At 71.9% G+C, this 57,488-nt stretch carries 44 protein-coding genes, 1 rRNA gene, 1 other RNA gene and 2 pseudogenes (1 of these 48 running past the window's edge); 13 read left to right on the forward strand and 35 right to left on the reverse strand.

Annotation, left to right across the window (positions count from 1 at the left end; translation table 11 throughout):
- The 4 genes from AB0B33_RS16385 to AB0B33_RS16400 all read right to left on the reverse strand — a co-directional run.
- Nucleotides 1-72 (reverse strand): 16S ribosomal RNA (locus AB0B33_RS16385); the annotation flags it as partial.
- A 430-nt stretch (nt 73-502) separates the two neighbouring features.
- The gene (locus AB0B33_RS16390; protein WP_360772048.1) at nt 503-2,065 is read right to left on the reverse strand and encodes an amidase; all 1,563 of its coding nucleotides are present in this window, start codon (nt 2,063-2,065) and stop codon (nt 503-505) included.
- Nucleotides 2,065-3,408: a type I glutamate--ammonia ligase gene (gene glnA / locus AB0B33_RS16395; RefSeq protein WP_290057863.1), complete on the reverse strand. Its 1,344-nt coding sequence runs from the start codon at nt 3,406-3,408 to the stop codon at nt 2,065-2,067. Before glnA ends, AB0B33_RS16390 begins: the two co-directional genes overlap by 1 nt.
- 61 nt (nt 3,409-3,469) lie before the next feature.
- Complete coding sequence (locus AB0B33_RS16400; RefSeq protein WP_360772051.1) at nt 3,470-4,750, reverse strand: MFS transporter; 1,281 nt, start codon at nt 4,748-4,750, stop codon at nt 3,470-3,472.
- An 87-nt stretch (nt 4,751-4,837) separates the two neighbouring features.
- Between AB0B33_RS16400 and AB0B33_RS16405 the strand changes: the two genes are divergently transcribed.
- Nucleotides 4,838-5,494 carry an LppX_LprAFG lipoprotein gene (locus AB0B33_RS16405; protein ID WP_360772054.1) on the forward strand — a complete coding sequence of 219 codons (657 nt, stop codon included), beginning with the start codon at nt 4,838-4,840 and terminating at the stop codon, nt 5,492-5,494.
- Here AB0B33_RS16405 and AB0B33_RS16410 read toward each other — a convergent pair.
- Nucleotides 5,491-6,963 (reverse strand): alpha/beta hydrolase, encoded by a 1,473-nt coding sequence (locus tag AB0B33_RS16410; RefSeq protein ID WP_360772056.1) that lies wholly within the window; start codon nt 6,961-6,963, stop codon nt 5,491-5,493. The two genes, AB0B33_RS16405 and AB0B33_RS16410, sit on opposite strands and share 4 nt — an antisense overlap.
- Entirely contained in the window at nt 6,948-8,510 is a 1,563-nt protein-coding gene (locus tag AB0B33_RS16415) for an alpha/beta hydrolase (protein WP_360772059.1), read from the reverse strand. The genes AB0B33_RS16410 and AB0B33_RS16415 overlap by 16 nt, the downstream gene beginning before the upstream one ends.
- A gap of 164 nt (nt 8,511-8,674) precedes the next feature.
- Between AB0B33_RS16415 and secA2 the strand changes: the two genes are divergently transcribed.
- The 3 genes from secA2 to AB0B33_RS16430 all read left to right on the forward strand — a co-directional run bounded on the left by secA2 (nt 8,675) and on the right by AB0B33_RS16430 (nt 13,779).
- Nucleotides 8,675-11,014, forward strand: coding sequence for an accessory Sec system translocase SecA2 (gene secA2 / locus AB0B33_RS16420; RefSeq protein ID WP_247014394.1), 2,340 nt, complete (start codon nt 8,675-8,677; stop codon nt 11,012-11,014).
- 103 nt (nt 11,015-11,117) lie between these two features.
- Nucleotides 11,118-12,839: an NAD+ synthase gene (locus tag AB0B33_RS16425; protein WP_360772063.1), complete on the forward strand. Its 1,722-nt coding sequence runs from the start codon at nt 11,118-11,120 to the stop codon at nt 12,837-12,839.
- A 79-nt stretch (nt 12,840-12,918) separates the two neighbouring features.
- Entirely contained in the window at nt 12,919-13,779 is an 861-nt protein-coding gene (locus AB0B33_RS16430; protein ID WP_360772065.1) for a leucine zipper domain-containing protein, read from the forward strand.
- Here the strand turns inward: AB0B33_RS16430 and AB0B33_RS16435 are convergent.
- Both AB0B33_RS16435 and AB0B33_RS16440 read right to left on the reverse strand, forming a co-directional pair.
- On the reverse strand, nt 13,776-14,390 hold the full coding sequence (locus AB0B33_RS16435; RefSeq protein WP_360772068.1) for a VOC family protein: 615 nt from the start codon (nt 14,388-14,390) through the stop codon (nt 13,776-13,778). The two genes, AB0B33_RS16430 and AB0B33_RS16435, sit on opposite strands and share 4 nt — an antisense overlap.
- A gap of 7 nt (nt 14,391-14,397) precedes the next feature.
- Nucleotides 14,398-15,735, reverse strand: coding sequence for a S8 family serine peptidase (locus tag AB0B33_RS16440; RefSeq protein ID WP_360772071.1), 1,338 nt, complete (start codon nt 15,733-15,735; stop codon nt 14,398-14,400).
- An 81-nt stretch (nt 15,736-15,816) separates the two neighbouring features.
- Between AB0B33_RS16440 and AB0B33_RS16445 the strand changes: the two genes are divergently transcribed.
- Nucleotides 15,817-16,350 (forward strand): methylated-DNA--[protein]-cysteine S-methyltransferase, encoded by a 534-nt coding sequence (locus tag AB0B33_RS16445; protein ID WP_360772074.1) that lies wholly within the window; start codon nt 15,817-15,819, stop codon nt 16,348-16,350.
- A gap of 49 nt (nt 16,351-16,399) precedes the next feature.
- Here the strand turns inward: AB0B33_RS16445 and AB0B33_RS16450 are convergent, their stop codons facing one another.
- The 3 genes from AB0B33_RS16450 to lysX form a co-directional block, all read right to left on the reverse strand.
- On the reverse strand, nt 16,400-16,984 hold the full coding sequence (locus tag AB0B33_RS16450; protein WP_360772077.1) for a DinB family protein: 585 nt from the start codon (nt 16,982-16,984) through the stop codon (nt 16,400-16,402).
- A gap of 73 nt (nt 16,985-17,057) precedes the next feature.
- Nucleotides 17,058-17,624, reverse strand: coding sequence for a hypothetical protein (locus AB0B33_RS16455; RefSeq protein WP_247014400.1), 567 nt, complete (start codon nt 17,622-17,624; stop codon nt 17,058-17,060).
- A gap of 64 nt (nt 17,625-17,688) precedes the next feature.
- Nucleotides 17,689-21,012 (reverse strand): bifunctional lysylphosphatidylglycerol synthetase/lysine--tRNA ligase LysX, encoded by a 3,324-nt coding sequence (gene lysX, locus AB0B33_RS16460; RefSeq protein WP_360772080.1) that lies wholly within the window; start codon nt 21,010-21,012, stop codon nt 17,689-17,691.
- Between the two features lie 239 nt (nt 21,013-21,251).
- On the opposite strand from lysX, the gene panB reads away from it, so the two are divergent.
- Complete coding sequence (gene panB, locus AB0B33_RS16465; protein ID WP_360772083.1) at nt 21,252-22,127, forward strand: 3-methyl-2-oxobutanoate hydroxymethyltransferase; 876 nt, start codon at nt 21,252-21,254, stop codon at nt 22,125-22,127.
- Here panB and AB0B33_RS16470 read toward each other — a convergent pair.
- Nucleotides 22,124-22,966 (reverse strand): annotated as a pseudogene (locus AB0B33_RS16470) (cytochrome c oxidase assembly protein). The gene panB and the pseudogene AB0B33_RS16470 sit on opposite strands and share 4 nt — an antisense overlap.
- A 1-nt stretch (nt 22,967) precedes the next feature.
- Nucleotides 22,968-23,894: an undecaprenyl-diphosphate phosphatase gene (locus AB0B33_RS16475; RefSeq protein WP_360772086.1), complete on the reverse strand. Its 927-nt coding sequence runs from the start codon at nt 23,892-23,894 to the stop codon at nt 22,968-22,970.
- 428 nt (nt 23,895-24,322) lie between these two features.
- On the opposite strand from AB0B33_RS16475, the gene pip reads away from it, so the two are divergent.
- Nucleotides 24,323-25,267, forward strand: a complete 945-nt coding sequence (pip, locus tag AB0B33_RS16480) for a prolyl aminopeptidase (protein ID WP_360772089.1) — start codon at nt 24,323-24,325, stop codon at nt 25,265-25,267.
- Here the strand turns inward: pip and AB0B33_RS16485 are convergent.
- Nucleotides 25,253-25,807: a TetR family transcriptional regulator gene (locus tag AB0B33_RS16485; RefSeq protein WP_360772092.1), complete on the reverse strand. Its 555-nt coding sequence runs from the start codon at nt 25,805-25,807 to the stop codon at nt 25,253-25,255. The genes pip and AB0B33_RS16485 overlap by 15 nt on opposite strands.
- A 33-nt stretch (nt 25,808-25,840) precedes the next feature.
- On the opposite strand from AB0B33_RS16485, the gene AB0B33_RS16490 reads away from it, so the two are divergent.
- Entirely contained in the window at nt 25,841-26,620 is a 780-nt protein-coding gene (locus AB0B33_RS16490; RefSeq protein WP_360772094.1) for an SDR family NAD(P)-dependent oxidoreductase, read from the forward strand.
- Nucleotides 26,621-26,710: 90 nt separating this feature from the next.
- Here AB0B33_RS16490 and AB0B33_RS16495 read toward each other — a convergent pair.
- From AB0B33_RS16495 to AB0B33_RS16520, 6 genes and pseudogenes are all read right to left on the reverse strand, one after another.
- A pseudogene (locus AB0B33_RS16495) lies at nt 26,711-27,332 on the reverse strand (leucine zipper domain-containing protein); the annotation flags it as partial.
- 135 nt (nt 27,333-27,467) lie between these two features.
- Nucleotides 27,468-28,265, reverse strand: coding sequence for an ABC transporter permease (locus AB0B33_RS16500; RefSeq protein ID WP_247014406.1), 798 nt, complete (start codon nt 28,263-28,265; stop codon nt 27,468-27,470).
- A 9-nt stretch (nt 28,266-28,274) separates the two neighbouring features.
- On the reverse strand, nt 28,275-29,114 hold the full coding sequence (locus AB0B33_RS16505; RefSeq protein WP_247014407.1) for an ABC transporter permease: 840 nt from the start codon (nt 29,112-29,114) through the stop codon (nt 28,275-28,277).
- A 7-nt stretch (nt 29,115-29,121) separates the two neighbouring features.
- Nucleotides 29,122-30,324: an ABC transporter substrate-binding protein gene (locus AB0B33_RS16510; RefSeq protein ID WP_360772097.1), complete on the reverse strand. Its 1,203-nt coding sequence runs from the start codon at nt 30,322-30,324 to the stop codon at nt 29,122-29,124.
- 18 nt (nt 30,325-30,342) lie between these two features.
- Nucleotides 30,343-31,404, reverse strand: coding sequence for an ABC transporter ATP-binding protein (locus tag AB0B33_RS16515; RefSeq protein ID WP_360772100.1), 1,062 nt, complete (start codon nt 31,402-31,404; stop codon nt 30,343-30,345).
- A gap of 8 nt (nt 31,405-31,412) precedes the next feature.
- Nucleotides 31,413-32,834 carry a gamma-aminobutyraldehyde dehydrogenase gene (locus AB0B33_RS16520; protein ID WP_360772102.1) on the reverse strand — a complete coding sequence of 474 codons (1,422 nt, stop codon included), beginning with the start codon at nt 32,832-32,834 and terminating at the stop codon, nt 31,413-31,415.
- Nucleotides 32,835-32,945: 111 nt separating this feature from the next.
- Here AB0B33_RS16520 and AB0B33_RS16525 point away from each other — a divergent pair, with 111 nt between their 5' ends.
- Both AB0B33_RS16525 and AB0B33_RS16530 read left to right on the forward strand, forming a co-directional pair.
- Nucleotides 32,946-33,698: an FCD domain-containing protein gene (locus AB0B33_RS16525; RefSeq protein ID WP_360772105.1), complete on the forward strand. Its 753-nt coding sequence runs from the start codon at nt 32,946-32,948 to the stop codon at nt 33,696-33,698.
- Between the two features lie 117 nt (nt 33,699-33,815).
- Nucleotides 33,816-34,529, forward strand: a complete 714-nt coding sequence (locus AB0B33_RS16530; RefSeq protein WP_360772108.1) for a cache domain-containing protein — start codon at nt 33,816-33,818, stop codon at nt 34,527-34,529.
- Between the two features lie 11 nt (nt 34,530-34,540).
- On the opposite strand, the gene AB0B33_RS16535 is transcribed toward AB0B33_RS16530, so the two are convergent.
- Complete coding sequence (locus AB0B33_RS16535) at nt 34,541-35,986, reverse strand: PucR family transcriptional regulator (RefSeq protein ID WP_360772111.1); 1,446 nt, start codon at nt 35,984-35,986, stop codon at nt 34,541-34,543.
- Nucleotides 35,987-36,092: 106 nt separating this feature from the next.
- Between AB0B33_RS16535 and gabT the strand changes: the two genes are divergently transcribed.
- Both gabT and AB0B33_RS16545 read left to right on the forward strand, forming a co-directional pair.
- A complete protein-coding gene (gene gabT / locus AB0B33_RS16540; protein ID WP_360772114.1) occupies nt 36,093-37,448 on the forward strand; it encodes a 4-aminobutyrate--2-oxoglutarate transaminase in 1,356 nt (451 codons plus the stop codon).
- On the forward strand, nt 37,445-38,872 hold the full coding sequence (locus tag AB0B33_RS16545) for an aldehyde dehydrogenase family protein (protein WP_360772117.1): 1,428 nt from the start codon (nt 37,445-37,447) through the stop codon (nt 38,870-38,872). Before gabT ends, AB0B33_RS16545 begins: the two co-directional genes overlap by 4 nt.
- 1 nt (nt 38,873) lies before the next feature.
- On the opposite strand, the gene AB0B33_RS16550 is transcribed toward AB0B33_RS16545, so the two are convergent.
- The 3 genes from AB0B33_RS16550 to AB0B33_RS16560 all read right to left on the reverse strand — a co-directional run bounded on the left by AB0B33_RS16550 (nt 38,874) and on the right by AB0B33_RS16560 (nt 42,109).
- On the reverse strand, nt 38,874-39,581 hold the full coding sequence (locus tag AB0B33_RS16550; protein WP_360772119.1) for an MBL fold metallo-hydrolase: 708 nt from the start codon (nt 39,579-39,581) through the stop codon (nt 38,874-38,876).
- A 357-nt stretch (nt 39,582-39,938) separates the two neighbouring features.
- Entirely contained in the window at nt 39,939-40,712 is a 774-nt protein-coding gene (locus AB0B33_RS16555; RefSeq protein WP_360772121.1) for a helical backbone metal receptor, read from the reverse strand.
- Nucleotides 40,709-42,109 (reverse strand): RNB domain-containing ribonuclease, encoded by a 1,401-nt coding sequence (locus tag AB0B33_RS16560; RefSeq protein ID WP_360772123.1) that lies wholly within the window; start codon nt 42,107-42,109, stop codon nt 40,709-40,711. Before AB0B33_RS16560 ends, AB0B33_RS16555 begins: the two co-directional genes overlap by 4 nt.
- Before the next feature lie 129 nt (nt 42,110-42,238).
- Between AB0B33_RS16560 and AB0B33_RS16565 the strand changes: the two genes are divergently transcribed.
- Complete coding sequence (locus AB0B33_RS16565) at nt 42,239-43,183, forward strand: ATP-binding protein (RefSeq protein ID WP_360772125.1); 945 nt, start codon at nt 42,239-42,241, stop codon at nt 43,181-43,183.
- Here the strand turns inward: AB0B33_RS16565 and AB0B33_RS16570 are convergent.
- From AB0B33_RS16570 to AB0B33_RS16620, 11 genes are all read right to left on the reverse strand, one after another.
- A complete protein-coding gene (locus AB0B33_RS16570) occupies nt 43,180-43,365 on the reverse strand; it encodes a hypothetical protein (RefSeq protein ID WP_360772128.1) in 186 nt (61 codons plus the stop codon). The two genes, AB0B33_RS16565 and AB0B33_RS16570, sit on opposite strands and share 4 nt — an antisense overlap.
- Nucleotides 43,366-46,565: 3,200 nt before the next feature.
- Nucleotides 46,566-47,567, reverse strand: coding sequence for a C40 family peptidase (locus AB0B33_RS16575; protein ID WP_247014421.1), 1,002 nt, complete (start codon nt 47,565-47,567; stop codon nt 46,566-46,568).
- A gap of 2 nt (nt 47,568-47,569) precedes the next feature.
- Nucleotides 47,570-48,169, reverse strand: a complete 600-nt coding sequence (locus AB0B33_RS16580; protein WP_360772131.1) for a hypothetical protein — start codon at nt 48,167-48,169, stop codon at nt 47,570-47,572.
- Nucleotides 48,170-48,172: 3 nt separating this feature from the next.
- On the reverse strand, nt 48,173-50,260 hold the full coding sequence (locus AB0B33_RS16585; RefSeq protein WP_360772134.1) for a magnesium transporter: 2,088 nt from the start codon (nt 50,258-50,260) through the stop codon (nt 48,173-48,175).
- Nucleotides 50,257-53,214: an ATP-binding protein gene (locus tag AB0B33_RS16590; RefSeq protein ID WP_360772137.1), complete on the reverse strand. Its 2,958-nt coding sequence runs from the start codon at nt 53,212-53,214 to the stop codon at nt 50,257-50,259. Before AB0B33_RS16590 ends, AB0B33_RS16585 begins: the two co-directional genes overlap by 4 nt.
- A 3-nt stretch (nt 53,215-53,217) precedes the next feature.
- Nucleotides 53,218-53,745, reverse strand: a complete 528-nt coding sequence (locus tag AB0B33_RS16595; RefSeq protein WP_247014425.1) for a hypothetical protein — start codon at nt 53,743-53,745, stop codon at nt 53,218-53,220.
- Nucleotides 53,746-53,757: 12 nt separating this feature from the next.
- Nucleotides 53,758-54,024 (reverse strand): hypothetical protein, encoded by a 267-nt coding sequence (locus AB0B33_RS16600; RefSeq protein ID WP_125307003.1) that lies wholly within the window; start codon nt 54,022-54,024, stop codon nt 53,758-53,760.
- A 454-nt stretch (nt 54,025-54,478) separates the two neighbouring features.
- A complete protein-coding gene (locus AB0B33_RS16605; RefSeq protein ID WP_360772141.1) occupies nt 54,479-55,333 on the reverse strand; it encodes a hypothetical protein in 855 nt (284 codons plus the stop codon).
- A 99-nt stretch (nt 55,334-55,432) separates the two neighbouring features.
- Nucleotides 55,433-55,828, reverse strand: an RNA gene (gene rnpB / locus AB0B33_RS16610) — RNase P RNA component class A.
- A gap of 20 nt (nt 55,829-55,848) precedes the next feature.
- Nucleotides 55,849-57,072: an FAD/NAD(P)-binding oxidoreductase gene (locus AB0B33_RS16615; RefSeq protein ID WP_360772144.1), complete on the reverse strand. Its 1,224-nt coding sequence runs from the start codon at nt 57,070-57,072 to the stop codon at nt 55,849-55,851.
- Nucleotides 57,072-57,488 carry the 3' portion of a ferredoxin gene (locus AB0B33_RS16620; RefSeq protein ID WP_247014429.1) on the reverse strand. 378 nt of this gene lie beyond the right edge of the window, so the window shows 417 of its 795 coding nt (coding positions 379-795); the start codon falls outside the window, past its right edge — the gene reads right to left on this strand; its stop codon occupies nt 57,072-57,074. Before AB0B33_RS16620 ends, AB0B33_RS16615 begins: the two co-directional genes overlap by 1 nt.

The following is a 57,488-nucleotide window of genomic DNA, read 5'->3' on the forward strand; positions in this document are numbered from 1 at the left end:
TCAGCGTTCGACTTGCATGTGTTAAGCACGCCGCCAGCGTTCGTCCTGAGCCAGGATCAAACTCTCCAACAATGAACAGTTTAATCGAGGCAATTCAATGCTCTCAAAGGAACCTCATACGAGGTTCAATACATAAGCTCTACTGGCTTAGTTCACTAGCACACTGTTGAGTTCTCAAGCAACACACTCTGGACTCGCCGCCTTATCAGCGGCTATATCCTCGGCAGTTGTTCCAAGCGATATTCACAAGCTTTTGGTCGAGCATGCCTCAGCCCACGATGTTAGTCGTAGGGATTCGGCGGCCGCTCGTGGGCCGACGCTGAACGTTACCCGGTCCGATTCGCGGTGTCAACCCGCTCGTCCCGGCCTGGTCTCCGGGGCTTGCGGCCCCGGTGTGACCCGGTGTTCCTGGCGACGAAGAGAAGATTACATGCCCCGGAACCGGGCCAAAACAGGGGGGTCACTTAACGCCATTGCCGCAGGTCAGAGCGTGTACGGACAGCTACGGCGCCGACGTCGGCAGGTACCGCGGCGGGACCCGCGCCGGCACGACCCGTTCGAAGTCGGCCGCGAGCGCGAGCATCCGGGCGTCCGACCACCGGGCACCCATGAACGAGATACCCACCGGGAGGGCGCCGGCAAACCCCGCGGGCACGGTCACGTCCGGGTAGCCCGCCACCGCGGCCGGGGTCGAGGACGGGATCACGTCGTTGTCGCCCACCGCGCAGTCGGTCTCCCACGCCGGCGGGTTCGTCGGCGACGCGATCGCGTCCAGGTGGTACTTCGCGAGCGTCTCGTCGAGGGAGCGGCGCGCGAGGTCCGAAAGCTCGGCGCGGCCGGCCAGGTAACCCGGGTCGGTCGGCGGCGGCGCGGCCAGCGCCTCCTCGAACAGCTCCTGCCCGGCGAAGCAGGTCTGCTCCAGCGGGTCCGCGCGGTTGTAGGCGATCAGCTCGGCGAGGTTCCGCGGCCCGCGCGGGCGGGTCGCCAGGTACTTGTCGATGTCGCGGTGGAACTCCGTGAGCAGCGCCGGGAACTCCAGTTCGCCGAGCCGAGCCTGGTAGGGCGGGGTCACTTCGACGACCGTGGCACCGGCCTTGACCAGGGAAGTCCGCGCGGACGTCAGGATCGCGTCCGTCTCGGAGCCGAGTACCGGCAGCCGCCACAGGCCGATCCGCGCGCCGCGCAGGACACCCGGGCGAAGCAGCTTCGCGTAGTCCGTCGGCTGCGACTTCGGGTACTGCGCCGTCGCGGGATCCGCGGGGTCGCGGCCCTGCAGGACCGACAGCGTCAGCGCGACGTCGACGACGTTGCGGGCGATCGGCCCGGCGGTGTCCTGCTCGGCGGAGATCGGCACCACGCCGGTGCGGCTGACCAGGCCGAGGCTGGGTTTGTGGCCGACCGTCGAGGTCATCCCGGCGGGGCACACGATCGAGCCGTCGGTCTCCGAGCCGATCGCGACCTGGGCCAGTGACGCGGCGACGCCGGCCGCGGACCCGGCGGACGACCCGCACGGGTTGCGGTCCAGCACGTACGGGTTGTTCGTCTGAACACCGACGCCCGACCAGCCGGACGTCGGCTTCGCGGCGCGGAAGTTCGCCCATTCGGACAGGTTCGCCTTGCCGAGGAGCACCGCGCCGGCGTCCCGCAACCGGGTGATCAGCGTGGCGTCCTTCGCCGGGTGGCTGCGCAGGGCCCGCGAGCCGGCGGTGGTGTCTTGGTCGCGGGTGTCGACGTTGTCCTTGACCAGCACCGGGATGCCGTCGAGGGGGCCGCGCAGGTGGTGCGCGCGACGCCGGGCGTCGCTCGCGGCGGCCTGGCTCAGTGCGGCCGGGTTGAGCGCCAGGACGGCGTTGACCTTGCCGTCGATCCGGCGGATGCGGTCGAGGTAGGTGCTGGTCAGGCCCACCGCGGTGAGCCGGCCGGACGCCATCCGCGCCTGCAGGGCCGGGATGTCGGCCGAGTCGAGGTCGAAGCGCGCCGGGGCCGGGGCCGCGGTCGCGGGTGCGCCCGTGACGAGCACGAGTGCGGCGGCCAGGATCGCGAGGAACACCGGCCGCCGCCCCATCAGAGCACCGGGAGGAGCGTTCGGAGTTCGTACGGGGTGACCGCGCTGCGGTAGTTGTCCCACTCCACGCGCTTGTTCCGCAGGAAGAAGTCGTACACGTGCTCGCCGAGCGCTTCCGGCAGGAGTTCGGACTTCTCCATCTCCGCCAGCGCCTCCCCCAGGTTCTGCGGCAGCTGCGAGTACCCGGCGGCGCGCCGCTCGGAGTCGCTCAGCTGCCAGATGTTGTCCTCGGCAGGTGGCGGCAGCTCGTAGCCCTTCTCGATCCCCTTCAGCCCGGCGGCCAGGATGACCGAGTACGCCAGGTACGGGTTGCACGCCGAGTCCAGCGTACGGATCTCCACCCGTCGGGATGACGCCTTTCCGGGTGAATACATCGGGACGCGGACGAGCGCGGAGCGGTTCGCGCGGCCCCAGGAGACCGTCGTCGGCGCTTCACTGCCGCTGATCAGGCGTTTGTAGGAGTTCACCCACTGGTTGGTGACCGCGGAGATCTCCTTGGCGTGGTGGAGCAGGCCGGCGACGAACGCCTTGCCGGTATCCGACAGCTCGTGCGGGTCCTCGGCGTCGTAGAAGGCGTTGCGATCGCCTTCGAACAGGCTGATGTGGGTGTGCATGCCCGAACCGGGCTGGTCCGTGAACGGCTTCGGCATGAACGTTGCGCGCACGCCCTGGGTCAGCGCGACCTCCTTGACGACGTAACGGAACGTCATCACGTTGTCGGCCATCGTCAGCGCATCGGCGTAACGGAGGTCGATCTCCTGCTGACCCGGTGCCCCTTCGTGATGGCTGAACTCGACCGAGATGCCCATCGCCTCGAGGGTCTCGATGGCGTGCCGGCGGAAGTGCGTCGCCGTGGCGTGGCTGGCCTGGTCGAAGTAGCCGCCGTTGTCGGCGGGCTCGGGCTCGCTGCCGTCGTCGGGCAGGTTCGCGAGGAGGAAGAACTCGATCTCGGGGTGCACGTAGCAGGTGAAGCCCGCTTCGGCGGCCTTCGAGAGCTGACGCCGGAGGACGTGCCGCGGGTCGGCCCACGACGGCGAGCCGTCCGGCATCGCGATGTCGCAGAACATGCGCGCCGAGTACGGGCCGCCGTCGGGGGTCTCCCACGGCAGGACCTGGAAGGTGGCGGGGTCGGGCTTGGCGACCATGTCCGATTCGTAGACGCGCGCGAAGCCCTCGATGGCGGAGCCGTCGAAGCCGATCCCCTCGGTGAAGGCGCCCTCGAGCTCGGCGGGCGCGACCGCGACGGACTTGAGGAACCCCAGCACATCGGTGAACCAGAGACGGACGAAACGGATGTCGCGCTCCTCGAGCGTGCGAAGCACGAATTCCTGCTGGCGATCCATGGCCGCACCCTAACGACAGCGTGTTAACGGGATGTTTCACGACGCGCCGAGGGTGACGAAGTCAGGTGGCAAGCACCGGCACAGGCTTCTTCGCCCGCGTGATCGCCAGCGATGCCGCCGACGCCAGGACCGCCAGGACCGCCGCCGCGTACCAGGCCACGTTGTAGGTGCCCAGCTGGTCGCGGACCAGGCCCGCGGCCGAGGCGGCGAACGCCGCGCCCAGCTGGTGGCTCGCGAAGACCCAGCCGAACACGATCGGGCCCGCGTCGCCGAAGGCTCGGACGCAGAGGGCGACCGTCGGGGGCACCGTGGCCACCCAGTCGAGACCGTAGAACAGGATGAACGCCCACATGCTCGGCTGCACCGAGTCCGTGAACAGCTGCGGGAGCAAGGCCAGCGAAAGGCCCCGCAGCGCGTAGTACACGCCCAGCAGGATGCGGGGGTCGACGCGGTCGGTGAGCCAGCCGGAAAAGATCGTGCCGACCACGTCGAAGACGCCGACCAGCGCCAGCAGGCCCGCCGCGGTCGTCTGGGGCATGCCGTGGTCGTGGGCCGCCGGGACGAAGTGGGTGCCGACCAGGCCGTTCGTCGTCGCGCCGCAGATCGCGAAGCCGACCGCGAGCAGCCAGAACGTGCGGGTGCGGGCCGCCTGGCGCAGCACCGAGAGCGCCCTGCGGACCGAGCCGGTCTTCGGGGCCGGGCGGGTGACCTCCGCGTCCGCGGGGGCGCCGTACGCCGTGGTGCCGAGGTCGGCCGGGTGGTCGCGGATGACCAGCAGGACCACCGGGACGACGGCGAGCGCCGCGATCGCGATGACCAGCGACGCCGTCCGCCAGCCGGACGTCACCGCGAGGTTCGCGATGAGCGGGAGGAAGATCAGCTGGCCGGTGGCGCCCGCCGCGGTCAGGACGCCGGTGACGACACCGCGGCTGCGGACGAACCAGCGGGCCGCCACCATCGCGGCGAACCCCATCGCCATCGAGCCGGTGCCCAGGCCGACCAGGACGCCCCAGCACAGGATGAGCTGCCAGCTCGCCGTCATGAAGACCGTGCCACCCGCGCCCAGGGCGATGACGAACAACGCCGTCGCCGACACGCGGCGGATGCCGAAGCGCTCCATCAACGCGGCCGCGAAGGGCGCGAAGAGGCCGAAGAGCACGAGGTTGACCGAGACGGCCGAGCTGATCGTGGCCGTGGACCAGCCGAACTCCTGGTGCAGCGGATCGATGAGGACGCCGGGGGCGGCGCGGAAGCCGGCGGAGGCGAGCAGCGCGACGAAGGCGGCACCGGCGATCGGCCAAGCGCGGTGCAGCCTCGGGGCGGGACGGGTCTCGACAGTCACCCGGCCAGTTTCACCGCGCGCGCGGTGAGCCGAAAGTGGCCGGGAGGACATCCTCCGCAAGGATCGGGCCACGACTACCCTCTCGGCATGCCCCGCTTCGCCGTCCTGCTCGTGCTCCTGCTGACCGCCGGCTGTACCGGATCACCGGACACGCGCGGGCCCTTCCCCGCGGGCGCCGACCTGGTCCGCGCCGCCGCGACGTCGTTCGCCGAGGTCCGCAGCGTGCACTTCGCGGCCGGCGTCAACGGCGTGCTCCCGGGCTTCCCGCTCCGGCAGATCGAGGGCGACGCGACCCTCGACGGCGGTGGCACGGCGACCGGCACCGCCGACGTCCAGGACGGTGACGGGCACACGAAGTTCCGCTTCACCGTGCGAAAAGACGAGGTCACGACGGATCCCGACGTCGGGCGCCTGCCGGAGATGTACACCGTCGGGGCGTTCCTCGGCCCGTCCGCCGGGCTGAAGCGGCTCCTCGACGGCGTGACCGACGCGAAGACCGAGGGCCGGGAGAAGGTCGACGGCGCCGCCGCCCTGCGCGTCGGCGGCAAGGTGCCCGCGGCGGTCGCGCACGGCGTGTTGCCGCAGGTCAGCGAAGACGTCATCGTCAAGGTGTGGGTCTCGGCCGACGGGCCGCGGCGGTTCAGCCGCCTGTGGGCGCAGATCCCGCCGGCCGGCGACCACCTCAGCCCTGTGATGATCGAACTGTCGCTGACCAGGCAGAACGAGCCGGCGGACCTCGGCTAGCAGCGGGTCCCGGCGAGCGGCGGCGTGCCGTCCACGAGGTAGGCGACGCCCGCGCGGTCGACGCACGCGTTGCCCTGCAGGAACACCGTGTGCTGGACGCCTTCGTAGGTGAGCAGGACGCCGTCGAGGTCCTTCGCGAGGTCCACGCCCTGCCGGTACGGCGTCGCCGGGTCGTGCGTGGTCGAGACGACCAGCGGCTTCGGGAGCCCGGGCGCGCGCGGCGGGTGCTCGGCCGACGTCGGCGGGACCGGCCAGGTCGAGCAGATGTCGAGCTCGCTCGTGTCGGGCGTGCCGCCGGCCAGGAACGGGGCCCCGGCCAGCATCTCCCCGTGCGCGCGGTCGATCGCGGCCCGGTCGGTCACCCGCTGGTGGTCGACGCAGCGGACGGCGAAGTACGCGTCGATCGCGCCGCTGTAGCGGCCCTCGGGATCGCGCTGGTAGTAGCCGTCGGCGAAGGCCAGCAGCGCCCGGCCGTTGCCCTGGGCCACCTGCGCGAGCGCGGCTTTCAGCGCGGGCCAGTCGCCGCGTGCGTAGAGCCCGCCGAACGTGCCCGTGATCGCGTCCTCGAACGACAGCTTCCGGGCCCCGGCCGGGAGGGGCTTCGCGATCAGCGGACGCACGAGCCGCTGGAACGCTTCGGTGCTGCCGGCGAACGGGCACGCGCACCACCGGGTGAACTCGGTCAAGGCGTCCTGGAAGCCCGCGGCCTGCGTGACCAGCGAGTCCACCAGGCTCTGGGCGGGGTCGACGGCCCCGTCGAGCAGCAGTGCGCGGACGTTGCGCGGGTACGCCTCGGCGTAGGCCGCGCCGATCTGCGTCCCGTACGAGTAGCCGAGGTAGGTCAGCTTCCGGTCGCCGAGAACCGCGCGAAGGACGTCGAGGTCGCGTACGACGTCTCGCGTGCCGGCGTTCGCGAGGAACTCTTTGCCGTACTTCGTCGCTTCGACGCACTTCGCGCCGTACGCGGTCGTCTCGGCGAGCTGCTTTTTCACCCCTTCGGGCGACGAATCGCTCTCGACGTCGGAGGCGCGGTCCGCGTCCTGCTCGGCGCCGGTGCGGCAGGTGATGCGCGGTTCGCTGGTGCCGACGCCACGCGGGTCGAAGCCGACCAGGTCGAAGCGGTCGAGCAGGGGCGCGGCGGCGGGCGTCTTCGCGAGCGACGCCGCCGTCGCCGTCCCCGAGCCACCGGGTCCGCCGGGGTTGACGACCAGCGAGCCGATGCGCTGCTTCGCCGCCTTGTGCCGGAGCAGGCCCACGCGCACCGTCTCCCCCGACGGCTTCGCGTAGTCCAGCGGCACGGTGAGGTGCGCGCAGTCGAGCGCGTCCCCGCACGGGGTCCACGTGAGCGTCTGCCCGGTGAACTTCCCCAGGTCGGGAGCGGAAGCCGGGGGCGGCGGCGCGGGTGCCGGAGCACTCGTGCACGCCGCCAGCAGCAGGACCGGCGCCAGCGCCGCTACTGCCCGGCGCACCGGGTCCCGTCCGACGGCACCGTGCCGTCGACGAGGTAGTCCGTGCCCGCCTCGTCCACGCACTTCACGCCCTGGAGGAACACCGTGTGCTGGGTGCCCTCGAAGGTCAGCAGCGCGCCCTTCAGGCCTTTCGCGAGGTTGACGCCGGCCTGGTACGGCGTGGCCGGGTCGTTCGTGGTCGAGATGACCAGCGTCTTCGCCAGGCCTTCGACGTTCGGCACGTGCGGCTCGGAGGTGTTCGGCACCGGCCAGAACGCGCACGCGTCGCGCGCCGCCGAAGCCGGGCGGCCGTCGTCGAGGAACGGCGCCACCTTCACGTACTCCTCCTGCGCCTTGAGGATGACGGCCGGGTCGGTGACGCGCGGGTCGTCGACGCAGCGGATCGCGGTGAAGGCGTCCTGCGTGGTGCCGTACCTGCCGTCGGTGTCGCGCTCGTTGTAGATGTCCGCGAGCTTCTCCAGGGTCGCGCCGCGCTGCTGCTTGAGCTCGTTGAGGCCGGAGTTGAGGGTGTCCCAGAGGCTCTGCTGGTAGAGCGCCTGGATGACGCCGGTCGTGGCGTCCTCGTAGGAGAGCTTGCGGCCGTCGCCGACCTCCACCGGGAAGTCGATCAGCGGCCGGACGAGGTCCTGGAACGCCTTGACCGCGCCGTTCGCGTCACCGCCGAGCGCGCAGTCCTGCTGGGCGGTGCACCACTTCGCGAACTCCGTGAACGCCTTCCCGAAGCCCTGGCCCTGCGCGACCAGCGACTCGACCGCGTCCTGCTCCGGGTCGACCGCGCCGTCGAGGATCATCGCGCGGACGTTCTTCGGGAACGCCTCGGCGTAGGCCGACCCGATCCGGGTGCCGTAGGAGTAGCCCAGGTAGGTGAGCTTTTCGTCGCCGAGGACCGAACGGAGGACGTCGAGGTCCTTCACGACGTCCCGGGTGCCGGCGTTCGCCAGCATCCCGGTGCCGTCGTCGGTGCGCTGGGCGCACTTCGCGGCGAAGTCCTTTTCCTGCGTTTCCTGCTTGACCACGCCGGCGGGCGAGCCGTCGGTCTCGCTGTCGTCGGCGCGGTCGGCGTCGCGCTCGGAGTCGGTCAGGCAGTGGATGGCCGGCTGGCTCGCGCCGATGCCGCGCGGGTCGAAGCCGACCAGGTCGAAGCGCTTGCCGAGGCCGGTGCTCGCGGTCGGCTTGACCAGGCCGGCGGCCGCGACCATGCCCGAGGCACCGGGACCGCCCGGGTTGACCACGAGCGACCCGATCCGGGAGCCGGCGTCCGACGCCTTGTGCCGGAGCAGGCCCAGCGTGATGGTGTCCCCCGCCGGTTTCGCGTAGTCCAGCGGCACGGTCAGCCGGGCGCACTGGACGTCCTTCGCCTGGAAGGCCGATCGCGAGTCCTCCGAAGTCGCGTAAGGTGCGCAGTCGGCCCAGGACAGGCTCTGGCCGTAGAACCGCTCCAACCCGGCCGGCACCGGTCCGGACGGTGGGTGCGACTCCGTCGTCGGCGCGACCGGCGCCGGCTTCCCGGAGGACGTGCAGGCGGACAGCGAGGCCGCGATCAGCACGGATGTCGCAATTGCGGTGATCCGGCGGCGTCGGATACGACCGGACCTGGCGCTGGGATGAGGGAACACGGTTGGATCGTCCCATCCGGCCGCGGAACTCGAACGCACCACCGCCACGTTGGGTGGGGCAGGCCGGTCGAGCGAGAGAGAACGGGAGACCAGGGGTGGCAGCACTGATCAGCCGGGTGGGCAAGAAGCTCCGCCGGATCATCCAGCGGCCGGGCAGCGTCGAGCTGACCCGCTACGAAGCACTGCTGCCCGCGGTCGAGAAGCTCGAACCCGAGCTCGAGAAGCTCTCCGACGAGGAGCTGACCGAGCGGGCGGGCAAGCTCCGCGAGACGCTGAAGGACACCGCGTTCGGCGACAACCACCTGATCGAGGTGTGCGCGCTCGGGCGTGAAGCCGCCCGGCGGGCGCTCGGCGAGCGGGCGTTCGACGTCCAGATTCTCGGCACGATGGGCCTGCTCAGCAAGCACGTCGTGCAGATGGAGACCGGTGAGGGCAAGACGCTCGCCGGTGCGCTGGCCGCCGCCGGCTACGCGATCCGCGGGAAGCGCGCGCACGTCGTCACGGTCAACGACTACCTGGCCCGCCGCGACGCCGAGTGGATGGGCCCGGTGTACGCCCTGCTCGGCGTGTCGGTCGGCTGGGTCGAGCCCGCGCACTCGCGCGAGGAGCGCAAGGTCGCCTACGCCAAGGACGTCACGTACGGCGCCGTCGCCGAGATCGGCTTCGACGTCCTGCGCGACCGGCTGGTCACGAACGTGGACGACCTCGTCCAGCCCGACCCCGAGGTCGCGATCGTCGACGAGGCGGACTCGGTGCTGGTCGACGAGGCCCGCGTCCCGCTGGTGATGGCCGGCTCGATCGACCACACCGACGCCGACGAAGAGGTCGCGAAGGTCGTCCGGCGGCTGCGGCTCAACCTGCACTACGAAACCGACAGCGAGGGCCGCAACGCCTGGCTGACCGACGCCGGCGCGTCCGTCGTCGCGAAGTCGCTCGGCCTGGAGGTCGACGACCTCTACGGCGAGACGGCGTCCGACCGGCTCCCCGCGGTGAACGTCGCCCTGCACGCGCACGCGCTGCTCACCCGCGACGTCGACTACCTGGTCCGCGACGGCAAGGTCCAGCTCATCAACGCCGCCCGCGGCCGCGTCGCCGAACTGCAGCGCTGGCCGGACGGCCTGCAGGCCGCCGTCGAGGCGAAGGAGCAGGTCACCGCCACCGACCGCGGCGAGATCCTGGACTCGATCACCGTCCAGGCGCTGCTGGCGCGCTACCCCGAGGTCGCCGGCATGACCGGTACCGCGGTCGCCGTCGCCGAGCAGCTGCGCGAGTTCTACGAGCTCGAGGTCGCGGTCATCCCGCCGAACACCCCGAACGTCCGCGAGGACCTGGAGGACCGCGTCTTCGCGTCGCCGTCGCAGAAGCTGCGGGCGATCGAGGAGGAGATCCGCACGGTCCACGAGACCGGACGGCCGATCCTCGTCGGCACCCAGGACGTCGCCGAGTCCGAAGAGCTGGCCGAGAAGCTGGCGAAGGTCGACCTCGAATGCGTCGTGCTCAACGCGCGCAACGACGCCTCGGAGGCCGCGATCATCGCCGAGGCCGGCAAGAAGGGCGCGGTCACCGTGTCCACGCAGATGGCGGGCCGCGGTACCGACATCCGGCTGGGCGGCACCGACGGCGCGACCCGCGAAGAGGTCGTCGAGCTGGGCGGGCTGCACGTCATCGGCACCGCGCGGTACCCGTCGAGCCGCCTCGACGGCCAGCTGCGCGGCCGCTCCGGCCGCCAGGGCGACCCGGGCAGCGCGATCTTCTTCGCGAGCCTGAACGACGAACTCGTCCTCTCCAACGCGCCGGACGTGCCCGAGGGCATCGTCGACGACGAAGAGACCGGCGAGATCACCGACGGCGCGGCGCTGCGGCAGCTGAACCACGCGCAGCGCGTCGCCGAGGGCGTCGACCTCGAGATCCACCGCAACACCTGGCGCTACACGCGGCTGATCGAGCGGCAGCGGCGTGACCTGCTGGTGCACCGCGACAAGGTGCTTCGCACCGCGTACGCGGCGGAGGCGATGGAGAAGGCGCACCCGGAGAAGTTCGGCGAGCTGAAGGAGAAGCTCGACGACCAGGAGAAGCTGGAGCAGATGTGCCGCGAGGTACTGCTGTTCCACGTCGACCAGCTGTGGTCGGACCACCTGGCGTACCTGACCGACGTCCGCGAGAGCATCCACCTGCGGGCGCTGGCGCGCGAGACGCCGCTGGACGAGTTCCACCGCGCGGCGATCCCGGAGTTCCACAAGATCATCGGCGAGGCCGACTCGCGGGCGGCGAAGACGCTCGAAGAGGCCGAGCTGACCGACGAGGGCATCGACCTCGGCGAGGCCGGCGTGCGGCGGGCGAACACGACGTGGACGTACCTCGTGCACGACAACCCGTTCGATTCGGACTTCGAGCAGACCATCAAGAAGGTCCGGAGCATGATCAAGCGCAAGTAGATTTTCCTTCGTCGGACCCCCGCCCGGTGCTGCCGGGCGGGGGTCTTTCGATTTCGCCCACATTCGCTCGGCCTCGCGGGTGGCCGTGGGACAGAATGGCGGCATGCCGCAACTGCGCATCGCGCTCGCCCAGGTCAACCCCACCGTCGGTGACCTCGACGGCAACGCCGACCTCCACGTCGACTGGACCCGCCGGGCCGCCGAAGCCGGCGCGCACGTCGTCGTCTTCCCCGAGATGTCCCTGACCGGCTACCCGGTCGAGGACCTTTCGCTGCGCCGGACCTTCGCCGAAGCCTCCCGCCAAGGTGTCGAGTCGCTGGCGCGGCGGCTCGACGAGGCCGGGTGCGGCGAAGTGCTGACCTACATCGGGTACCTCGACGTCGACGAGGTCGGCCCGCGCGACGCGGCGGCCGCGCTCTACCGCGGCGAGGTCGTCGCGCGGCAGTTCAAGCACCACCTGCCCAACTACGGCGTGTTCGACGAGCACCGCTGGTTCAAGCCGGGCACCACGCTCGACGTCGTCCGGTTCCACGGGCTCGACATCGGCATGGTCGTCTGCGAGGACATCTGGCAGGACGGCGGCCCGATCTCGGCCCTGGGCCGCGCCGGCGTCGACCTCGTCGTGGCGCCGAACGCGTCGCCGTACGAGCGCTCGAAGGACGAGCAGCGGCTGCCGCTGATCGCGCGCCGCGCCGCCGAAGCGGGGGCGCCGCTGGTCTACACCAACCAGGTCGGCGGCCAGGACGACCTCGTGTTCGACGGCGACTCGCTCGTCGTCGCGGCGGACGGCGCGGTCGTGGCGCGCGCGCCGCAGTTCGTCGAGCACCTGCTCGTGCTGGACATGGACCTCACCGCGGGCGGGCACGCCGGCGACGGCGAGCTCGAAGGCCTGCACGTCCGGCGCCGCGTGCTGAGCGCGGAACCGCTGCCGTCGTACGAGCCGACCGCCCGGCCGGTCATCAGCGAGCCGCTTTCGGACGAGGCCGAGGTGTGGCACGCGCTGGTCGTCGGGCTGCGCGACTACGTGCACAAGAACGGCTTCTCGTCGGTGACGTTCGGCTTCTCCGGCGGCATCGACTCCGCGGTCTGCGCCTCGCTGGCGGCGGACGCGCTGGGCGGCGACAACGTCTACGGCGTCTCGATGCCGTCGAAGTACTCCTCGGGCCACTCGAAGGACGACGCGGCCGACCTGGCGCAGCGGATCGGGGCGCACTACCGCGTCGAGCCGGTCGAGGACATGGTCCGCGTGTACGTCGACCAGCTTTCGCTGACCGGCCTGGCCGAGGAGAACATCCAGGCGCGCACGCGCGGCATGCTCCTGATGGCACTGTCCAACTTGGACGGTCACCTGGTGCTGGCCACCGGCAACAAGACCGAGCTGGCCGTCGGGTACTCCACGATCTACGGGGACGCGGTCGGCGCGTTCGCCCCGATCAAGGACGTCTTCAAGACGCACGTGTGGCAGCTGGCCCGCTGGCGCAACGCCGAAGCGGCGAAGCGCGGCGAGACCCCGCCGATCCCGGAGAACTCGATTTCGAAGCCGCCGTCGGCCGAGCTGCGGCCGGGGCAGGTCGACACCGACTCGCTGCCGGACTACGCGCTGCTCGACGACATCCTCGACGACTACGTCGAGGGCGACCGCGGGTACGCCGACCTGATCGAGGCCGGGTTCGACGCGGAGACCATCGACCGGGTGGTGCGGATGGTCGACAAGGCCGAGTACAAGCGGCGCCAGTACCCGCCGGGCACGAAGATCACGTTCAAGGCCTTCGGCCGCGACCGGCGGCTGCCGATGACCAACCTGTGGCGCGAGGGCAAGGCCTAGCTGTGATGTCCAGGGACGTTGTCCCGAGTTGAGGTGACCAGTGAGGGCCTGTCGTGCTGACAGGTGAAGGCCTCCGGATGTGAAGTGGAGCTGTCGAGGAACCACATCACCTGCCGGAGGCCTTCGTGTCCCCCCTGACGCCACCCTCACCCCACGCACCCGACTGCGACTCGCGCGCCCGATCGTGGAGCAGGGCTGGACCGGCACGGCAGCGGCGAAGATGGTCATGGTCGCCGCGAAAACCGCTCGCAAATGGGCGCAGCGCTACCGCAACGAAAGCGCGGCTGGGATGGCTGATCGCAGCTCGCGTCCGCAGCACAGCCCGACCCGCACACCCGGGCATCTGGTCCACCGCATCGTGCGGTTGCGGTGGCGCATGCGGCTGGGCCCGGTGCAGATCGGCGGCCGGCTCGGCTTGCCCGCCTCCACGGTGCACGCGGTGCTGACCCGCTGCCGGATCAACCGGCTCTCCCGGATCGACCGGGTCACCGGCGAACCACTGCGCCGCTACGAGCACGACCATCCCGGTTCGCTGCTGCACGTCGATGTCACCAAGTTCGGCAACATCCCCGACGGCGGCGGGCACCGGTTCGTCGGCCGCGCCCAAGGTGACCGCAACCGGGCTGCGACACCCGGCAAGCCCCGCAACCCCAAGATCGGGACTGCGTTCGTGCACACCGTGCTCGATGACCACTCCCGCGTCGCCTACGCCGAAATCCACGCACCCGGCCCTACCGGCCTCAAAAACGGCAGCATCGAACGCTTCCACCGGACCCTGGCCGACGGGTGGGCCTACGCCCGCTCCTACCCGTCCGAGACTCTGCCGCGGGCGGCACTACCGGGCTGGCTGCACTTCTACGATCACCACCGACCCCACAGCTCGACCGGCGGCAAGCCGCCGGTCACCCGACTGACCAACCTCCCCGGACACCACACCTAGCTGAGGGCGACCTGACGGCCGTCCGGGGTGCGCAGGGCCGCGGTGAGGGACGCCTTTTCCGTGCGGCGGACCAGGAACTCCAGGCCGAGCGCTTCCGTCGCCGTGTGGACCGAGGCCGGGTCCGGGTGGGTGGCCGTCACCATCAGCAGCGGCAGGGACGGCAGGCCGCGGGTCGTCGGGTGCGGGGTGCTGCCCCAGTCGATCAGGAACGGGCGGAGCGAGCCCGGGGCGGCCGGCGGGGTCAGGCGCCAGTGCAGCGTCTCGCCACCGGCCGTCTCGCGGGACATCTCCCGCGGGTCGCCCGGGTCGAAGCCGCGGGCGCGGGCCGCCGCGATCGTCGCGTCGAGGTCGGGGGTGCGGACCGCCCACGCGACCAGCGCCGGCTCGGTGAGGGCGTCGATGCCGAACGGGCGGGGCGCGAGCGGCTCCGGCTGCGCCGGGTCCGGGCCGATCACCTCCAGGTACATCCCCGCGCCGAGGTCGGCGAGGTGGTTGGCGGTGCCGAGGCCGGTGTGGCTGCCGCCGGGAGCCGGGGTGACCCCGGTCAGGTCGGCGACGCGGGCGACGGCGGCGGCGAGGTCGGGGCCGGCGTAGACGAGGTGATCGAGCACGGCGCCATCATCCCGCGCCGACCGCGCTCGCCGCATCGACCATTCCGTGGCCGTAGTAGGTCGTCCCGCCCGCGATCGGCGCGCAGACGGCGTCGGGGCACGGCAGCGGCGTCGCCGTGGCGTACAGGGCCTGCTTGACGCGCTCGGCGCTCCACCACGGGTGCTCGCTCGCGATCAGGGCGGCGACGCCGCTCGCGTGCGGCGCGGCCATCGACGTCCCGCTCGCCGACCGGTATTCGCCGTTCGGCCAGGTCGACCAGACGCGCGCGCCGGGCGCGGCGACGCTGATCCGCGACGCCGAGTAGTTCGAGAAGCTCGCTTTGACGAGCTTCTCGTCGAGCGCACCGGTGCCGACGACGCCGGGCAGCTCGTGCGGCAGCCGCGTGCACGTCGGGTCGATCGCTCGTTCCACCGGGGTGCTGTCGGCCGGGCTTTCGCGGTCGGCCGAGCGGGTGTCGAGGTCGATCCCGGCGTTGCCGGCCGAGGCGACGACGAGGACGTTCCGGCGCTGGGCGTAGGCGACCGCGCGGCTGACGGCGAGCTTCGCCGCGGCCTGGTCCGGCTGGTCGTCGCAGTTGTAGCGCCACGGGATCGAGCGGTAGCTGTTGTTGGTCACGGCAAACCCGTGCTCCGCGGCCCAGACGAACCCGCAGACCATGCTCTCGGCCGTCTCGGTGTCGTCGAGTTCGGCCAGCTTGACGGCGGCGATCCGGACGCCGGGAGCGACCCCGACGACGCCGGATCCGTTGCGGGCGGCGGCGATCGTGCCCGCGACGTGCGTGCCGTGGCCGTCGAGCGTGGGCCGCCAGGCGCCGGGGCTCCGGTCGGCCCAGCCGGCCAGGCAGGACACGGAATCCTTGCGGTCGAAGGCGGGCGCGAGGTCCGGGTGGGTGTCGTCGACGCCGACGTCGAGCACGCCGACGACCGTGCGCCTGCTGCCTTCGGTGACCGCGTGCGCTTCGGGCAGGTGCAGCGCCGGGACGTCCCATGCGGTGCCCTCGGGCGGGACCTGGCCGGAGTTCGGCGAGTTCGGGCCGGTGTAGCGGACGTCCTTGCGGGGCGCGAAGAACTCCTTCGGGACCTTCGCGGTGCGCGTCGCGCCCACGGCGTCGATGCCCGGCGTCGCACGGACCTTCGCGGCGAAGTCGTCCTTCGCGGTGTACGCGACGACGACGCCGATCTGCGGGTAGCTCGCGACGACCGTGCCGCCGGCGTGCTTGATCACCTGCTCCGCCCACCACGTGTGGTGCGTGACGACGACGTGCGGCATGACCAGCGGGTCCGCGGCCGCCGGAGTGGCGATCAGGCCGAGCAGCACTGCCGTCACCAGGATCAGTCGCCGCACACGTCCTCCTCGGAATCGCCCGAACCGAACTTAGCGGTCGATCGCGGCGGCGGTACCCCTCTTCGGTCGTAGGCTGATCGCATGACGACCGGCTTCACGGTGTTCGACACGGCGATCGGGGTCTGCGGGCTCGCGTGGCGCGACGACGTCGTGGTCGGCACGTCCCTGCCCGAAGGCAGTGGCGCGCGGACCCGCGCCTGGCTGCTCCGGCGGTTCCCGGACGCCGTCGAGGAGCCACCGCCGGCCGCGGTCCGGGCGGCGGTGGACGGGATCGTGGCGCTGCTGGGCGGCGCGCGGCCGGACCTGGCCTCGGTGGCGCTGGACCTGGCTTCGGTGCCGGAGTTCCACCGCCGGGCGTACGAGGTCGCGCGGACGATCCCGCCGGGCAGGACGCTGACCTACGGCGACATCGCGCACCGGCTCGGGCAGCCCGGGTCGGCGCAGGCCGTCGGGCAGGCGATGGGGCACAACCCGTTCCCGATCATCGTGCCGTGCCACCGGGTGCTGGCCGCGGGCGGCAAGGACGGCGGCTTCTCGGCGCGCGGCGGGGTCGGAACGAAACGCCGGATGCTGGTCATCGAAGGCGCGCTGGCGGACGAGCCCACGCTGTTCTGAAAGCCGTGAAGGCCACCTTCACGGCTCCAGGTGGCCTCCACGCGGTTCGTCAGGCGGGCTGGGGCGTCCAGGGCTTGATGAACGGGGACTCCGGCCAGCCCTCCGCCGCCGCCATCAACGGCATCGCCGTGCCGCCGTCGACGTGCTCGCGGATGATGTCCGCGTGGCCGGCGTGGCGGGCCGTCTCCTGGATCAGGTGCAGCAGGACCCAGCGGACCGACCAGGCGTCGACGTCCTTCGGGAACCACGGCACACCCTTCGGCACCGGGACCGCCTGGCCCAGGTCCTCGATCCCGCCGATGACGTCGGCCGTCCGCTTCGCGACCTCGTCGTAGCGGGCCAGCACGCCCGCCAGCGTCTCGTCCTCGCCCAGCCGGTGCGCCGATTGGTACTCGGCCACGCTCTCCGCGAACGGCTTCTGGGGCACCTGAAGGATTGTGTCCAGCCAGCTGTTCTCGGTGGTCGCGACGTGCTTGATCAGCCCGCCCACCGACAGCGAGCTCTTCGTCGCCGCCAGCCGCGCCTGATCGTCGGTCAGCCCGTGTGCGGCCAACCTGAGCACGTACCGCTGCTGCTCCAGGAAGCTCAGCAGCCCGTCACGCTCGTCGGCCACCGGGCGCACGTTTCCCGCCATTTCGATCCTTCCGCAAAGGGACACCTGCTCCGGATCGTGCCACCCCGCACGGGCGTTCCGGACCGGAACGGCGCTATCGGTGCGCGTGCCGGGGTGCGGGCTTGACGAAGGCGTACGCGCCGCCGATGCCGTACAGCGCGGCCCGCACGACCAGCTGCACCCGCGTGAAGACCCCTTCGTAGGCGTCGAACTGCCGCGAGAGCACCACCCCGAGCCAGGTCGCCATCACCACGACCAGCCCGGCGACCGCGAGCGCGCGCCAGCCCGGCGGCCACCACAGGATCAAGCTGATCACGCCGGCCACCAGCACGACGCTGAGCAGCGACGAGATCAGGTCGCTCCGCTCCGGGTACGCGGCCTGGACCAGCACGACCAGGCCGAACACGCTCACCGAGACGGAACTGAGCCGCGCCGACCACTGGACCGGGCCGAGGCGGTGCAGCGGCGGGCCGGCGAGCAGGAACGCGACCCCCGAGACGGCCAGCAGGACCCGGAACACCGGTGGGCCGGCCAGCAGCGCCTCCACCGGGTCGTGGACCGGCGAGACGCCCGTCGGGAGGAAGAACTCCAGCAGCCACCCCGAATACCCGAGGACGGCCACCCCCATCAGGAGGGCCGAGGCGATCCGAGCCGTGCGCACGAGGCACACAGTAAGCGAAGGGCAGCGACCCGGCGGTGTGACGCTTGCCGGGTCGCCTGACTCGCTACGCCTGCGGACGGACGAAGGGGAAGAGGACCGTCTGGCGGATCGACGCCCCGGTGAGCATCATCAGCAGCCGGTCGACGCCCAGCCCGAGGCCGCCGGACGGCGGCATGCCGTGCTCCAGGGCGAGCAGGAAGTCTTCGTCCAGCTCCATCGCCTCGACGTCCCCGCTGGCCGCGCGCAGGGACTGCGCTTCCAGCCGCCGCCGCTGCTCGATCGGGTCGGTCAGCTCCGTGTAGGCCGTGCCGACCTCGGAGCCGAACGCGATGAGGTCCCAGCGCTCGGCCAGCAGCGGGTCCGTCCGATGCTGGCGGGTCAGCGGCGAGACGTCGGTCGGGTAGTCGGTGTAGAACGTCGGCAGCACGGTCGCGCCCTCGACGAGGTGCTCGAACGCCTTGAGCACGAGGTCGCCGTGGCTCGGGTCCTCCCCCACCGGCACCCCGGCGGCCAGGCAGAGCCGCCGCAGCTCACCCACCGACGTCCCGGAGTCGATGCGCTCGCCGAAGACCCGCGAGACGGCTTCGTGCACCGGGATCACCGGCCAGTCACCGGAGATGTCGTGCTCGACGACGTTGCCGTCGGCGTCCGGGCGCCGCACGACCTGGGCGCCGTACGCCGCTTCGGCCGCGTGCTGGACCAGCTCGCGGGTCAGCGTCCGCATCGTGTCGTAGTCCGCGTAGGCCTGGTACGCCTCGAGCATCGTGAACTCGGGGTTGTGCGTCGCGTCGACGCCTTCGTTGCGGAAGTTGCGGTTGAGCTCGAAGACCCGCTCGACGCCGGCCACGCACAGCCGCTTGAGGTACAGCTCGGGCGCGATCCGCAGGTACATCCGCATGTCGTAGGCGTTGATGTGGGTGACGAACGGACGCGCGTTGGCACCGCCGTGCACCGTCTGCAGCATCGGCGTTTCGACTTCGAGGTAGTCGGCGTGGTGCAGCCGGTCGCGCACCGCGCGGACCACGGTGGAGCGCAGCCGGAGCATGTTCGCCGAGTCCGGGTTGACGGCGAGGTCGAGGTAGCGCTGCCGCACCCGCGTCTCCGGGTCGGTGAGCCCCTTCCGCTTGTCCGGCAACGGGTGCAGGCACTTCGCGGTGACCGTCCACTCGTCGACGAGCACCGAGAGCTCCCCGCGCTTCGACGTCACGACCTGGCCGCTGACGCCGATGTGGTCGCCGAGGTCGACGCCGGTCCGCCAGCGCGTGAGGTCGAGCTCGTCCGCCCTCAGCATCAGCTGGATCTCGCCGCTGAAGTCCTTGACGCGGGCGAAGCACAGGCCGCCGAGGATGCGCAGGTTCAGCACGCGCCCGGCGATCCGGACCCGGTGCCCGGTCGTGGTGTCCGGGGCCAGGTCGCCGAACTTCCGCACGACGTCGCCGATGTGGTCGTCGCGGCGGAACCCGACCGGGTACGGGTCGATCCCGGCCTCGCGCAGCTTGCCGAGCTTGGCGATGCGGACGCGGACCTGTTCGGGCCGCCGCACCTGCTTCGGGGCCGGCGTCGCCGCCGACTCCTCGATCTCCTTCGCGCGGGCGACGAAGTCGGCGCCGACCGTCTCCAGGCGCAGCGACCGCGCCCGCCCGGTCGGGACGAACCCTTCGAGCGCGCCCGCGACGATGCCGACGCGCGGCAGCCGCCGGGCCGAGGAGTAGCAGAGGAACCGCGGCACCCAGTCCGGGCCGTACTTGGCGTTGGACCGGTACAGCGACTCGAGCTGGAAGAAGCGCGAGAAGACGCTCAGGACGCCGCGCCAGGCCCGCAGCACCGGGCCGGCGCCGATGCGCTCGCCCTCGGAGAACACCGCGCGGAACATCGCGAAGTTGAGCGAGATCCGCTGCGCGCCGAGGTGCTGCGCGGCCGCGACGACCTCGGCGATCATGTACTCGTTGAGGCCGTTCTCGGCGTCGCGGTCGCGGCGCATGAGGTCCAGCGAGAGGCCGCGGCGGCCCCACGGCACGAACGAGAGCAGGCCGCGCAGGTCACCGCGGGCGTCGTAGGCCTCGACCATCACGCTGCGGCCGTCGCTGGCGTCGCCGAGCCGGCCCAGCGCCATCGAAAACCCGCGTTCGGTCTCGGCGCCGCGCCAGGCCTGGGCGCGGGCCAGCAGATCGGCCATTTCGGCTTCCGGGATCTCGCCGTGGCGGCGGACCCGCGAGGTGTAGCCGGCGCGCTCGATACGCTTCACGGCCTGGCGGACCGAGCGCCGCTCCGGGCCGGCGAGGCTGAACTCGCGGACGTCGAGGACCGCTTCGTCACCGATCTCCAGGGCCCGCAGGCCGGCGTCGGTATACGCTTTCGCGCCGCTCTCGCTCGCCCCGAGCACGCCGGGGGTCCAGCCGTACCGGCGCGTCTCGTCGAGCCACGCGCGGACCGCGTCCGGCCACGCCTCGGGGTCGCCGATCGGGTCGGCGCTGGCGACGCTGGTGCCGCCGAGCACGCGGTAGGTCACCGCCGCGCGCCCGTTCGGCGAGAAGACGACGCTCTTGTCGCGCCGGGTCGCGAAGTAGCCGAGGGAGTCGTCCTCGCCGTGTTCGGCCAGGAGCTCGCGCACGCGCAGCTCCTCGTCGTCGGTGCGCAGGCGGCGGCTGCGGACCCCGCGGAAGAGCATGTACAGCGCCGCCGTGACGACCGCCGTCGCGCTGAGGTCGATCAGGACGTCCAGCCAGCCCGGGCCGTCGCCGACCCCGATCCGGCGCAGCTGGAGGTTCTCGCCGGTGGCGTGGTTCACGACCCAGGCGAAGCGCTCCCACGTGTCACCGAGGTGCCCGGGAAACGCTTCCGCCAGCCCCCAGCCGACCAGGATGACCGCCGCGAACCCGCCGAACAGCACGGTCAGGCCGTCCCGCCAGGCACTCGGCGCGAGCCGGGCCGGGAACGCCGGGCGCAGCGCGAGCAGGAGCACGATCAGGCCGATCGAGACGACGTCGGCCACGGTCAGCACCCACAGCTGCGCCGGGATGTGCCGGACCTGCTTCGGGCCGAGCGTCAGCAGCTCGGGTGACCACAGCAGCGTCGCCTGCAGGGCCAGGGTGAGCACCAGGCCGCCGACCTGGAACAGCACCAGCGTGTACAGCGCCGCCGCCTTGCGACGGCGCAGCGCCCCGCCCAGCACCACGAGCAGCAGCACCATGACCAGGCTCGCGCTGGTCGGCACGCTGAGGCCGGAGAACGCCATGTCGATGGCGTTGAGCAGGCGCCCGTGCGGGCCGTTCGTGAAGAGGAGGATCACCGAAAACACCGCGGCCAGCTGGACCACGGTCGCGACGATGCCGCCCGCCTTCGCCTTCCACACGGGCAGGCGCGGGCGTGTGCTCGCGAGGGTTCCCATCGTTGCTTTCGTCGCCTTTCGCGGCCGATCGGTGCTCATACCGTCTTCTTGACGTCAGTGAACACAGGTTGGTTGTCCCCGGGCATCAACCTGAAGGTTGACGGTGCGTCGTCCCCGGGGGTGTGAAGCTGGTCCCACGAGGTTGGGGGCCCGCACGCGCGCGTGCCACGCTCTGAGACGCCCCTGCTCCACGACCCGGGGACCTCACCGAGGCCTCGAGGGAAGGACGGTCGACGACGATGTCTGCCCCCGCGAACGGGCCCGCCGAAGAAGCGGCCCCCTACGGCACCGGACCCGGCACCAAGCCGGCGACGGGCCGCAAGGTGCGCGTGCACCACCTGCGTGAGCTCAAGGAACGCGGCGAGCCGTGGCCCATGCTCACCGCGTACGACATGTACACCGCCGCGCTCTTCGACGAGGCCGGGATCCCCGTGCTGCTCGTCGGCGACTCCGCGGCCAACAACGTGTTCGGCTACGACACCTCGCTGCCGGTGACGGTGGACGAGCTGCTGCCGCTGGTCCGGGCCGTGACCCGGTCGGTCAAACGGGCCCTCGTGGTCGCCGACCTGCCGTTCGGCTCCTACCAGCTCTCGCCGCAGCAGGCGCTGGAGACGTCGGTGCGGTTCATGAAGGAGGGCCGCGCGCACGCCGTGAAGCTCGAAGGCGGGCGGCGGTTCGCCGCGCACGTCGAGGCGCTGACGTCGGCGGGCGTGCCCGTGATGGGCCACATCGGGTTCACCCCGCAGAGTGAGCACAACCTCGGTGGCTACCGGGTGCAGGGGCGCGGCGAAGCAGCGGACGTGCTGCTCGCCGACGCGCTGGCGCTGCAGGAGGCCGGGGCGTTCGCGGTGGTGATGGAGATGGTGCCCGCCGAAGCCGCGAAGCGCGTCACGGCGGAGCTGAAGATCCCGACGGTCGGCATCGGCGCGGGCCCGGACTGCGACGCCCAGGTGCTCGTCTGGCAGGACATGGCCGGGCTCCGGCGCGGCAAGGCGCCGCGGTTCGTGAAGCGCTACGCCGACGTGGCGACGGTGCTGCAGGACGCGGCGACGGCGTTCGCCCAGGACGTGCGCCGCGGCGAGTTCCCGGCGCCGGAACACGCGTTCCACGACTAACCCCGGTTCCTGAACCGCTCGGCCAGCGCCGGGTCGTTCTCCCACCACAGCCCGGTCGCGGGCGCTTCGTCCAGCTGGACGTCGATCTGCTTCGCGCGCCGTTCGTCGTCTCGGGCCCACCGCACGAACAACGCGACGACGAACGGCAGGCCGGCGACGTCACCGCCGATCCACAGCACCCCCGCGCCGATGATCTGGTCGGTGCGGGGGTCCGGGCCGTAGCCGGGGTGGGCGGCCGCGTAGTGCGCGGGCGCGAGCAGCGGGCCCAGCCACAGGACCAGGCCGAGGGCGCCGTCGAAGATCACCTCGGTGAACGCGATCTACACCGACACCAGGTGCGGGTCGCGCCGCGGGGTCGGGTCGAGGCCGAGCCGGGTCCAGAAGTACGTGAAGCCGGACAGGACGAGCGCGAGCCGGACCAGGCCGTCGGCGAGCGACGACCGCAGCACCAGGTCGTAGAGCGGGGTCAGGTACAGCACGAGCACCGGCACGACCAGCGTCAGCGTGACGACCGGCGGGAACGTCAGCGCCCGCGCCACCTTTCCGCGGCCGTGGCGCCGCAGCCAGGCCGCGGGCCGCGTGTCGAGCAGGAGCCGGATCGGCGCGCCCAGGGCCAGCAGCAGCGGCGTGACCATGAGCAGCGTGACCGTCTGGACCGCGCGGACCCAGAAGAACGTCGTGTCGTAGACGGCCAGCGGTGAGCAGGTGACCAGCAAGACGGTCGCGAGCCCGGCGAGGAACGCCGTCGTGCGGCCGCGCGGCCACCCGCGCCCGTGCGCCGCGCGGACGTAGAGCGTGCCGAGAACGAGCACGGCGAGCAGCGCCGGGACGTCGAGCACGTCAGACGGCGAAGAAGATCAGGCTGCCGATTCCGGCGAGCACGCAGTAAATGGCGAACGGGGTCAGAGTGCGCGTTTCGAAGTATCCGGTGAGGAACCGGACAGAAATGTACGAAGCGATCCCGGCGATGACGCTGCCGACGAGCGCGGGGCCGAGCGAAGCGTGGTTCTCCGGGGCGAACAGCGTCGGCATCTTGAGCACGCCCGCGGCGAGGATCACCGGCGTGGCGAGCAGGAACGCGAAGCGCGCCGCGTCTTCGTGACCCAGGCCGCGGCGCAGGCCGGCGACCATCGTGATGCCCGAGCGGCTGATGCCGGGCAGCAGCGCGAAGATCTGCGCCGCGCCGATCAGGACGGCCTCGCCCACCCCCAGCTTCGCCAGCCGGACGTCGGTCTTCTCCTCGACCGTGACCGCCCGCATGACGAGGGTTTCTTCGGTCGAGAAGTCCACCGTGTCGTCGTCGCCCGGCGGCTTCCGGTGCGAGAACTTCTCGGCGGCGTAGAGCACCCCGCCGTTGAGCGTCAGGAAGATCGCCGCCGGGACGGGCTTGCCGAGGAAGTCGCGCAGCAGTCCTTCGAACAGCAACCCGGCCAGCCCGACCGGGATCGTGGCGAGCACGAGCAGCCACGCGAGGCGCTGGTCGGGGGTGCGGACCTCGCAGTGGCGGATCGACGTCCACAGGCCGCCGATGATCCGGATCCAGTCCTTGCGGAAGAACAGGACGAGCGCGAGCGCGGTGGCGACGTGCATCGCCACGAGCACCGCGAGGTACGGCGAATCCTTCCCGATGCTCAGGTCCCGCTGCCACTGTCCGCCGAGCCAGGCGGGCAACAGGATGCTATGGCCGAGACTGGACACCGGAAACAATTCCGACACCCCTTGCAAGGCGCCGACGACAATCGCCTCGACATAGGTCACCGCGGACATTCCGTGCCTTTCCGTCCCCTTTTCGAGCAAGGCCGACACCGGAAAGTACCGGCCCATTCGTTAACCCCGGGCAAGGGGGATGGGCACACTCAGCGTCCTCACAGCGAGCGTTCACATGCATGAACATCAATCATGTTCTTGACTGGTGTTCGACTCGTGGCTTAGCGTTTAGCCCGTCGCCGCCACGACGCAACGGAACGAACCTCGACGAGGAGGACGGGAATGCGGGTGCGGATCGCCGGCCGTCGTGACCACCCCGACGGCGCCTCTCTTCGGACCACGGTTCCCCGCGGCGGCTGACGCCCCCCGAGCGGGAGCCCGCTCAGCCCGGCGGCGGGGGCGGGCTCCCACCTTTCCTGGTCGTCGTCCCGGCCCCTGGCGGCGGGGTGTCGGGGCGACGGCCGGGGCCCTCCGGCACAGTGACGGGCATGGACGAGCTCTACCCGCCGATCCCCCCGCGCGCCGAAGGGTTCCTGGACGTCGGCGACGGCCACCGGATCCGGTGCCAGGAGGCGGGCAACCCCGGCGGCAAGCCGGTGGTGGTCCTGCACGGCGGCCCCGGCAGCGGGATCGCGCCGATGGCCCGGCGGCACTTCGACCCCGCGGCGTACCGGATCGTCCTGTTCGACCAGCGCGGGTCGGGGCAGTCGACGCCGGGCGCGGACGACCTGCGCACCAACACCCTGTGGCACCTGGTCGCCGACATGGAACTCCTGCGCGAACGCCTCGGCATCGACCGCTGGCAGCTCTTCGGCGGCTCGTGGGGCGCGACGCTCGCCCTCGCCTACGCCGAAACGCACCCTTCGCGCGTCAGCGAAATCATCCTGCGCGGCGTGTTCACCGTGCGCCCGAGCGAGCTCGACTGGATCTACCGCGGCGGCGCGGCCAACCTGTTCCCGCGCGAGTGGGAGGCCTTCCTCGCCCCGCTCCCGGCCGCCCTCCGCGACGACCCGCTGGCGGCGTACGCCACGCTCCTCGAAGACCCGTCCGAGGAGGTCCGGCACCGCGCGGCGATCGCGTGGAGCACCTGGGAGGGCGCGACGGTTTCCGTGGTGCCGCAGGACTCCTTCGTCCGCCAGTACGCCGAACCGGCGTTCGCGCTGACCTTCGCCCGCCTCGCCGTCCACTACTTCCGCCACGGCGCCTGGCTCGCCGACGGCCAGCTGGTCCGCGACGCGGGCAAGCTGGCCGGTATCCCGGGCGTCATCGTGCAGGGCCGCTACGACACGGTGTGTCCCCCGATCACGGCGTACGAGCTGCACCAGGCGTGGCCGGGCTCGGAGCTGAAGCTGCTGGAAGGCGCCGGCCACGCGGTGACCGACCCCGGCGTGCTCGCCGCTTTGCGGGCGGCGACGGATTCATTCCGCCAGTAGCACGGCGAACACCTTCTCCAGCTTGCGCTTGACGACGGCTTCGTCGGCGCGGGCGAGCTCGGTGCTGCCGATGAGCGTGCGCAGCACCCAGAACCCGGCGATCACGGACAGGACCAGCGCCGGGCCTTCGGTGCCCGCCGTCGCCGGGAGGACGTCGGTGAGGTGCTTTTCGACGTGCCGCTCGATGCCCGCACGCAGGATTTCGGCGGCGCGCGGGTTGGGCGCGGACCGCAGCATCAGCAGGAACGGGTCGAGTCGCCCGGCGTCCAGGCCGGTCCGGCGCACGAGCGCGGCCGCGAGGTCCGCGGCGAGCGTCGCGGGGTCGTCGGTCAGCACGGTCCGCTCGGCCATCGCCGCCTCGACGACCTCGGCGAAGAGCCCCTCCTTCGAGCCGAAGTAGCGGTTCACGAGCATCGCCGTGACCCCGGCGGACTCGGCGATCTCGCGCACGCCGACGCCGTCGTACCCGGCGCGGGTGAAGGCTTCGAGCGCGGAGTTCAGGATCGCTTCGCGGGTGGTGGCGGCGTTGCGGGCTCTCATGTATACGAGTGTAGACATGATGGGAAGTGCACAGTGGACCTCGAGTTGACCGGCAAGCGAGTTCTGGTCACCGGTTCCAGCGCGGGTCTCGGCGAGGCGATCGCCCGGCTGCTGGCCGCGGAAGGCGCCTCGGTGGTGGTGCACGGCCGGGACGCGGCCCGCACCGGGAAGGTCGCGGCGGAGATCGGCGCGGCGGGCGTGGCACTGGGTGACTTGTCGACCGACGCGGGCGCCGACGCCGTGGCGGCGGCCACCGGGGAGATCGACGTCCTGGTCAACAACGCCGGCGCGTACGACCACCTCTCCTGGACCGAGGCGACGCCGGACGACTGGAGCGCGATGTACCAGGCGAACGTCGTCTCCGCGGTGCGGATGGTCCACCGGTTCGTGCCGGGCATGCGCTCGCGCGGCTGGGGCCGGGTGGTCCAGATCGGCGGCGGCCTGGCGATCCAGCCGATGGCGACGCAGCCGCACTACACCGCGACGCTCGCCGCGCGGCACAACCTCGCGGTGTCACTGGCCCGCGAACTCGCCGGGACCGGCGTGACGTCGAACGTCGTCTCCCCCGGCGCGATCCTGGTGGACTCGGTGCGCGAGCTGCTCACCGGCATCGCCCCGGACCACGGCTGGGGCAGCTCGTGGGAGGAAATCGAAAAGCGCGCGGCGCAGGAGCTGGTGCCCAACGACGTCGGCCGCTTCGGCCGCCCCGAAGAGATCGCGGCCGCGGTCGGCTACCTGGTGAGCCCGGCGGCGGACTACGTCAGCGGCGCGACGATCCGCGTCGACGGCGGCACCATCCGGTCGGTCCACTAGATGTGATGTCCGGGGAGGTCGGTCAGCCGGGTGACCGGCGGCTTGCCGCCGATTGCGGGCGTAGGCCCATCCCTCGGCCAGTGTCCGGTGGACCCGTTCGACGGTGACGCCGCGGTCGGTGAACCAGGCCACTGCCCGGCGCAATACCGCGGTGGCGGTGGCTGCGGTTTCGTCGGTGTGGATTTCGGCGTAGGCGACGCGGGAGCAGTCATCGATGACGGTGTGCAGCATGCCGGTGCGGGGCTTGCGGTCGGCGCCGCGGGGCAGCCCGGGGGTGGCGCGTTTGTTGCGCTCGCCTTGGCGCGTCCGACGAAGCGGTGCCCGCCGCCGTCGGGGATGTTGCCGGACTTGGTGACATCGACATGGATCAGCGATCCGGGACAGGCGTGTTCGTAGCGGCGCAGGGGTTCGCCGATGACCCGGTCGATGTGGGTGAGTCGGTGGATGCGGGCAGGTCGAGCCGGCCGGCGATCTGGACCGGGCCCAGCCGGTGCCGCCACCGCAGTCGCGCGATCTGCCGCACCAGCACGGGCGAGGTCTTGCTCAGGCTGTGGTGTGGGCGGCTGCTGCGATCAGCCATCCCGGCCCTGCCTTCGGTGGTGTAGCGGTCGGCCCACTTCGCGGCGACCGTGAACATCTTCGCCGCGTCGGTGCAGTTCCAGCCTTGTTCGACGATCAGGCGAGCGAGTCGCAGGCGGGTGTGTGGGGCCAGGGTGGGACACGAAGACCTCCGGTGGGTGAAGCGGTTCCTGGACAGCCCCACTTCACATCCGGAGGCCTTCACCTGTCTGCACGACAGGCCGCCGCAGGTCGCCTCGACTCGGGACAACGTCCCTGGACATCACCACTAGAGCCGCCCGCCCGACGCCGTGTCGCCCGACAAGCGCTGGGCCAGGTACACCGGGACCGTCGAGGCCACGATCAGCACCGCCGCCACGACGTTCACGATCGGGGCCTGGTTCGGCCGGAACAGGTTGTTGTAGATCCAGATCGGCAGCGTCTCCATGCCCGTGCCCAGTGTGAACGTCGTAACGATGATCTCGTCGAACGACAGCGCGAACGCCAGCAGCCCGCCGGCCAGCAACGCCGAACGCAGCATCGGGAACGTCACCAGGCGGAACGTCGTGAAGCCCGTCGCGCCCAGGTCCATCGACGCTTCCTCCAGGTTGCCGCCCATCCGGCGCAGGCGGGCGACGACGTTGTTGAACACCACCACGATGCAGAACGTCGCGTGCGCGATGATCGCCGTCAGCAGGCCGAGGTCGATGCCCAGGATCGTGCGGAACGCGTTGTTCAGCGCGATGCCCGTCACGATCCCGGGCAGCGCGATCGGCAGGATGATCAGCAGCGACACCGGGTTGCGGCCGAAGAACCGGTAGCGCTGCAGGGCGAACGCGGCCATCGTGCCGAGCACCAGCGCGATCGCCGTCGCCGCCAGGCCGGCCTCCACGCTCGTCCACAGCGCGTGCCGGGCGCCGTCGTTCGAAGCCGCGCGGCTCCACCACTCCAGCGTGAAGCGGGTCGGCGGGAAGCCGAACGTCGTGTCCGCGTTGAAGGAGTTGAGCAGCACCACCACCAGCGGGAAGTAGATCACCGCCAGGCCGAGGCCCAGCGCCGTCCACAGCAGTGCCCGAGACGTCCGCACCGAGGGCTCCTAGAGGTTGTCGAGCGCGCCGGTGCGGCGCACCGCGGCCAGGTACACGAGCATGATCACGACCGGCACGGTCGCCACCGTCGCCGCGAACGGGAGGTTGTTCGCGGCGCCGATGTTGTCGTAGACGACGTTGCCGAGCATCTGCGACGTGCCGCCGACGATCTTCACCGCGATGTAGTCGCCCAGCGACAGCGAGAACGTGAAGATCGAACCGGCCACGATCGCCGGGAACGTCAGCGGGAGGATCACCGAGCGGAACGTCCGGAACGAGCGGGCTCCCAGGTCACCGGAGGCGTCCACCAGCGAATCCGGCAGCCGGTCGAGGCCCGCGTAGATCGGCAGGATCATGTACGGCAGCCACAGGTAGGACAGCGTGATGATCGTGGCCGTGACGCCGTACCCGGGCGAAAGCCAGCTCAGCGCGCCGTTTCCGGACAGCATCGAGCGCCACGCGTACGCCTTGACGAGGTAGCTCGCCCACAGCGGCGTCATCACCGCGATGACCAGGATCCGTTGCGCCCGCGGCGAAGCGAGCTTGGCCATGGCGAACGCCATCGGGAACGCGATCACGGCGTCGATCACCGTCACCAGCGCCGCGATCCCGACCGTGCGGAAGGTGATCGTGCGGTACACCGCGTCGCTGAACAACGTCTTGAAGTTGTCCAGCGACCACTCGATCGCGACCTGGCCGGTGAACGCGTCGGTGTGCCAGAACGCCGTGACGAACAGCGCGGCGAGCGCGCCCAGGTAGGCCAGGCCGAGCCAGAGCAGCGGCGCCGAGAGCAGGAAACCCAGGCGAAGCTTGGGTTTCCGGTAGAAGAAGGCCGAGAGCGCGGTCATGTCACCGTCAGCCCTTGATCTCGGTCCAGGCCTTGGTCCACTCGCCGTAGTCCTTGCACTTGACGTCCGTGCGGCCGTCGAGGCACTGCTGGATCGGCGTGGTCCAGTACGCGATCTTCGACGCGTAGCCGGCGTCGTTGGCGTGGTAGGTGTCGCAGAGGGTCTTGTCGGTCATCTCCGCGCACGCCTTGGGGTTCGCCGGCGCCTCGCCGAAGTACTCGGCGACCTGGGCGTTGACCTTCGGGCTGATGATGTAGTCGAGCCACTTGTACGCGCACGTCTTGTGCGCCGACTTCGCCGCGACCATCCAGGTGTCCGACCACCCGGTCGCACCCTCGCTCGGCACGGCCGACTCCAGCGGCGCGCCCTCGCCCTTGGTCAGGTTGACCGTGACCTGCCAGGCGGTGCCGACGACGGCGTCGGCGTTCTTCAGCGCCTGCGACTCCTTGAGGTAGTCCGACCAGTACTCGCTCACGAGCGGACGCTGCTGCTTGAGCAGGTTCACCGCGGCGGTGAACTGCTTGTCGTCCAGGGCGTACGGGTTCTTGATGCCGAGGTCCGGCTGGTGCGCCATCAGGTACAGGGCGGCGTCGGCGATGTAGATCGGCGAGTCGTAGGCGATCACCTTGCCCTTGTAGGGCGAGTTCGCGTCGAACACGACCGACCACGACGTCGGCGCCGGCGTCACCTTGTCGGTGCGCCAGGTCAGCAGGTTCGCGCCCCAGCCGTGCGGGATGCCGTAGGCCGTGCCGCCCACGCTGTTCCACGACTTGTCCTTGAGGAACGGCTGGACGTCGGCGTAGTTCGGCACCAGCGCGGTGTTCACCGGCTCGGCGTCCCCGGAAGCGACCAGGCGCAGCGACGCGTCACCGGATGCCGAGATCACGTCGTACTGCCCGGTCTTCATCAGCGTCACGGCTTCGTCGGACGTGCCGAACGGCTTGACGTTGACCTTGCAGCCGGTCTGCTGCTCGAACGGCGTGACCCAGTTGACCTTCGGGTCGTTCGAACCGTTCTCCGCGTACCCCGGCCAGGCGAGCACGTTCAGCGCGCCTTCCGGCTGCCCGAGCGCCTTCAGCGCTTCCAGCTTCGGCGGGGTGAACCCCTGCGCGCCGGGCGGCGCGGCCGAGTTCGAGCCCGACGTGCCACATGCAGCCAACAGCAGGCTGGCGCCGAAGAGCCCGGCGAGCCGCGTCTTCCTGTTCTTCATGGCAACCCTTTCGAGGTACTACTGGACTTGAAAGCTGTGCTCGTTCCGCCAGCTGAGGCGGACGCGGCCGCCCGCGAAGGCGCCTTCGGTGTTCTGCTGGACGACCGAAAGCTGTCCGCCGGCGTCGAGCGCGACCGCGTACCGCACGGTCGCGCCGGCGTACACGACGTCGGTGACCGTGCCGGTCGCGCTGGTGTCCCCCACCGCGGCGGGCTCGGACAGCTCGCCGTCGATGCGGATCTTCTCCGGCCGGATGCTGAACAGCCCCGGCCGGCCGATGACGGTCTCGGCCCCGCGGCCGCCGAGCAGGTTCGACGTCCCGACGAAGCCGGCCACGAACGCGCTCGCCGGGCGCTCGTAGACCTCTTCGGGCGGGCCGACCTGCTCGATCCTGCCGTCGTTGAACACCGCGATGCGGTCGCTCATGGTGAGGGCTTCGTCCTGGTCGTGGGTGACGAAGACGAACGTGATGCCGACGTCGCGCTGGATCTGCTTGAGCTCGAGCTGCATCGCCTGGCGCAGCTTGAGGTCCAGCGCGCCGAGCGGTTCGTCGAGCAGCAGCACCTTGGGCCGGTTGACCAGCGCGCGGGCGAGCGCGACGCGCTGGCGCTGCCCGCCGGACAGCTGCGCGGGCTTGCGCGAGCCGTAGTCCGCCAGCCGCACGGTCTTCAGCGCTTCGAGCGCGCGCTCCCGGCGTTGCTGCTTCGGGACGTGCTTGACCTTCAGGCCGTACTCGACGTTCTGCAGCACGGACATGTGCGGGAAGAGCGCGTAGTCCTGGAAGACGGTGTTGACGTCGCGCTCGAACGGCGCCAGCCGGCTGACGTCCCGGCCTTCGAGCTCGATGGTGCCTTCGGTGGGCAGCTCGAACCCGGCGATCATGCGCAGCACCGTCGTCTTGCCGGAGCCGGACGGGCCGAGCATCGAGAAGAACTCGCCGGGCGGGATGTCGAGGTCGACGCCGTCGACCGCGTGGACGTCGCCGAAGTGCTTGCGCAGCCCGGAAAGCCGGATGGCCGGCCCCGCGCTTCCGGGCGCCGCGGGCTCGTCCCGCGTCTCGGACGGTGCTTGGTTGGGCATCGCGAGCCTCACAGTGCGCTCATCACGTGCTTGACGCGGGTGTAGTCCTCGAGGCCGTAGAGCGAGAGGTCCTTGCCGTAGCCGGACTTCTTGAACCCGCCGTGCGGCATCTCGGCGACCAGGGGGATGTGCGTGTTGATCCAGACGCAACCGAAGTCGAGCTTCGCCGACAGGCGCATGGCGCGCTGGTGGTCGCGGGTCCAGACCGAGGACGCGAGCCCGTACTGCACGGCGTTCGCGGCCTTCAGCGCCTCGGCTTCGCCGGAGAACCGCTGGACGGTGATGACCGGGCCGAAGATCTCGTGCCGGCTCAGCTCGTCGTCCTGCCCGAGCCCGGAAACGACGGTGGCCTCGTAGAAGTAGCCTTCGCCGCCGACCCGATGGCCGCCGCAGTGGACGGTGGCGTGGCCGGGCAGCCGGTCGATGAACCCGGCCACCTTCGCGAGCTGGTCGGCGTTGTTGAGCGGGCCGAAGGCGACGTCTTCGTCGTCGGGCTTGCCGGTCTTCGCGGCCTGCGCCTGGCGGGTGAGGGCGGCGACGAAGGTGTCGTGGACGTCGTCGGCGACCAGCACGCGGGTGGCGGCGGTGCAGTCCTGGCCCGCGTTGAAGTAGCCCGCGGCGGCGATGGCTTCGGCGGCGGCTTCGAGGTCGGCGTCGCCGAACACGATGACCGGCGCCTTGCCGCCCAGCTCCAGGTGCACGCGCTTGACGTCGTTCGCTGCGCTGCGAGCGACCTCGATGCCGGCGCGGACCGAGCCGGTGATCGACACCATCGCGGGGATGTCGTGCTCGACCAGCGCGCGGCCGGTGTCGCGGTCGCCGCAGATCACGTTGAAGACGCCCGGCGGCAGGAACTCGCCGGCGATCTCGGCGAGCAGCAGCGTCGACGCCGGGGTGGTGTCGGACGGCTTGAGCACGACGGTGTTGCCGGCGGCGAGCGCGGGCGCGATCTTCCAGATGGCCATCAGCAGCGGGTAGTTCCACGGCGTGACCTGCGCGCACACGCCGACGGGCTCGCGGCGGACGAAGGACGTGTGGCCTTCCAGGTATTCGCCGGCCGAGCGGCCTTCGAGCACGCGCGCGGCTCCGGCGAAGAAGCGGACCTGGTCGAGGACCATCGGGATCTCTTCGGCGGTGGTGAGCGCGATCGGCTTGCCGGTGTTCGCGGACTCGACGCGGACGATCTCGTCCGCGCGTGCTTCGAGCGCGTCGGCGATCTTGAGCAGCGCGAGCTGGCGCTGGGCGGGCGTCGTCTCGCGCCAGGTCTCGAACGCGGTCGCGGCGACCCGCAGCGCGTGGTCGACGTCCTCGGGCCCGGCGATCGGGGCGGTGCAGTACGGCCGCCCGGTGACCGGGTCGACGATCTCCGCGGTCCGGCCCGATCCGGACTCGACGTACGCGCCGCCGATGTAGTGCTTCAGCTCCTGCACGGTTGTCTCCTCGGTGCTGGCGGGGCTAAAACATATAAGTCCATATGTAATAGGACAAGAGGATCAGGCAAGATTGGTGCGAACGGGTAGTCACCGACGCGAAGGGGCACGATGCGCCAGGGCATGTCGCACAGCGCGCGGTCCGCCATGTTCGCGCCGCTCGGCCAGGTCGGGCGGGCGGAAGCGGTGGCGGCGCGGCTGGTCGACGCCATCACGCTCGGCTTCCTCGCCGACGAAGAGCAGCTGCCCAGCGAGGCCGACCTGGCCGCGCAGTTCGGCGTCTCGACCGTGACGGTCCGGGAAGCGCTCGTGGCGTTGCGGCAGCAGGGGCTGGTCGAGACGCGCCGCGGCCGCAGCGGTGGCAGCTTCGTCCGCGCGCCGGCCGACCCGCCCTCGGACGCCTGGCGCGCGCGGCTGCGCGAGGTGTCGCTGTCCGACCTCCGGGACGTCGGCGACCACTACCTCGCGATCGCCGGCGCCGCCGCGAAGCTGGCCGCCGAACGCAGCTCCCCGGAGGACATCGCCCGGCTGCGGCTGGCGACCGACGACCTCCGCACGGCGCACGGCATCGACTTCACGCGGGCGGAGCGCCAGTTCCACCTGGAGGTCGCGGCGGCCGCGCAGTCCCCGCGGCTCACGCACGAAGAAGTCCACCTGCAGAGCGAATTGGGCGGCCTGCTGTGGCTGCCGTTCGAACCCGGGGCACACTCCTGCGCGGAGCACGCGGCGATCACCACCGCGATCGACGCGGCCGACGGCGAATTGGCCCGCAAACTCACCGAGGAGCACCTCCTGGGCGCGCTCGACCGCCTCGCGGACGTGCACCTGGGCCTGCTCGCCCCGTACCCTGCCGATGGTTGCTGATCCGGCCACAGCCACGGCCGAACACCTTCGCGACGACGGTTGCGTACCGGGCGCGGGGCGGCCTGCTTTTGGCCGGATCAGCAACGCCGCACCACTCCGCGCATCGAGGTGAGCACCGTGAACGACACCCGCACGCTGGCCGGCGACGAGGTCGTCGAGCAGGTCTCGGCGTTGGTGGAAGGGGTCTTCGAACGCCTGAAGCCCTTGCACGCGGCGGCCGAGTCGGTGCTGGCGGAAGCCCCGTCGGCGGCGGCCCTGCACCGGATCCGCCCGCAGGTCACCGAAGCCCTGGGCGGCCTGATCATCGGTGCCGGGTTCGTCAGCGCACCCCGCGTGCTCACCGATTCCGAGTTCGGCTTCGAGTGGTGGACGGCCGGTTCGCCGCCGGCGCAGCTGTTCATCAGCCTGGACCCGGCCGCGGAGAACTTCCTGGACTACACGCGCCAGTCGTGGTTCACGGTCCCGCGCGACACCGGGCGGCGGCACATCAACGGCCCGTACGTGGATTACCTGTGCACCGACGAGTACACGCTGACGTTCACGATCCCGGTGGTGCTTTCCGGTTCCTTCGCGGGCGTGGTGGGCGCGGACGTCTACGTGCGCGAGTTCGAGCGGGCGGTGCGGCCGCGGCTGCGCGCGCTGGGCCGCGGCGCGGCGCTGCTGAACGCGCAGGGGCGGGTGATCGTCTCCAACAGCGTGCGGCAGCCGACGGGCTCGCTGGTGCGGGAGGCCGGCGTCCCGGCCTGGTGGTCCGCGGGCGCGGAACCCGGCCCGACGCTGCGCCGCTGCGGCGACTCCCCCCTCGTGCTCGTGAGTGAGAAACAGGGTTAGAACCCTGTTTCTCACTCACGAGCCTGGAGCGCGACCCAGAGCTCCGCGCGGACGCCGGGTGAGTCGAGGTCCCGGCCGAGCAGCTCCTCGGCCTTCTTGATCCGGTTCCGCAGCGTGTGCCGGTGGACGCCGAGCCGCGCGGCGGCGACGTCCCAGTGGCCGTGGTGCTCGAGCCAGCAGCGCACCGAATCCACCAGGTCGCCGCGGCCGGTCTCGTCGTGCTCCCGCAACGGCGTCAGCAGCCCTCGCGCAAACGCTTGCGCCACCGCGGGTTCGATCAGCGAGAGCAGTCCGCGGCCCGTGTGCTCGGCCGCCGACACCAGGAACTTGCCTTCCGCCTCCGCCACCCCGGCCGCCAGCTCCGCCTGTTCCAGACCGGCCGCGAAACCCGCCGGGGACACCGGCCCGGCCAGCCCGCCGTGCAGGCCGCCGATCCGCAGCGCCGCGTCCGTCACGGCGTCGGGCGCGCCGAACGCGACCACCGACGGACCGCGGCGCGCCGCGAACACCGGCTCGCTCTCCAGCGCGCCGAGCAGCTTGCGCCGCGCGGCGGGCGCGCCCGTGAACGCCAGCACCGACCACGGCGCGGGCGGCGGCTCGGCCCCGGACGCGGTCAGCACCCGCAGCGCCAGCTCGCCCTGACCGCCGACGAGCAGCTCCAGCACCCCGGTGCGCAACGCCTGGCGCGCCGCGGCCTGCGCGCGATCCTGTTCCAGCGCCAGGGAAAGCACCGAAACCGCCGTGTTGACGATGTGGTGCCCCGCGGTGTCGAGCGACGCCCCGACGGCGAGCACCCGGCGTGCGCTCGTGTCGAGCGTCTGCAGGACGACTTCCTGCCCGTCGAGCTCGACAACCCGCGTGCCGGTGCGAAGGCGCTCCAGCTCTTCTCGTAGCGAAGCTCCGTACGCTCGCGCGTTCGCCGGAGCGGCCTCGACGACCGTGGTGCGGTCGAAGAGCAGCACCCAGCCGTCGACGAGCTTCGCCAGCTTGCGCAGCACCCCGGCCGGGCCGCCCTTGCCGACCGCCGTGCGGGTCAGTTCCTGCTGGGCGCGGCCGATCCGGACCGTCGCCGCGTACTCGTCGGCCGCCACCGCCCGCGAGACCGCGCGCGTGATCGCGATGAACGGCGTCTCGCGCGGCACCTCCAGCACCGGCAGCCCCACCTCGGCCGCCGTCGCCACGAGCGACCGCGGGACGGCGTCGTGGCTCAGCCCGACGCCGAAGCCGAGCCCGGCGACCCCCGCGGCCACCAGCCGCCGCACGTAGGCGGGCGACGTCTCCTCGTCCAGGGCCAGCCCGGTGGTCAGCAGCAGTTCGCCGCCTTCGAGGAACGCCTGCGGGTCGGTCAGCTCCGTCGGGTGGACCCACCCGATCGGGCGATCCAGGAGATCATCGCCGGTCAGCGCCCGCAGTCCCAGCGAGCGCTCGGCGGCCAGTCCGGCCAGCGTGAGTGCCACAACGGACAAGTGTACGCGCCGAACTGTCCAGAACGGCCAGCTGACGGCGGTCGCCGCGGCACTCATCCTGAGGACGTCCCCCCGTCCGCGTCCGCAGGAGCACGCCGTGACCGCAAGCACCACCGCCGAGCCGCAGGCGCCGGCGCCCCGGCAGCGCAGGCTGCGCACCGAGATCCCCGGCCCCGTCTCACGCGAGCTGCAGGAGCGCCGCGCGAACGCCGTCGCCGCCGGGGTCAGCTCGGTGCTGCCCATCTACGTCACCGAAGCCAGCGGCGGGCTGCTCACCGACGCCGACGGCAACGTCCTGATCGACTTCGGCTCCGGCATCGCGGTGACCAACGTCGGGCACTCCGCGCCGGCCGTCGTCGACCGCGTCCGCAAGCAGGCGTGCTGGTTCACCCACACCTGTTTCATGGTCACGCCGTACGAGGGCTACGTCGAGGTCTGCGAGGCACTGGCCGAGCTGACGCCGGGCGACCACGCGAAGAAGTCCGTGCTGTTCAACTCCGGCGCCGAGGCCGTCGAGAACGCCGTGAAGATCGCGCGCACGGCGACCGGGCGCCAGGCCGTCGTCGTGTTCGACCACGCCTACCACGGCCGCACCAACCTGACGATGGGCATGACCGCGAAATCGGTGCCCTACAAGCACGGCTTCGGCCCGTTCGCGCCCGAGGTCTACCGCGTGCCGGGCTCCTACCCCTACCGCGACGGTCTGTCCGGCCCCGAAGCGGCCGCGCTGGCCATCGACCGGATCGAGAAGCAGATCGGCGGCGACCAGGTCGCCGCGGTGGTGCTGGAGCCGATCCAGGGCGAGGGCGGGTTCATCGAGCCCGCGCGCGGCTTCCTGCCCGCGATTTCCGCGTGGTGCCGCGAAAACGGCGTCGTGTTCGTCGCCGACGAGGTCCAGACCGGCTTCTGCCGCACCGGTTCCTGGTTCGCCTCCACCGACGAGGACGTCGTGCCGGACCTGATCGCGACGGCGAAGGGCATCGCGGGCGGCCTGCCGCTGTCCGCCGTCACCGGCCGCGCGGAACTCCTGGACGTGGTGGCGCCTGGCGGTTTGGGAGGCACCTACGGCGGCAACCCCATCGCCTGCGCCGCCGCGCTCGGCTCGATCGAGACGATGAAGAACGAGGACTTGGCTTCGTCGGCGAAGCGCATCGAAGGCGTTGTGCTGCCCCGGCTGCGTGCGCTGGCCACCGAGACCGGTGTCATCGGCGACGTCCGCGGGCGCGGCGCGATGCTGGCCGCGGAGTTCGTGCGCCCGGGGACCACCGAACCCGACGCCGACCTGACCAAGCGCGTCGCGGCGGCCTGCCACCGGGCCGGCGTGGTGGTGCTGACCTGCGGCACCTACGGCAACGTCGTCCGGCTGCTGCCGCCGTTGTCCCTGTCCAACGACCTGCTCGACGAGGGCCTCTCGGTCCTCGAGCACGCTGTCCGCACGGAGGCTCTCGCATGACTTTCCCGTTCTGGGTCGCCGGAAAGCCGGTGACCGGCGGCTCGACCGCCGACGTCCGGCACTCCTACGACGGCTCCTCCGCGGGCTCGCACTTCGTGCCTTCGGCCTCGGACGTCGAGGCCGCGGTGCAGGCCGCGCACGACGTCGCCGACGAGTTCGCGACGCTGCCCGCGCACGTCCGCGCCGGCGCGCTGGACCACGTGTCCCGCGCGCTGGGCGAGCGGTCCGAAGAGATCGCCGCGTTGATCACGGCGGAATCCGGCAAGCCGCTGAAGTGGGCGCGCGGCGAGGTCGGCCGCGCGGTCTCGACGTTCCGCTGGGCCGCGGAGGAAGCACGCCGGTTCTCGGGCGAGCTGCAGCGCCTCGACACCGACCCGGGCGGCACCGGCCGGATCGCCCTGGTGCGGCGGGTGTCCCGCGGCCCGGTGCTGGGCATCACGCCGTTCAACTTCCCGCTCAACCTGGTGGCGCACAAAGTGGCGCCGGCGATCGCGGTCGGCGCGCCGATCGTGCTCAAGCCCGCGCCCGCCACGCCGCTGACCGCGTTGCTGCTGGGCGAGATCCTGGCGGAGACGGACCTGCCGGCGGGGTCGTGGTCGATCCTGCCGGTGGACAACGAGACGTCGTCGCGGCTGGTCGAGGACCCGCGGCTGCCGGTCGTGTCGTTCACCGGCTCGGTCCCGGTCGGCTGGGCCATCCGCGACCGCGTCCCGCGCAAGCACGTGGCGCTGGAACTCGGCGGCAACGGCGCGGTCCTCGTCTGTCCGGATTGGACGGACCTCGACTTCGCGGCGCAGCGGATCGCCACGTTCGCGATGTACCAGGCCGGCCAGTCGTGCATCTCGGTGCAGCGGGTCTACGCGCACGACTCGGTGTTCGACGCGCTGGCCGCGAAGGTGCTCGAGCAGGTCGGGGCGCTGCGGACCGGCGACCCGCGCGCCGACGGCGTCGACGTCGGTCCGCTGATCACCACCGACGCGGCTTCGCGCGTCGAATCGTGGGTGTCGGCCGCGGTGGAGGCGGGCGGCCGCCTGCTCACCGGCGGCGGCCGGTCGGGCGCGACGGTCGAGCCGACCGTCCTGGCGGACGTCCCGGAGGACGCGTCGGTGATGGCCGAGGAGGTGTTCGGGCCGGTGGTTTCGCTGGTCCGGGTGGCTTCGGTCGCCGACGGCGTGTCCCGGATCAACGCCTCGCGCTTCGGCTTGCAGGCGGGCGTGTTCACGCGCGACCTCCCGACGGCGTTCGAGGTGTCGGCGGCGCTGAAGGTGGGCGGCGTGCTCGTCGGCGACGTCCCGAGCTTCCGCGCCGACCAGATGCCCTACGGCGGCGTGAAGGACTCCGGCGTCGGCCGCGAGGGCCCGGCGTCGGCGATGGCGGACTTCACCGAGGAGCGGGTGACCGTCCTGACCGGACTGACGCTCTGAGCTACCGGCGCTTCCCCCACCGCTCGTCGTCCGGTTCCTCGCCGCGGCTCAGCGCTTCGAGGTAGGCACGGTCGGTGGCGAAGCGGGCCGCGATCTCCGGTCCCGTGGCCACGGCCCCGTGACCGGGGATCAGGACGTCGACGTGCTCGGCGGCCTTTTCGAGCACGTCGAGCGCGGCCTCGTAGGCGGCCTGCTGACCGGAGCGGCGGGGGTCGAGGAGCGGGATCAGGACGTCGGAGAGCATGTCCCCGGCGAGCAGCACGCCGCGGTCCGCGAGCAGGAGCGCGGCGTGCCCGACGGCGTGCGCGTCGTGCTCGACGACCTCACCCGGGACGGGGTTGCCGTCGGCCGGCAGCGGGGTGAGGAGCGCGACGACGTCGAGCGGGACACCGGTCGCGGTCTCGGCGGCCATGGCCTGCGCCCGTTCCCGCACTTCCCCGGCCATCTTGGCGCAGGCGGCGGTGGCGTAGCGCGGGGCATCGCCGAAGCGGGGGTGCCAGAGCAGGTGGTCCCAGTGGGGGTGCGTGCAGAACCCGGCGACCACGGGCGCGCCGAGCCGGTCGAGATCGTCGGCGAGCTCGTCCAGCTCGGCGCCCTCGATGCCGGGGTCGACCACGAGCAGGCCGTCGTCGGCGCGGATCACGGTGGTGTTGCTCCAGACCCAGGTGCTCTGCCGCACCCAGACACCCTCGGCCACTTCGTTCAGCATCGGCCCACGGTGCCAGCCCGGCGCGTGCGGCGCAATGGCACCGGAGCGCACGGTGTGGACGGCCCGCCGAGCCCGAGGGCCGTGGCCCGCCACACGAAATCGCCTGCTTCCTCGCACGCCGGCTGCGGATCTGGCTCAACCCGGCGCGACCCCCGCGCTGCCGGCGCCAGCCGGTGCCGCGAACGCAGAGCCGACCTGGGCGGACGGCCAGGCGATCGGGCGCTCGAGTTCTCCGGCGCGCAGCCGACCTGGAAGTTCGGGCCCGAGTGCGCGGCGAGCCGATCGTCGGCCTGGTTCGACCTGCACCCCGCCGCCTGGGCGTTCCTCGCTCGACACGAAGCCTGCCTGGCCGCGGGCTTAGCCTCGTCCCAGCGCAGCCGTCAACGCGGCGTGCGCCTCCACCAGCGAAGGTCCGTACCAAGTCAAGTGCCGCCCCGAGACCAGCACGTACCGCGCGTCCGGGAAGTGGTCCGGACCGTCCTCCTCGGTGAACGAGTACGGCTCGTCCGGCAGCACCAGCAGATCGGCGTCCGCGCTCAAGTGCGCCCGCAGCTCCTCCACGTCCGGCCGCGGGTAGCGCTCGCCGGAACCCGCATACACGTTCGCCACCCCCACCCGGCGCAGGACGTCGCCGCCGAAGGTGTCGCGGCCCAGGACGATCCACGGTTTGCGCCAGACCGGGACCACCGCGTGGAACCGCACCGGCGCGGTCTCGCGCCAGACCTCCTCCGCCGCGACCAGCCACTCCGGTTCGTCCAGCTCGCACGCCTGGGTGAGGATCCGGCGCAGCGAGCCCAGCGCGGCGGGCACGGACGCCGCCGCGGCCATCACCCAGACCGGGATCCCGTTGGCGCGCAGGCGTTCCACGTCCTCCGGGCGGTTCTCCTCCGAGTTCGCCAGCACGAGGTCGGGCGCCAGGTCCAGGACCCGGTCGAGCTTCGGGTACTTCGACCCGCCCACCCTCGGCACGTCCAAAGTGGACGGGTGCGTGCAGTAGTCGGTGGCACCGGCCAGGCGTCCGGGCGCGCTCACTTCGAGCGCTTCGGTCAGCGACGGCACGAGCGAAACCACGCGTGCGGCCGGACCGGACAGCGGGACCGGCTCCCCGAGGTCGTCGACGAGGTGGGTCATGCGCGTTCGAACGACACCTTCCGCTGCTCGACGTCCACCGCGGTCAGCCGGACGTCGATCCGCTCCCCCGCGGTCAGCTTCTCGCCCGCGCACTTCGCCATCACCGTCGGGTCTTCGACGAGGATCTCCGCCTTGTTCTCGTCCGCGCGCAGCACCACCGCGCTGAACTCGCCGCCGACGTGCTCGGCCAGCACCCACGCCTCGACCTGGTCGATGCACGCCCGCTCGACCTTCGCGGCGAGCGTGTCCGACGCGCTCATCCGCTCCGGCACGTCCGCCAGCGCCGCGCGCACCCACGCCGGGACCTCGCGCCCCGCCGAAACGGCGAGGCAGATCTCCGTCGCGAAGCGGTCCACCAGCCGCCGGATCGGGGCCGTCACGTGCGCGTACGCGCCGCCGATGCCCGCGTGCGTCGTCAGCGCCGGCAGTTCGCCGTCGAACGCCGTGTAGCCCGCGCCGCGCAGCAGCCGCGTCGTGTCGGCGTAGAGCGCCATCGAGGCCGGCTGCCCGGGATCCAATCGGGACAGGAACTCCGAGACGGTCGCTTCCGGCGCCCAGGCGATGCCCAGCGCGTCGGCCGAGCGGCGCAGCCAGTCGACGGCCTCGGGTTCCGGGTCGGGCAGCGTGCGCAGGACGCCGACCCGCGCGTCGATCATGATCCGCGCCGCCGCCATCCCGGTGAGCAGCGAGATCTCGGCGTTCCAGGCGTCGACGACCGTCCGCGGCCGGCGCGCGAGCACCCAGCCGCCGTCCGGGTTGCCGCTGATCTCCTGCTCCGGCAGCTGGAGCTCGACCGCGCCGCGGCGCACGGCCAGTTCGCGCCGCCGCCGGCCGAGCTCGGGCAGCGCCGCCACGGACGGGTGCGGGTGACCGGCGTCGAGCGCGGCCTGCACCGTCTCGTAGTCGAACTGCTCGGTGGACCGGACCAGCGCGCGGCGCACCCGGGTGGACGTCAGCTCGCCGGCGTCGTCGGTCTCGATGGTCCAGAGCACCGCGGGCCGGACCTCGCCGGGCAGCAGGCTCGCGGCGCCTTCGGACAGCACCGGCGGGTGCAGCGGGACGTTGCCGTCGGGCAGGTAGAGCGTCTGCCCGCGCAGGCGCGCTTCGCGGTCGAGCGCGCCGCCGGGCGGGACGAACGCGGCGAGGTCGGCGATCGCGTAGTGCACGCGGAAGCCGCGCGTGGTCCTTTCGACGACCATCGCCTGGTCCAGGTCCTTGGAACCGGGCGGGTCGATGGTGACGAACGGCAGGTCGGTCGCGTCTTCGCGAGGCTCGGCCAGCGGGTCGAGGACCGCCGCCTCCGCTTCGGCCAGCACGTCGGGCCCGAACGACTCCGGCAGCGAAAACTCGGCGCGCAGGGGCCCGAAGTCCCCGCCCGCCGAGTGTGTCCTGATCACCAGGGGAGGCACCCCCCAACCCTAACCCCGGAAGGGGCCGATGATCGCCCGATCGGGCGCGGGCCGGTCGGGTGTACGTTGTCCGGCAATAATGAAAACCGTCATCGTTATCAGAAGGGTGCCCGACAAGTGAAGATCGCGTTCGTCGGCAAGGGCGGCAGCGGCAAGACCACGCTCTCGTCACTGTTCGTCGCGTACCTCGCCGACGCCGGCCTGCCGGTGCTGGCGATCGACGCCGACATCAACCAGCACCTGGCGGTCGCGCTCGGCGCGACCGAGGAAGAAGCACTGGCCTGGCCGACGCTCGGGGACAACATGGCCCTGATCAAGGACTACCTGCGCGGCGACAACCCGCGCATCCCCGACGCGGCGTCGATGATCAAGACGACCCCGCCGGGCCGCGGCTCCCGCCTGGTCCGGCCGTTCGAGGACAACCCGGTGTTCGCGACGTGCTTCCGGCAGCTGGGCGGCGTCCGGCTGGGCGTCACGGGCCAGTTCGACGAGGACGACCTGGGCGTCAAGTGCTACCACTCGAAGGTGGGAGCCGCGGAGCTGCTGCTGAACCACCTCGTCGACGTCGACGGCGAGTACGTCGTGATGGACATGACGGCGGGCGCGGACGCGTTCGCATCAGGGCTGTTCACGCGGTTCGACGTGACGTTCCTGGTGTGCGAGCCGACGATCCGCAGCGTGGGCGTGTACCGCCAGTACGCGGACTACGCGCGCGACTTCGGCGTCCGGCTCGTGGTGGTGGGCAACAAGGTCACGGACGCGGAGGACGTCGAGTTCCTGCAGGACCAGGTCGGCGACGCCCTGCTGGGCTGGCTGTCGGCGTCCGGCCACGTCCGCGCGGCGGAGCGCGGCGCGACCCGACCGATCACCGAGCTGGAGCCCCGGAACCTCTCGACGCTGCGTTCGATGCAGGCGACGGTGGACGCGGAGCACCGCGACTGGGCCCGCTACCAGCGTCAAGCGGTCGAGTTCCACCTGCGCAACGCCCGCGCCTGGGCAGGCGCGGACCTGGCCGCGCAGGTGGACCAGGAGTTCGTGCTGGGACCGCGGCTGCCGGTCTAGTCGTCGTCGGCGGCGTCGGCCTGCCGGGTCCGTTCCTTGGCGATGTCGAGCGCCCGCCGGGCGGTGGCCTCGTCGGGGTAGGGCCCGAGCAGGTCGACGCTGCGGCTGCGCTCGAGGTGCTCGACCTGGTTGGTGCGGGTGTTGTAGTACCACCCCTGGTCGGGGTTCGGGTCTTTGGACATGTCCCCAGCCTGGCAGGTGCTCGGCCGGCTGTCAGCGCTTGTACTTGTAGGGGATCTCGGTGGGTTGCCCGGTGGGGCCGAAGTCCTGGGTTTCTTCCTGCTGGTTTTCCTGCTGTCCGGGCAGCTCGTCGAACCACCCGCGCGGAGTCCCCCGAGGTGGGGTTTCCGGCTCGGAGCGGGTGGTGGGTTGCGGGAGCGGGGTGTCCTTGCCGGGGAAGACGGGCCGCGCGGTCGCAGGTGGGGCCGGGGGCATGGTCCCGGGGCCCGGGAAGACGGGGCGGGCGGGCGCGGCGTGGCGGGCGGGGAACGGCTGGGGGGTGGACTCCGGGCCCGGGAAGACGGGCTTGGAGCGGGAGGGCTGGGGCGGGTTGGTGGCCGGCGCTTGCGCCGGTGGCGGGCCCTGGGGGGTTGGCGGCGTTCGGGCAGGGGGCGGTGCTTGCCCGGGCTGCGGCCCTTGCTGGGCAGCCGGGGCTTGCGCCGGAGGCGGTGCCTGCACGGGCGGGGGCCCCTGCGGCGGGGCAGGCGCGGGCGGGGGGCCCTGCGACGTGACAGGCACGGGTGGCTGCGCGGGCGACCGCCCTTGCGGCGTGGCAGGCGCGGGCGACCGCCCTTCCGGCGTGACAGGTGCTTGAGCCGGAGTCGGTACTTGCCCGGATGGCGGTCCCTGCTGGGCACCCTGGGCTTGAGCCGGAGCCTGCACGGGCGATAGCCCTTGCGGCGTGACAGGCGCCGGAGCCTGCACGGGTGGCAACCCTTGCGGCGTGGCAGGCGCTTGAGCTGAAGTCGGCATCTGCCCGGACGGCGGCCCCTGTGCGGGCGGCAGGCCCGGTGAGCCAGCCGGCGCAGAGGTCGGCGCTTGGGCTGACGGCGCCCCTTGCGGCGCGGCCGGCGCTTGCCCGAGAGCCGGTGCCGACGAGGGCGGCGGTCCTTCCGGAGCGGCTGGCGCTTGCCCGGAAGCCGATGCCGACGAAGGCAGCGGCCCTTCCGCGGCGGCCGGCGCTTGCCCGGAAGCCGATGCCGACGAAGGCAGCGGCCCTTCCGGAGCGGCCGGCGCTTGCCCGGAAGCCGATGCCGACGAAGGCAGCGGCCCTTCCGCGGCGGCCGGCGCTTGAACCGGAGTCGGTACTTGCGCGCTCGGCGGCCTTTGCGGCACGACCGGCGCCGGTGCCTGCGCTGCAGGCGGGCCTTGGGGGGCAGCTGGCGTCGGAGCGGAGGCCGGTGGTTGCACAGGCGGCGGCCCTTGCGTGGAGGCTGGCGCGGGAGCCGGAGCCTGCGCGGGGGGCAGCCCTTGGGGCGTGGCGGGTGCTTGTGCCGAGGTCGGCGCCTGTGGGTCGGCCGAAGTGCTCCCCGGGAGCGGAGCCGCCTTCGTCGAGGCCGGGTTGCTCTCGGGCGGCGGCTCCGAGGAAACCGGGGTGGGGTCGGCCAATCCTCGTGCGTGCGCGGCGCCGAGTCCCTGCGGCGGCGCCGGGGTGTGGTCCGAAATCGATCCATGCGCCTGCACCGGGCTGGCCGCAGGCTCCTGCGGCTGACCGGAAGTCGATCCCTGTGCCTGCGCAGAACCGGCAGCCGCTCCCTGGGTGTGCGCCGGGGTCGCAGGGCCAGGCGCCGGGTTGCCGGAAAACGGCAGGTCGGCGCTCCCCCACGGCGGCCTGGGCAGGTGCGAGCCGATCACTGTCGGCGGAGCAGCAGGCTCGCCGGCTTGTGACTCCGCACCGGCAACCGGCCGCTCACCATCCGAGGGCAGTTCGTCGGCCTGCTCCGGCTCCTCAGACGACTCCACACCGGCACCCGACGTGGCGTCCTGGTCATCGGCGGGCTCATCAACCGACGAGGCCGTAGACGGCGCACCGGACGTTTCCTGCTGCACGTCGGCAGAAAGCGGCTGCGAGATTCCAGACGCCTCAGCCGCGACGGGCGGCTCGGGCGAAGTCGACTGCTCCACCTCGGCGGCCTGCTGTTGCTGGGCGGTCGCGGACAGCTCCGGTTGTGCCTCCGACGAGGCCGCAGCCGGCTCAGGCTCAGTGAACGGCTGAGGCACAACGGGCTGCTCCACCTCAGCCAACGGGGTTGGCACCGCGGACTCCTCCGCCGCGGTCGGCGGTCGAGACTCGGCGGGCTGCTCCCCCTCAACCGACGGCCGCGGCGCAGCGGGCGGCTGCGGCGCCAAGGGCTGCTCTGCTTCAGCAGACGGTGGCGGCACAACTGGCGACTGCGGCTCGGCAAGCGATGGCCGTGGCACCGCAGGCTGCTCCACCTCTACCGACGGTTGCGGCACAGCAAGTGGTTGCGGAACAGCAGGCGCCGACTGCCGCGGTGCAGCAGGAACCTGCGGCTGCCCCTGAGCCACGCCAGCCGGCATCGTGGGCGGCCCAGCCTGGAAATCGGGCGATACCGGGTGGACCGGCATCTCCCCCGCCGCCGAAGGAGCGACACCAGGCGAAGGCGGAGCCGCATGCCGAGGCGAAGACGAAGACTGCGGCCCCTCCTCCTCCGGACGCCCCCAAGGCCCCTGCTGCTCAGGCGTCCCCGGCGGCTGCGCCACCGTCCGCCACACCGGCGCCGGCCCGATGTTCATCGGGGCCGGTGCCCCCGGCGCCGGACGCGCCCCCGGAGGCGGCGGAGCCGGACGCGCAACCGGCTTCGGAATCGGGTCCAACGACGACACCAGCACCGTGGTGTTCAACGGGTCGTCGACCTTCCGGCCACTCCGCTCCCGGTAGACCATCTCCCCGTCGGCGTCCATCTCCACCAGGTAGCCCGCCTCCGCGAGCTGCTCCTCGTCGAGGTCCGCCAGCTTCTCGTACCGCGAAGGCACGACGCGATAGATCGGCCACGCCAGCCGCGCGTGCTCGGCGTGGAACTGGGCCAGCAACGCCGCCATCTGGTGCTGCCACGGGAGGGACATCCCCTCGGCCAATGACCTGGGCAGGACGACGTACCCCGCGTCCACGCCCGGGTAGCCCTGGCTCAGCTGGTCGGCCAGCGGCGTGCTCGACGCCGGCCGCGCCGATTGGCGAGGGGGCTGGGGCGCGCCGAACAGCGACGCCGGGTCCTGGGGCTCGCCGCCGCCGGACTTGCCTCGCTTGCCGAATTTCCGTCCCACGTGCTCATCCTCTGCCAGCTCGCGGCCACCTGCTCGTGGAAGCGCCGCGACGTCGGGTGAATCGGCCGATTCGTGTCAAGGCCCTCTGCGACCCATGCTAAACGCCGGGGCGGACCGCCTGCGGAACCACTTCCGCCTCGTCGAACTCGAACGGCCTCGTGTGCACGGGCACGCCGGTCTGCTGGGCCTCGACGACCTTGCCGTCGCCCAGGTACATCATCACGTGGTGGATGCTGTTCGGGTCCGACGGGTCGGTGGCCAGGAAGATCAGGTCGCCCGGCTGGGCCTCGCGGACCGGCAGCAACGCGCCGGCGTGGTACTGGTCGCGGGACACGCGCGGCAGAATGATCCCCGCCGACTCGTACGCGCGGAGCATCAGGCCCGAACAGTCGTACGAGTTCGGGCCCGTCGCGCCCCACACGTACGGCTTCCCCTGCTCGCCCAGCGCGAAACTGATCGCCTTCGCCGCGGCCTGGCTCGGCGGCAGCAGCTGGCCCAGGCCCGTCCCGCAGGCAACGACGTCGACGACCTGGCCGACGTTCTCCACCAGCGTCGCCGCCATCGGCTCCCACTTGTGGTAGCGGTCCGGGAAGCCCGAGCGCTCGACCGCCTGCGCCGCGTCTCCGGGGCGCTTGTTCTCCCAGTCCGGGACCGCGAGCAGGACGTCGTAGAACTTGTTGACCTCGTACGTCGGGTCGGTGACCTGCGCGACCGTCCCCCAGCCCATCGACGGGCGCATCTGGAAGATGCCGAGGGAGTCCCGGTCGCCGTAGGTGAGGTTGTGCAGCCCGGACTCGGTCATCCCGGCCTGGATCGCGACCTGCCACGCGCGCGGCGCCAGCGAGCGCTGCTTGCCGACCGAGATGATCACCGCGACGATGCCGCGCTGCTCGTCGTCGAGCTTGGACGCGTCGACCGTGCCGCGCTCGCCCTGGCCGGGCTGGGTCGGCCCGACCGAGGCGTCGCAGCTCATCAGCGACATGCCCCCCGCCTGGGCCTGCTGGTTGTCGATGACGACCTTCGCGGCGACCGCGGTCACGACCAGTGCGCCGATCGCGACGAACACGATCAGCCCCAGCCACAACCCCAGGCGCCGCACGCTCAGCTCGCCTGGTCGTAGTCGGCGACGCGCCAGCCGGCGTTGGTGCTGATGACCGTCATGGCGAGCTTCGGCCCGTCGGTCGGGATGGTCAGCTGCACCGAGTTCGGGTAGGACGTGCCGACGACCGGCTCACCGGTGACCTTCGTCGCCGGGATGTTCGCCGGCTCCACCGTGCCCATCACCGGCAGGTACTCCTCGGTGGTGAACGGCTTCAGCTGCGCGAGCCACTGCTCGGACGTCATGCCCGCCGGGTGGTTCACCCAGGCCGCGGCCCACTCCTTGGCGACGCGGATGGCGTCGGCGTTCGGCGGGGCCGGGGTCGGCGTGGCCAGCGGCGTGGACAGCCGCGTCGGCAGGTTCGACGTCGGCACCGGCGCGGCGACGCCCGGCGCGGTCTTGGTGACCGACGTCGTCGTCCCGGTGGCGGGCGAGGCCTTCGCCTGCGGCTTGCCGACGACCTTGGGCAGCACGATGCCGAGCGCGGTGATCAGGATCGCGAGGACCACGAACGCGCCGATGAGGTGGCGCGGCGAGCGCAGCGGCCAGCCCCACAGGCGCCGGTAGACCGCGGCGCGGCCGCGGTTGGTGCGGATCGGCATCGGTCACCGCCCCATGACGTGGTCGGTGTCCCGCGGTTCCTCGCGGACCTCGATGCCCCGCGAAGGCCGGTACAGCACGAACACGGGCTTGCCGGCGACGACTTCCGGGTCGACGCGACGCGGCTGGGCGCGCACACCCGGCGCCCGGGGCGCGTCCTGCGCCGGGTAGTCGCTGAAGCCGGATTCCGGCGCGCGCAGGTCGGACGGCACGACGACGGGCTCGGGCTCGTCGTTCCACCGCCGGTCGGCCACCGGCGAGGTGTCAACGCGCCGGCTCTCCTCCCGCGTGGTCGGCCTGCCGTTGGACCCGACGACGACGTAGTCACCCGGGTCGCCGTTGGCGGGGTTGTACTGGCCGAACACCGGCGAGCCGGGCCGGCCGCCCGAGGGCAGCGCGCCCGCGGATCCGCCGCCGCCGCCGACGGCTCCCGGCCAGGCCCCGGACCAGGCCGCGGCCGGGCGGGCGGCGCCCGAAGTGTTGTCGAGCCGCTGGGCGTTGGCGAAGATCGTGGCCTCCGGCCGGAACCGCCCACCCCCGGCGGTCGCCCCGAGCGGCCCGCGCTGCTCACCGTCGACGACGTCGTCGGTGTCCCGCACGTTCTGCCAGAACTCGTCCTGCGGCGTCGGGCCGGTCTGGCGGCGCTTGAAGCGGGAGAAGATCCCGCCCCCGGGCGACGGCACGGCGGCGCCGACCATGCTGACCGACATCTCGACCATCTGCCAAAGGCGGCGCACGGGCCGCCCGACCATGAACAGCAGCACGGTGATGAGCCCGGCGAGGACCATCTGCGTGAGCATGTTCAGCGAGTTGCCGGCGTCGAAGATGGCCTGCAGCAGCAGCGCGTGCACCCCGGCGAGGACGGAGAGCACGACGAGGTTGAACGCGACCCCGCCGGCGACCTTGAGCACGCGGCGCAGGATCTCCGGGTGCAGCAGGGCGACGAGCCCGATCAGCGGCGCGGTGAGCGCGAAGAGGCGGATCAGGACCTGGGCGAGCAGGACGCTCGCCTTGGCGAGGAGCTGGAAGAGGGAGTAGACGAGGGCTTGGCCGAGGGAGAGGAAGCCGGCACCGGTGCGGCCGCCGGCTTCGCCGGTGAAGTAGCCGGTGGCGGGGCCGAGCTTGGTGGAGATGTCCTTGTAGGCGTTCTTCTTGCCGTCGATGACGGCCTGGTTGCCGTCGTCGCCGTTGCGCAGCTGCGCCCAGGTGAACGCCTGGGCGTCGAGCAGCGGGCGGCCGAACTGGTCGGCCTGGGGCGCGGTCGGCGAACCGAACTCCCCGCGCACCCAGTTCTTGTAGACGATCTCGTTGTGCAGGCTCGTCGGCAGCACGTGCCGGATGACCCGGTTGTCGGAGTCGTCGACGAACCCAGCTTGGATGTTCGTGGTGGTCTGGACGATCGCTTTGTCGATCGGGTCGAAGTACCGCAGCATCGCCAGCGACGACGCGGCCAGCCAGACACCGGCCAGCGCGTACAGCGCCCGTTTGCTGACCGCGGCGAGGTCGCCGCGCCAGATGTTGCGGAACAGCATGATCGACATGACCAGCGCGACCAGCCCGAACAGCTGGGCGTAGATGTTGTTGTAGACCTTCTCCGCGCCCGACTTCACCGCGCTGTAGATCGGGTTGAGCAGGCCGCCCTCGAGCACGGTGTAGTGCAGCGAGTTCGTCGCGCCGACGATGTTCTTGCCCAGGTTGAACAGCTGGTTGCCACCCCAGGTGTCGAGCGTGGAGCCCGGCGGCGTCAGGTTCAGCCCGGAGCAGTTCGTCTCGAAGGTGTTCCAGACGAACCCGGCGTAGCTGTAGTCGACGTACGCGCTTCCCGCTTCGCCGTGGCCTTCAGCCGGGTCGATCGCGCCGACCATGCCCGCGCCGGGGCGTTCCGGGTTCGGTGCTTCGCCGCAGGCCGCCGCGCTTGCTGCCGGGGCGGTTGCGATCGCCTGCAGGCCGAGGACGAGCATCACGGCGAACATCGTCGCCTTGCGCCCGGGCGTGCGCCGGCCCGGTCGCGGGCCTTCCTTGATCCGCCGTTTGAGCGCGTGCCACCCCGCGGCCACCGTCAGCAGGACCGCGAGCGTCAGCACGGTGTTCATGCGGCGTCCCGGCCGGTGCCGCCCTTTCCACCCGTGCGGGCGTGTTGCTGCTGCCCGTTGGACGGCTGGACCCCGCCCTCCACCTCGCCGGTCTCCGCGGCCAGTGGATCGGGCGCGCCCAGGAGGTTCTCGTCGGCCAGACCGACCTCCAGTTCCGCCGCCAGCTCGAAGTCCTGCTCCAGCTCGATGTCGTCCTCCGGCGGGACCGCCACGTACGGCTTCTTCTCGTCCGCCGGCAGCGCCAGCTCGTTGCCCGGTCGCCGCGAGGGCGCCGCGTCCTTCGAACCCGGGGTCGTGTCCATGACCGCCCGCAGGTGGTCGAGGTGCGGGCCGGAGAAGTCGACGCGGATGCGCTCCACACCCCCGGCGCCGTCGCCGAAGATGAACTGGCGGGGCTCCACGTCCCGCTCCAGGCCGCGCTGCTGCGCGCCGGGACGACGGCCCAGGGCCGCGACGACCTGCTCGTAGCCCACTCCGACCGGCACCTTCAGCAGCCGCAGGGCGTCGGCCTGGGCGTCGTCGTCGTCCAACCGCCCGACGAACACCGAGTCCAGCAGGGTCACGAAACCCTGGATCTTCAGGAAGTCCGCCGGGATCTGGGACGACAGCAGCACGCGGACGTTCCACTTGCGCGAGTCACGCGCGAAGCGGTTCATCAGCACCCGCCCGGTCGGGACCTCGGACAGGAAGAACGCCTCGTCGATCCAGACGCCCTTGCGCATCTCCTTGGGCTTCTCGTACACCGACCGCTGGGTCAGCCACGCCGCCAGGTTCAGCATCTCGACGCCGAGGGACTCCGCGTCCGTCCAGTACTCGCGGGGGACGCCGTCCTTCGGCAGGGTCAGGCCCGCCATCGTCAGGACCGTCAAGCGGTCGTCACGGGTTTCCGAGTACGGGTCCGCGTCGGTCTCCGGGATGAGCAGCGCCATCCGCTCGCGCATCTCGTCCAGGAAGTCCGCGACGACGCCCGCGTGCTCGTGGTGCTCGCTCGAATCCCGCCTGAGCGCGTCGATCACCTGGCCGGGATCCGCGTCGAAGCGGCCGCCGACCGTGCGGACCGCGCGCAGCAGCACGATCCGCGTCTGCGCCATCCGCGACACCTCGTACGGCAGCACACCGGACAGGACGTCCAGCACCAGACGGCGCCGCGTCGCGCCCGCGAGGGCTTTCTCGCGGCGCCAGGAGCGCTCGGGGTCGTCCTCGTCCATGAAGTGCTCGATCAACGGCTCGGCGACCACCCGGTACGGGTTCAGGATCCCCGGCTGGGCGTTGAGCAGGTTGATCGGGCGCGCGTACGGCCGCAGTTCCGGCAGGTCGCACAGCCGCGACAGCGGGCCGGACGGGTCGAGGATCGTCCAGCTCGCGCCGGCCCGCAACGTCTTGTAGACGATGCCGCCGCCGAGGAACGACTTGCCGCCACCCAGGCCCGCGACCATCGCCGTCAGGCCGGAACCGTCGCGGATCTCCTGGGCCATCCACGGGTCCCAGGCCACCGGGCGGCGCGTCGCCGTGCACGTCTCGCCGAGCAGGATGCCGCGGCGGTCGCCGACCTCCGCCGTCGCCGTCGGGACCGCCGAAGCGCTCCAGACGACCGAGCCGCGGCGCATGTACGCCGCCGAGGCCAGCGGCTCGCCCGGGATGAACTCCCTGGCCAGCGCGTACTGGGCTTCGGGGTGCTCGATGGCGATCTTCGGCTTGTACAGGTCGAGCAGCTGCTGGGCCAGGCGCAGCGCGTCGCGCTCGGTCGGGCCGGACACCGCCAGCCGCCACCAGGAGCGGACGCGAGTGGCGAGCGCGGTGAAGCCCGACGTCATCTCGTCGTCGATCTCCAGCACGCGCCCGGCCTGCCGGGACAGCGACTGCGGCGGCTCGAGCTCGTGCTCGTCGGTGTAGTGCTTGACCTGCGAGCGCACCTTGTTCATCTGGCGCTGCAGCTCGCCGGCTACCTCTTCCGGGCGCCGGACGTAGATCCGCGCGGACACCTCGACGGCCGCGGGCAGGCGGTCGGCGTGCTGGATCCACGGGTCGTCGACCTCGGGGATCTGCAGGCCGTGCATCTGCCCGACGGTGAGGACCGCCAGGTGCCGCGAGACGCCGGCGTTGGAACCGGTGCGACCGCGGACGGTCACCGTCGGCGCGTACGGCTCGGCGTAGAAGTCGGCGGCGTCGGTGAAGCTGGCCAGGTCTTCGGGCTCCCAGGCCGCGCCCGGCACGGCGGGCATGTTCCGCGGCGCGGGCAGGCCCAGGGAGCACGAGCGGTGCATCAGCCAGGACATCTCCTCGGCGTGCACCGGGCGGCCTTCCAGCCCGGCGCTGCCGATGACCTGGTCGAGGTGCTCGACCTCGGAGTCCAGCGCGGTCAGCTCGGCGTCGACGGCCTCGGGCAGGATCTTGCGCAGCACCGGCGCGGCGCGCTCGACCGCGCGGTCGACCATCCGGCGGGTCTGCACCTGGACCCCGATGTAGACCTCTTTTTCGGCCATCGAACGGCCCATCAGCTGCTGCTGCTCGCCGATCAGGTAGTCGTCGAACGACATCGCGCCCGGGACGTCGGCGGGACGGCCGTGCGCGTTGTAGACGTGCGCCTCGGCCCACATCCGGATCGGGTACGGCCGGTTCGTGACGCGCAGGTGCAGCCAGCGGCCCTGCAGCTCGGCGTACTGGCCGGCGATGGCCGCGATCAGGTCGCGCCGCTGCGAATCCGAGCGAAAAGACCAGCGCTGCGGCGCGAGCCGGTACCAGGCGTAGACCTCGAACCCGGTGCGGACCAGGTGCCCGTCGATGCTTCGCACCGCGATCGACGGGGTGTACGCGGGGATCGCCTGCTCCCCGGTGAGGCGCCGGGCCTTGCCGCCCGAGCCGTTCCGCGACGCGCGGACCTGCTCGGGCGGTTGCCACGCGCCCGAGTGTGCGTCCCGACCCCGTTTTCCTCGGCTATCGCCGCGACCGAACAACGACTACCTCCCGGCCCGGGCCGCGTTGCCGCGGCCCCGGCGCGCTCGTGGTGCTCCCTGGTGAACCGGCGCGGCGGCGCGGCGCGCCCCCGTCGAGGGTGGCGTGGGCGGCGCGGCACCCGGCTGGCCGCCGTGGTGCTGGTACTGCCGCCTCCGGCGGTGCTTCGGCAACGGGCGTTCGGCCCGCACCCGGACCCGGCTGGCGCTCACCGCGCCGCCCGTGCCCGTGGTCAGTTCTCTCGGGGTGTTGAGCTCGCGGCCCGCCATCGCGACCACGGTGCCCAGCGGGCGCTCGTGGCTGATCTTGGCGGTCAGCAGCCGGGTGACGACGATGGTGGCGACGAACGCCCACGCCGTCGAAAAGAACCCGAAGCTCCAGCCCGCCCAGCGTTCGACGCCGAGCACGACGAAGAACGTCGGGATGCCGATGAGCCAGGCGACGTACCGGGCTCTCCAGGGAAAAGTCGCTTTCGGGGGGCCGAGCCACACGGCGTCGACCCGGTAGACCTCGTCATCCGTCCTGATGCGCACGCGGGCCCCGCCTCAGCCGGTGAACAGGCCGGCGATCCACTGACCGACGTTGACGCCGGCGCCGCTGACCGCGAGTCCGATGATGGCGAGCGCGATGACCACACCGGCGAGTCGGCGCATGACACCGGCGTTGTCGCCCTTGCCGCCACCGAGCCAGAGCAGGAGGAGCGCTACGGCCAGCAGCACCAGGGGAATGATGTTGTCGATCAGCCAGGTGCGCACGTTTCCCGTGCCCAGCTCGCCGGCGGCCAGGGTGTCGAGGGTGGTCAAGGTCGTCATCGCGATACTCCCGGTGCGCGGTGGGGGCCGCGCGGTTCTGGCTCAGGCGGTGCTTCGAACAACATCATGGGGGCTACGAGGGGTAGTGGTCAAAGCGCGCTGCGTGAATACCGGCTGCCTCTTCAACCGGCGCGGTGCGCGGGGCACACGAAAACTCCACGCCCACCATCATCGCGGCAAGGGCCCTCGGGTTGAACCCCGGCCACCCATACTTCTCAGTGTGCTGACGAACTCACCCCTATGCCCGGGATTTGCTCACTGTGGGTACTGGCGCCGTGGCCTTCGTGAGGCCTGGAACAGTGTGACATGACCCGAACGGCCGCGTCGCACGAGTCCGTTCCGTGACGGCCCCTCGGCAGGTCGGCGGCCATATCGATCTTGAACCCCTGCGCTGTCCGTCACAGGCCGCTCAGAACTTCACAAGTTTTTCACTACATAGCGTGATCTTGATGTGCTAAGGGCGACGCTTGGCGAAGACCCCGTCCGGGAAAGCACCGGCCTCCACGACGAGCCGGCTGAGCCCGCGGCACAGCTCTTCGAGCCGGGCGGTCCGCTCGGCCCCGAGGTGCTCCCACGGCCCCCGCGCGGCGGCCTCGGTGGCGACCTCGACGCGGTCGCGGACGGCGGCCCCTTCGTCGGTCAGCAGGCTCTCGGCGTCCAGGAGCCCGCGCTCGACGAGGCGGGCTTCGGCGGCGGCCCACTGCTCGTCGCTCCAGCCGCGGGTCAGCTTGGCGGTGGCGGTGAGGAAGCCGCGGCCGGTGGCCACGTGCGTGACGAGCGCTTCGACGCCGCTGAGGCCGTTGAGGACGAGCGCGGCGATGTGGCCGTCGCCGCGGTACTCGCGGATCAGGGTGACGGCGTGCCAGAGCACGAGGTGCGGCTCCCCCGGCCAGCCGAGCCCCGCGTGCGCGGCGTAGAGCGGCCGGCCCTCGGCGGTGCACCCGGCGGCGGCTTCACGCGCGAGCTCCGCGGCTTCGGCGACCTCGTCGCTCTTGACGTGGTCGCCGAGCAGCCGGGTCAGTGCTTTGTCGACCCCGTCGACGCGGGCTTCGAGGACCTGTTCCGGCGTCGCGAGGGTCCAGGCGCGCGGGATCACGCGCGCGACGACCTCGGGGTTGAAGTTGTAGAAGGTGGCCGCGACGACCTCGGGCCCGACCGCGCCCATGGCGGCGGACCGTCCGGCGAAGTACGGCATCCGCCCGGGCCGGAGCCCGGCACCGGTGAGCGCTTCGTCCACCTCGGGAGCGAAGTACGCCAGGGCGTGCAGGGAATCGAACGCCGACTTGAACCGCTTCTCGTCACCCGCCATAGCGGCACCCTACTACCGGGTAACCACTGCCGGCACCCCTCGGTCGTGAGTGTTCAGGGCGGTTGGAACCGCCCTGGACACTCACGACGGGCAGTGGGGCGGACGAGCCGGCATGTAAGCCGGATCCTGTTCCCCGGTCGCCTTGCGGCTTCCGGGGCGGCGGCCATCCATCTCGGCCTGCCGTCGCCGGCAGGCTCCAGCGGCCTACCCGCAGACTCGGACGGGCCGTCCTCGAACGCCTGCGCAGGAGCTCGAGAGCTCCCTCTTGGCCTTGCTCCGGGTGGGGTTTACCTAGCCGTCCCGGTCACCCGGGACGCTGGTGGTCTCTTACACCACCGTTTCACCCTTACCCCCGCCCGAAAGCGGGGGCGGTCTGTTTTCTGTGGCACTTTCCCGCGGGTCGCCCCGGGTTGCCGTTAGCAACCACCCTGCCCCGTGGAGTCCGGACTTTCCTCGGGCCGGGTCACCCCGGCCCGCGACCGCCCTGCCAGCTCGTCCGCAGGCCGAATCGTAGCTCAGCAGCCGGCCGCCGCCTCGCTGTGGTGGCGTGGCCGGACCACCGCCGGCGCGGGGTGCTGGCGGGCGAGTTCGGCCGTCCAGTGCAGCACCGCGGCGGGGCTGTCCAGGCCGATCAGCCCGACCAGCTTGCCGTGGCGGACGAACCCCGTGATGGGCCGAGTGCCGGCCACCGGGCTCTCCAGGAGGACGGTGTCGGCACCGAGTGCGGGGCGGCCGGCGACCTGGATGCGGACGCCGTGCTGCTCGGACCAGTAGCGCGGCACCGGCGTGTACGGCCGCGAGCCCCGCGGGCCGGCGAGGAGGTTCTCGGCGGCCGCGCGGCTCATTTCGACGGCGTTGAGCCAGTGCTCGTCGCGCCGCGGCGTGACGTCGTAGCGGAGGTTGGGCCAGCGGGCGACGTCGCCCGCCGCGACGATCGTCGACGAGCCGACGACGTGGCAGGTGGGTTCGCAGACGACGCCGTCGTCGAGGGGCAGCTTGGCGCCGCGCAGCCAGGACACCGCCGGGACGCTGCCGACGGCGACCACCACGCACGCGACGTCGAGCGCGCGGCCGTCGGCGAATTCGAGCCCGACCGACGTCGGCCCGGGACGCCAGCGGCGGATCGTGGTGCCGAGTTCGAGGTGGACGCCGCGGGCCGCGTGCAACGCCGTGAGCCAGTCGCCGATGTCGGGGCCGAGGACGTCGGCCAGCAGCGGGCGCGACCGTCCGAAGAGGACGACCCCGCGGCCGGTTTCGCGGAGGCTGGAAGCGACTTCGCAGCCGATGAAGCCGTCGCCGATCACCGCGACCGGGCCGGGGTTGCCGGTCAGCGCCCGCTGGAGCGCGACGGTGTCGGAAAGGGTGCGGACGACGACCACGCGCTGGTGGCCGTGCGGCGCGCCCGGCATGCGGCGGGGTTCGACGCCGGTGGCGATGACCAGGCCGTCGTAGCGGAGTTCCTCGTCGCGCAGGTGGACGACCTGCCGGTGCGGCGACAGCGCGGTGACCGGCGTGTCGAACCGCCATTCGGCGTCGACTTCGAGGGGGTCGGCGAGGAGGGTGTCGGCGCGGCTGACCGCGCCGGTGAGGAGCTGCTTGGACAGCGCCGGCCGGTGGTAGGCGATGCCGGGTTCGGCGCCGAGGACGACGACTTCGCCGTCGAACCCGAGTTCGCGCAGCCGTTCGGCGGCGCGCAGGCCGGCCAGTCCGGCGCCGGCGATGACGATGCGTTCGGTCATCAGATCGCTCCCAGCAGGTGGATGGCTCGCATGGGACAGGCGCGCGCGGCCGCGCGGACGTTCGGGACTTCCCCCGCTTCGGGGCGTTTCTCGTACTCGAGCCGGCCGTCCTGGCCGAGCTGGAACACCTGCGGCGCCTCGCTCTGGCAGACGCCGTAGGCGTGGCAGCGCCGGCTGTCGACGTCGACGCGCAGGGCGGCCGGCTCCGGCTCGGGCGGCGTGACCAGCCCGGCGCGGGCGAGCAACGCGGGCGGCAGCACCCGCAGGACCGACAGCAGCACCGGCGGCACGAGCAGCGTGATCCCGGCCAGCCAGACGACGGCCAGGTGCCCGCTCGAGACGGCGCCGAGCCAGGCGTGCACGGCGAGCAGGCCGATGGCGAGGTAGCCGGCCTGGTGGAAGCGCAGCCACCGCCC

The sequence above is a fragment of the Amycolatopsis sp. NPDC049159 genome (assembly GCF_040648295.1).
GTDB classification, from domain to species: domain Bacteria; phylum Actinomycetota; class Actinomycetes; order Mycobacteriales; family Pseudonocardiaceae; genus Amycolatopsis; species Amycolatopsis pretoriensis_A.

What these genes read in the sequence shown, in the direction of transcription:
- AB0B33_RS16390 (WP_360772048.1), bottom strand. Translation starts at nt 2,065, where the DNA reads ATGGGGCGGCGGCCGGTGTTCCTCGCGATCCTGGCCGCCGCACTCGTG.
- glnA (WP_290057863.1), bottom strand. Translation starts at nt 3,408, where the DNA reads ATGGATCGCCAGCAGGAATTCGTGCTTCGCACGCTCGAGGAGCGCGAC.
- AB0B33_RS16405 (WP_360772054.1), top strand. Translation starts at nt 4,838, where the DNA reads ATGCCCCGCTTCGCCGTCCTGCTCGTGCTCCTGCTGACCGCCGGCTGT.
- AB0B33_RS16425 (WP_360772063.1), top strand. Translation starts at nt 11,118, where the DNA reads ATGCCGCAACTGCGCATCGCGCTCGCCCAGGTCAACCCCACCGTCGGT.
- AB0B33_RS16445 (WP_360772074.1), top strand. Translation starts at nt 15,817, where the DNA reads ATGACGACCGGCTTCACGGTGTTCGACACGGCGATCGGGGTCTGCGGG.
- AB0B33_RS16450 (WP_360772077.1), bottom strand. Translation starts at nt 16,984, where the DNA reads ATGGCGGGAAACGTGCGCCCGGTGGCCGACGAGCGTGACGGGCTGCTG.
- lysX (WP_360772080.1), bottom strand. Translation starts at nt 21,012, where the DNA reads ATGGGAACCCTCGCGAGCACACGCCCGCGCCTGCCCGTGTGGAAGGCG.
- panB (WP_360772083.1), top strand. Translation starts at nt 21,252, where the DNA reads ATGTCTGCCCCCGCGAACGGGCCCGCCGAAGAAGCGGCCCCCTACGGC.
- AB0B33_RS16475 (WP_360772086.1), bottom strand. Translation starts at nt 23,894, where the DNA reads ATGTCCGCGGTGACCTATGTCGAGGCGATTGTCGTCGGCGCCTTGCAA.
- pip (WP_360772089.1), top strand. Translation starts at nt 24,323, where the DNA reads ATGGACGAGCTCTACCCGCCGATCCCCCCGCGCGCCGAAGGGTTCCTG.
- AB0B33_RS16485 (WP_360772092.1), bottom strand. Translation starts at nt 25,807, where the DNA reads ATGAGAGCCCGCAACGCCGCCACCACCCGCGAAGCGATCCTGAACTCC.
- AB0B33_RS16505 (WP_247014407.1), bottom strand. Translation starts at nt 29,114, where the DNA reads ATGACCGCGCTCTCGGCCTTCTTCTACCGGAAACCCAAGCTTCGCCTG.
- AB0B33_RS16510 (WP_360772097.1), bottom strand. Translation starts at nt 30,324, where the DNA reads ATGAAGAACAGGAAGACGCGGCTCGCCGGGCTCTTCGGCGCCAGCCTG.
- AB0B33_RS16515 (WP_360772100.1), bottom strand. Translation starts at nt 31,404, where the DNA reads ATGCCCAACCAAGCACCGTCCGAGACGCGGGACGAGCCCGCGGCGCCC.
- AB0B33_RS16525 (WP_360772105.1), top strand. Translation starts at nt 32,946, where the DNA reads ATGCGCCAGGGCATGTCGCACAGCGCGCGGTCCGCCATGTTCGCGCCG.
- AB0B33_RS16545 (WP_360772117.1), top strand. Translation starts at nt 37,445, where the DNA reads ATGACTTTCCCGTTCTGGGTCGCCGGAAAGCCGGTGACCGGCGGCTCG.
- AB0B33_RS16550 (WP_360772119.1), bottom strand. Translation starts at nt 39,581, where the DNA reads ATGCTGAACGAAGTGGCCGAGGGTGTCTGGGTGCGGCAGAGCACCTGG.
- AB0B33_RS16555 (WP_360772121.1), bottom strand. Translation starts at nt 40,712, where the DNA reads ATGACCCACCTCGTCGACGACCTCGGGGAGCCGGTCCCGCTGTCCGGT.
- AB0B33_RS16570 (WP_360772128.1), bottom strand. Translation starts at nt 43,365, where the DNA reads ATGTCCAAAGACCCGAACCCCGACCAGGGGTGGTACTACAACACCCGC.
- AB0B33_RS16580 (WP_360772131.1), bottom strand. Translation starts at nt 48,169, where the DNA reads ATGCCGATCCGCACCAACCGCGGCCGCGCCGCGGTCTACCGGCGCCTG.
- AB0B33_RS16585 (WP_360772134.1), bottom strand. Translation starts at nt 50,260, where the DNA reads ATGAACACCGTGCTGACGCTCGCGGTCCTGCTGACGGTGGCCGCGGGG.
- AB0B33_RS16600 (WP_125307003.1), bottom strand. Translation starts at nt 54,024, where the DNA reads ATGACGACCTTGACCACCCTCGACACCCTGGCCGCCGGCGAGCTGGGC.
- AB0B33_RS16605 (WP_360772141.1), bottom strand. Translation starts at nt 55,333, where the DNA reads ATGGCGGGTGACGAGAAGCGGTTCAAGTCGGCGTTCGATTCCCTGCAC.
- AB0B33_RS16615 (WP_360772144.1), bottom strand. Translation starts at nt 57,072, where the DNA reads ATGACCGAACGCATCGTCATCGCCGGCGCCGGACTGGCCGGCCTGCGC.